Annotated in this window: 52 protein-coding genes and 1 pseudogene (1 of these 53 running past the window's edge); 34 read left to right on the top strand and 19 right to left on the bottom strand. The window is 68.4% G+C overall.

Annotated elements, in window-relative coordinates; translation table 11 throughout:
- The 4 genes from M8859_RS33085 to M8859_RS33070 all read left to right on the top strand — a co-directional run.
- On the top strand, nt 1-467 hold the 3' portion of the coding sequence (locus M8859_RS33085) for a DUF6879 family protein (protein WP_159930032.1). Its footprint begins 67 nt before the window's first position; the window shows 467 of its 534 coding nt (coding positions 68-534); its start codon lies off the left edge, out of view; the stop codon is at nt 465-467.
- A complete protein-coding gene (locus M8859_RS33080) occupies nt 464-1,306 on the top strand; it encodes a helix-turn-helix domain-containing protein (protein ID WP_195070288.1) in 843 nt (280 codons plus the stop codon). The genes M8859_RS33085 and M8859_RS33080 overlap by 4 nt, the downstream gene beginning before the upstream one ends.
- A gap of 49 nt (nt 1,307-1,355) precedes the next feature.
- Nucleotides 1,356-1,877, top strand: coding sequence for a DUF6879 family protein (locus M8859_RS33075; protein ID WP_249645442.1), 522 nt, complete (start codon nt 1,356-1,358; stop codon nt 1,875-1,877).
- Nucleotides 1,878-1,961: 84 nt separating this feature from the next.
- The gene (locus M8859_RS33070) at nt 1,962-2,381 is read left to right on the top strand and encodes an HIT family protein (protein ID WP_159930030.1); all 420 of its coding nucleotides are present in this window, start codon (nt 1,962-1,964) and stop codon (nt 2,379-2,381) included.
- A 73-nt stretch (nt 2,382-2,454) separates the two neighbouring features.
- On the opposite strand, the gene M8859_RS33065 is transcribed toward M8859_RS33070, so the two are convergent.
- Entirely contained in the window at nt 2,455-3,327 is an 873-nt protein-coding gene (locus tag M8859_RS33065) for an alpha/beta fold hydrolase (protein ID WP_201295385.1), read from the bottom strand.
- Nucleotides 3,328-3,393: 66 nt separating this feature from the next.
- Nucleotides 3,394-4,482, bottom strand: coding sequence for an alkene reductase (locus M8859_RS33060; RefSeq protein ID WP_195070289.1), 1,089 nt, complete (start codon nt 4,480-4,482; stop codon nt 3,394-3,396).
- Nucleotides 4,483-4,528: 46 nt separating this feature from the next.
- Between M8859_RS33060 and M8859_RS33055 the strand changes: the two genes are divergently transcribed.
- The 3 genes from M8859_RS33055 (at nt 4,529) to M8859_RS33045 (ending at nt 7,936) form a co-directional block, all read left to right on the top strand.
- Nucleotides 4,529-4,900 (top strand): MerR family transcriptional regulator, encoded by a 372-nt coding sequence (locus tag M8859_RS33055; RefSeq protein ID WP_195070290.1) that lies wholly within the window; start codon nt 4,529-4,531, stop codon nt 4,898-4,900.
- A gap of 10 nt (nt 4,901-4,910) precedes the next feature.
- Nucleotides 4,911-7,082 (top strand): S9 family peptidase, encoded by a 2,172-nt coding sequence (locus M8859_RS33050; protein ID WP_195140279.1) that lies wholly within the window; start codon nt 4,911-4,913, stop codon nt 7,080-7,082.
- A gap of 152 nt (nt 7,083-7,234) precedes the next feature.
- On the top strand, nt 7,235-7,936 hold the full coding sequence (locus tag M8859_RS33045; protein ID WP_249645441.1) for a DUF2334 domain-containing protein: 702 nt from the start codon (nt 7,235-7,237) through the stop codon (nt 7,934-7,936).
- A 120-nt stretch (nt 7,937-8,056) separates the two neighbouring features.
- Here the strand turns inward: M8859_RS33045 and gad are convergent, their stop codons facing one another.
- Nucleotides 8,057-9,448 carry a glutamate decarboxylase gene (gad, locus tag M8859_RS33040; RefSeq protein ID WP_249645440.1) on the bottom strand — a complete coding sequence of 464 codons (1,392 nt, stop codon included), beginning with the start codon at nt 9,446-9,448 and terminating at the stop codon, nt 8,057-8,059.
- A 220-nt stretch (nt 9,449-9,668) separates the two neighbouring features.
- Between gad and M8859_RS33035 the strand changes: the two genes are divergently transcribed.
- Entirely contained in the window at nt 9,669-11,024 is a 1,356-nt protein-coding gene (locus tag M8859_RS33035; protein ID WP_249645439.1) for a dipeptidase, read from the top strand.
- Nucleotides 11,025-11,026: 2 nt separating this feature from the next.
- On the opposite strand, the gene M8859_RS33030 is transcribed toward M8859_RS33035, so the two are convergent.
- On the bottom strand, nt 11,027-11,671 hold the full coding sequence (locus M8859_RS33030; RefSeq protein WP_159930020.1) for an MBL fold metallo-hydrolase: 645 nt from the start codon (nt 11,669-11,671) through the stop codon (nt 11,027-11,029).
- A gap of 131 nt (nt 11,672-11,802) precedes the next feature.
- Between M8859_RS33030 and purS the strand changes: the two genes are divergently transcribed.
- Together purS and purQ are read left to right on the top strand one after the other, a co-directional pair.
- Nucleotides 11,803-12,039 carry a phosphoribosylformylglycinamidine synthase subunit PurS gene (purS, locus tag M8859_RS33025; protein ID WP_039794963.1) on the top strand — a complete coding sequence of 79 codons (237 nt, stop codon included), beginning with the start codon at nt 11,803-11,805 and terminating at the stop codon, nt 12,037-12,039.
- The gene (gene purQ / locus M8859_RS33020) at nt 12,036-12,713 is read left to right on the top strand and encodes a phosphoribosylformylglycinamidine synthase subunit PurQ (RefSeq protein WP_159930018.1); all 678 of its coding nucleotides are present in this window, start codon (nt 12,036-12,038) and stop codon (nt 12,711-12,713) included. The genes purS and purQ overlap by 4 nt, the downstream gene beginning before the upstream one ends.
- A 52-nt stretch (nt 12,714-12,765) precedes the next feature.
- On the opposite strand, the gene M8859_RS33015 is transcribed toward purQ, so the two are convergent.
- Entirely contained in the window at nt 12,766-13,842 is a 1,077-nt protein-coding gene (locus M8859_RS33015) for a substrate-binding domain-containing protein (RefSeq protein WP_159930016.1), read from the bottom strand.
- 49 nt (nt 13,843-13,891) lie between these two features.
- On the opposite strand from M8859_RS33015, the gene M8859_RS33010 reads away from it, so the two are divergent.
- Entirely contained in the window at nt 13,892-14,323 is a 432-nt protein-coding gene (locus tag M8859_RS33010; protein WP_159930014.1) for a MarR family winged helix-turn-helix transcriptional regulator, read from the top strand.
- Between the two features lie 234 nt (nt 14,324-14,557).
- A complete protein-coding gene (locus M8859_RS33005) occupies nt 14,558-15,856 on the top strand; it encodes a M18 family aminopeptidase (protein ID WP_159930012.1) in 1,299 nt (432 codons plus the stop codon).
- Here M8859_RS33005 and M8859_RS33000 read toward each other — a convergent pair.
- Nucleotides 15,805-17,118, bottom strand: coding sequence for a glycosyltransferase 87 family protein (locus tag M8859_RS33000; protein WP_249645438.1), 1,314 nt, complete (start codon nt 17,116-17,118; stop codon nt 15,805-15,807). The two genes, M8859_RS33005 and M8859_RS33000, sit on opposite strands and share 52 nt — an antisense overlap.
- 128 nt (nt 17,119-17,246) lie before the next feature.
- Here M8859_RS33000 and purL point away from each other — a divergent pair, with 128 nt between their 5' ends.
- Complete coding sequence (purL, locus tag M8859_RS32995) at nt 17,247-19,541, top strand: phosphoribosylformylglycinamidine synthase subunit PurL (RefSeq protein WP_249645437.1); 2,295 nt, start codon at nt 17,247-17,249, stop codon at nt 19,539-19,541.
- Between the two features lie 61 nt (nt 19,542-19,602).
- Here purL and M8859_RS32990 read toward each other — a convergent pair whose 3' ends face one another.
- Nucleotides 19,603-19,893: a YiaA/YiaB family inner membrane protein gene (locus M8859_RS32990; RefSeq protein ID WP_159930008.1), complete on the bottom strand. Its 291-nt coding sequence runs from the start codon at nt 19,891-19,893 to the stop codon at nt 19,603-19,605.
- 155 nt (nt 19,894-20,048) lie between these two features.
- Between M8859_RS32990 and M8859_RS32985 the strand changes: the two genes are divergently transcribed.
- The 4 genes from M8859_RS32985 to M8859_RS32970 all read left to right on the top strand — a co-directional run bounded on the left by M8859_RS32985 (nt 20,049) and on the right by M8859_RS32970 (nt 24,707).
- Complete coding sequence (locus M8859_RS32985) at nt 20,049-21,782, top strand: alpha/beta hydrolase (RefSeq protein ID WP_249645436.1); 1,734 nt, start codon at nt 20,049-20,051, stop codon at nt 21,780-21,782.
- A 32-nt stretch (nt 21,783-21,814) separates the two neighbouring features.
- Nucleotides 21,815-22,426: a CPBP family intramembrane glutamic endopeptidase gene (locus M8859_RS32980; RefSeq protein WP_249645435.1), complete on the top strand. Its 612-nt coding sequence runs from the start codon at nt 21,815-21,817 to the stop codon at nt 22,424-22,426.
- Between the two features lie 337 nt (nt 22,427-22,763).
- On the top strand, nt 22,764-24,218 hold the full coding sequence (locus M8859_RS32975) for a serine hydrolase domain-containing protein (protein WP_249645434.1): 1,455 nt from the start codon (nt 22,764-22,766) through the stop codon (nt 24,216-24,218).
- A 93-nt stretch (nt 24,219-24,311) separates the two neighbouring features.
- Nucleotides 24,312-24,707, top strand: a complete 396-nt coding sequence (locus tag M8859_RS32970) for a sterol carrier family protein (RefSeq protein WP_249645433.1) — start codon at nt 24,312-24,314, stop codon at nt 24,705-24,707.
- A 118-nt stretch (nt 24,708-24,825) separates the two neighbouring features.
- Here the strand turns inward: M8859_RS32970 and M8859_RS32965 are convergent, their stop codons facing one another.
- Nucleotides 24,826-26,094, bottom strand: a complete 1,269-nt coding sequence (locus tag M8859_RS32965; protein ID WP_159930036.1) for a YhgE/Pip domain-containing protein — start codon at nt 26,092-26,094, stop codon at nt 24,826-24,828.
- A 216-nt stretch (nt 26,095-26,310) separates the two neighbouring features.
- Here M8859_RS32965 and purF point away from each other — a divergent pair, with 216 nt between their 5' ends.
- From purF to purM, 6 genes are all read left to right on the top strand, one after another.
- Nucleotides 26,311-27,903, top strand: a complete 1,593-nt coding sequence (gene purF / locus M8859_RS32960; RefSeq protein WP_159930002.1) for an amidophosphoribosyltransferase — start codon at nt 26,311-26,313, stop codon at nt 27,901-27,903.
- A gap of 321 nt (nt 27,904-28,224) precedes the next feature.
- Nucleotides 28,225-29,832, top strand: coding sequence for an ABC transporter substrate-binding protein (locus tag M8859_RS32955; RefSeq protein WP_249645432.1), 1,608 nt, complete (start codon nt 28,225-28,227; stop codon nt 29,830-29,832).
- 125 nt (nt 29,833-29,957) lie between these two features.
- On the top strand, nt 29,958-30,968 hold the full coding sequence (locus M8859_RS32950; protein WP_249645431.1) for an ABC transporter permease: 1,011 nt from the start codon (nt 29,958-29,960) through the stop codon (nt 30,966-30,968).
- Complete coding sequence (locus tag M8859_RS32945) at nt 30,968-32,011, top strand: ABC transporter permease (protein ID WP_159929998.1); 1,044 nt, start codon at nt 30,968-30,970, stop codon at nt 32,009-32,011. Before M8859_RS32950 ends, M8859_RS32945 begins: the two co-directional genes overlap by 1 nt.
- Complete coding sequence (locus M8859_RS32940) at nt 32,004-33,695, top strand: ABC transporter ATP-binding protein (RefSeq protein WP_159929996.1); 1,692 nt, start codon at nt 32,004-32,006, stop codon at nt 33,693-33,695. Before M8859_RS32945 ends, M8859_RS32940 begins: the two co-directional genes overlap by 8 nt.
- A 130-nt stretch (nt 33,696-33,825) precedes the next feature.
- Entirely contained in the window at nt 33,826-34,902 is a 1,077-nt protein-coding gene (gene purM, locus M8859_RS32935) for a phosphoribosylformylglycinamidine cyclo-ligase (protein ID WP_159929994.1), read from the top strand.
- Between the two features lie 147 nt (nt 34,903-35,049).
- On the opposite strand, the gene M8859_RS32930 is transcribed toward purM, so the two are convergent.
- The 4 genes from M8859_RS32930 to ygfZ all read right to left on the bottom strand — a co-directional run bounded on the left by M8859_RS32930 (nt 35,050) and on the right by ygfZ (nt 38,323).
- Complete coding sequence (locus M8859_RS32930) at nt 35,050-35,256, bottom strand: DUF3073 domain-containing protein (protein ID WP_062968610.1); 207 nt, start codon at nt 35,254-35,256, stop codon at nt 35,050-35,052.
- 174 nt (nt 35,257-35,430) lie between these two features.
- Nucleotides 35,431-36,384 (bottom strand): asparaginase, encoded by a 954-nt coding sequence (locus M8859_RS32925; RefSeq protein ID WP_195070299.1) that lies wholly within the window; start codon nt 36,382-36,384, stop codon nt 35,431-35,433.
- The gene (locus M8859_RS32920) at nt 36,381-37,097 is read right to left on the bottom strand and encodes an MOSC domain-containing protein (RefSeq protein ID WP_159929991.1); all 717 of its coding nucleotides are present in this window, start codon (nt 37,095-37,097) and stop codon (nt 36,381-36,383) included. Before M8859_RS32920 ends, M8859_RS32925 begins: the two co-directional genes overlap by 4 nt.
- A gap of 110 nt (nt 37,098-37,207) precedes the next feature.
- On the bottom strand, nt 37,208-38,323 hold the full coding sequence (gene ygfZ, locus M8859_RS32915; protein ID WP_249645430.1) for a CAF17-like 4Fe-4S cluster assembly/insertion protein YgfZ: 1,116 nt from the start codon (nt 38,321-38,323) through the stop codon (nt 37,208-37,210).
- 182 nt (nt 38,324-38,505) lie between these two features.
- On the opposite strand from ygfZ, the gene M8859_RS32910 reads away from it, so the two are divergent.
- The 5 genes from M8859_RS32910 to cydC all read left to right on the top strand — a co-directional run bounded on the left by M8859_RS32910 (nt 38,506) and on the right by cydC (nt 45,902).
- Complete coding sequence (locus M8859_RS32910; protein ID WP_159929987.1) at nt 38,506-39,426, top strand: aminodeoxychorismate lyase; 921 nt, start codon at nt 38,506-38,508, stop codon at nt 39,424-39,426.
- 275 nt (nt 39,427-39,701) lie between these two features.
- Nucleotides 39,702-41,195 (top strand): cytochrome ubiquinol oxidase subunit I, encoded by a 1,494-nt coding sequence (locus M8859_RS32905; protein ID WP_195070301.1) that lies wholly within the window; start codon nt 39,702-39,704, stop codon nt 41,193-41,195.
- Nucleotides 41,196-41,204: 9 nt separating this feature from the next.
- Nucleotides 41,205-42,236, top strand: coding sequence for a cytochrome d ubiquinol oxidase subunit II (cydB, locus tag M8859_RS32900; RefSeq protein ID WP_195070302.1), 1,032 nt, complete (start codon nt 41,205-41,207; stop codon nt 42,234-42,236).
- Nucleotides 42,237-42,240: 4 nt separating this feature from the next.
- Nucleotides 42,241-44,097 carry an ABC transporter ATP-binding protein/permease gene (locus M8859_RS32895; protein WP_249645429.1) on the top strand — a complete coding sequence of 619 codons (1,857 nt, stop codon included), beginning with the start codon at nt 42,241-42,243 and terminating at the stop codon, nt 44,095-44,097.
- On the top strand, nt 44,094-45,902 hold the full coding sequence (cydC, locus tag M8859_RS32890; protein ID WP_372492966.1) for a thiol reductant ABC exporter subunit CydC: 1,809 nt from the start codon (nt 44,094-44,096) through the stop codon (nt 45,900-45,902). Before M8859_RS32895 ends, cydC begins: the two co-directional genes overlap by 4 nt.
- A gap of 288 nt (nt 45,903-46,190) precedes the next feature.
- On the opposite strand, the gene M8859_RS32885 is transcribed toward cydC, so the two are convergent.
- From M8859_RS32885 to M8859_RS32860, 6 genes are all read right to left on the bottom strand, one after another.
- Nucleotides 46,191-46,898 (bottom strand): heme-binding beta-barrel domain-containing protein, encoded by a 708-nt coding sequence (locus M8859_RS32885; RefSeq protein ID WP_159929977.1) that lies wholly within the window; start codon nt 46,896-46,898, stop codon nt 46,191-46,193.
- Nucleotides 46,899-47,102: 204 nt separating this feature from the next.
- Nucleotides 47,103-47,408, bottom strand: coding sequence for a DUF1416 domain-containing protein (locus M8859_RS32880; protein WP_159929975.1), 306 nt, complete (start codon nt 47,406-47,408; stop codon nt 47,103-47,105).
- 5 nt (nt 47,409-47,413) lie between these two features.
- On the bottom strand, nt 47,414-48,247 hold the full coding sequence (locus tag M8859_RS32875; protein ID WP_159929973.1) for a sulfurtransferase: 834 nt from the start codon (nt 48,245-48,247) through the stop codon (nt 47,414-47,416).
- Between the two features lie 29 nt (nt 48,248-48,276).
- Nucleotides 48,277-48,846, bottom strand: a complete 570-nt coding sequence (locus M8859_RS32870) for a DUF4395 domain-containing protein (protein WP_159929971.1) — start codon at nt 48,844-48,846, stop codon at nt 48,277-48,279.
- Between the two features lie 287 nt (nt 48,847-49,133).
- On the bottom strand, nt 49,134-49,577 hold the full coding sequence (locus M8859_RS32865; RefSeq protein ID WP_159930034.1) for a thioredoxin family protein: 444 nt from the start codon (nt 49,575-49,577) through the stop codon (nt 49,134-49,136).
- Complete coding sequence (locus tag M8859_RS32860) at nt 49,574-50,374, bottom strand: LmeA family phospholipid-binding protein (protein WP_159929969.1); 801 nt, start codon at nt 50,372-50,374, stop codon at nt 49,574-49,576. Before M8859_RS32860 ends, M8859_RS32865 begins: the two co-directional genes overlap by 4 nt.
- A 293-nt stretch (nt 50,375-50,667) precedes the next feature.
- Here M8859_RS32860 and M8859_RS32855 point away from each other — a divergent pair, with 293 nt between their 5' ends.
- The 6 genes from M8859_RS32855 to pstB all read left to right on the top strand — a co-directional run bounded on the left by M8859_RS32855 (nt 50,668) and on the right by pstB (nt 56,599).
- A complete protein-coding gene (locus M8859_RS32855) occupies nt 50,668-51,432 on the top strand; it encodes a winged helix-turn-helix transcriptional regulator (RefSeq protein ID WP_159929967.1) in 765 nt (254 codons plus the stop codon).
- Nucleotides 51,433-51,561: 129 nt separating this feature from the next.
- Nucleotides 51,562-52,482 carry a mycothiol synthase gene (gene mshD, locus M8859_RS32850; RefSeq protein ID WP_249645428.1) on the top strand — a complete coding sequence of 307 codons (921 nt, stop codon included), beginning with the start codon at nt 51,562-51,564 and terminating at the stop codon, nt 52,480-52,482.
- Between the two features lie 242 nt (nt 52,483-52,724).
- On the top strand, nt 52,725-53,837 hold the full coding sequence (gene pstS, locus M8859_RS32845; RefSeq protein WP_249645427.1) for a phosphate ABC transporter substrate-binding protein PstS: 1,113 nt from the start codon (nt 52,725-52,727) through the stop codon (nt 53,835-53,837).
- A gap of 90 nt (nt 53,838-53,927) precedes the next feature.
- Nucleotides 53,928-54,899 carry a phosphate ABC transporter permease subunit PstC gene (gene pstC / locus M8859_RS32840; RefSeq protein ID WP_195070306.1) on the top strand — a complete coding sequence of 324 codons (972 nt, stop codon included), beginning with the start codon at nt 53,928-53,930 and terminating at the stop codon, nt 54,897-54,899.
- Complete coding sequence (gene pstA, locus M8859_RS32835) at nt 54,899-55,801, top strand: phosphate ABC transporter permease PstA (protein ID WP_223520371.1); 903 nt, start codon at nt 54,899-54,901, stop codon at nt 55,799-55,801. The genes pstC and pstA overlap by 1 nt, the downstream gene beginning before the upstream one ends.
- Nucleotides 55,802-55,822: 21 nt before the next feature.
- On the top strand, nt 55,823-56,599 hold the full coding sequence (gene pstB / locus M8859_RS32830) for a phosphate ABC transporter ATP-binding protein PstB (RefSeq protein WP_249645426.1): 777 nt from the start codon (nt 55,823-55,825) through the stop codon (nt 56,597-56,599).
- 931 nt (nt 56,600-57,530) lie between these two features.
- Here pstB and M8859_RS32825 read toward each other — a convergent pair.
- Nucleotides 57,531-57,671 (bottom strand): annotated as a pseudogene (locus tag M8859_RS32825) (IS30 family transposase); the annotation flags it as partial.

Below are 57,671 nucleotides of genomic sequence, written 5' to 3'. Positions count from 1 at the left end.
TGGAGGTCCGGGATTCCTACGCCGAGCCCGAGGAGTCTGCACCGCTGCGGCGGTTCCTCGCAGGCGAACCGGAGCCGCCGGACGGCTACGACAAGAACGACTGGATCGAACTCATAGAAGCACTGGCCGATCGCGGGGTCACGATGAGCCGTATCCGCGTGGTAACCGAGCCCCTTTCCGGCTATCAACGGTGGTTGTTGTCCGTGGCTGGAAGTAGCGTGAGCGCCGGCGAGGACATTCGTTACATTCCCAGGCATCTCGCGGGAGAGACTCCTCTCGATGACTGGTGGTTGTTCGATGACGAACTGGTGGCGTTCAACCTCGTCGACGCCGCAGGCAAGCCGGTCGGCGCGGCAGTGACCAACGATCCCGGCGTCGCGGCATACTGCCGAGTCGTCAGGCAAAGGCTCTGGGATCGGGCCATCCCGTACACCGAGTTCGCCGCTTCGGTCAGCATCCAGCGGTGACCGATTCTGTTCAAGACGCGAGGGAAGCTCTCGGCCAGAGGCTTCGGGAAATCCGGCGTGATGCCGGTATCACCGGCCGAGAGCTTGCCTCCCGCGAAGGTTGGCACGAGTCGAAGGTTTCCCGCATCGAGCACGGGAAGAACACGCCTTCGACTGACGATATCCGCGCTTACTGCAACCACTGCCGGGCGCACGACCAGCTGCCCGACCTGCTTGCCACGCTGCACAACATCGACGCCGCATATCTCGAGTACCGGCGGTTGCTCAGCGCGGGCGTCAAGCGCGGACAGCAGTTGTATGCCAAGCTCGAAGCGGAAGCAAAGCTGATTCGCACGTACGATCCGCAGATCATTCCAGGCCTGCTGCAAACCGCCGAGTACGCCGAGGCCAAGCTGCGCAGTGTCAAAGAGTTCTATCACTTGCCCAACGACATCGACGCCGGCGTGTCCAAACGCATCGAACGGCAGCAAGTCCTGTACCGCAGAGATCACCGGTTCCACTTCGTCATCAGTGAGCGATCCCTCTACACAACCGTTGGCGACGACGATGTGATGCGCGGCCAACTCGATCGACTGCACTCGATTATCGGCATGCCGCGAGTCACGTTGGGGATCGTGCCGCTGACAGCTGAGGCCAAGGTGGTCTTGGAGAATTTCACCATGTTCGACAATCGGATGGTCAAAGTCGAAGGGCACACGGCAGAGTTGACCATCAAGCAGCCGAGGGAAGTCGCACTGTATGGGCGCGCATTCGACGTCTTGTCCAATCAGTCCGTGACCGGCAAACAGGCGCGCGATCTGATCACCGCAGCCCATGAACGACGTACGGGAGCTGTCTGAGCGGGTAGCGAGACAATGACGACCAGCAAGATCAGGAGGACGTTCTAAGGTGCTCTACCTTCAGCATGAGCCGCCGGACTGGTCTGCCCTGTTCCGCGATTGCAAGGCCGAAGCATTCCACCTCGAGGTTCGGGATGCTTACGCCGTGCCGACCGAGTCGGACCGGTTTCGCCGATTTCTGGCCGGAGAGCCCGCATTGTCGGACGAGCACAAGAATCGTTGGAACGATCTCATCCGGGAGACGACCGGCCGGGGTGTGACCGTCAGCCGCGTGCGTGTGGTCACGGTCCCTCACACCGATTATCACCGGTGGTTGTTGTCGGTGACCGATACGAATACAGCGGCAGGTGAGGACATCCGGTACCTGCCGCGGCATCTCGCCGGAGAAGTCTCCCCGGATGACTGGCGGCTCATCGACAACGAGCGCGTTGTCTACAACCTTGTGAACGAACAAGGGAAGCCAGCAGGTCTGGCTATCACCACTGACCCACGCATCGTCGGCCACGCCCGGAGCGTGAAAGAACGACTGTGGGAGCTTGCTACCCCTTACGCGGAGTACGTCAGCCAGTGAGCACTGTCCACGGTGGAGGACTGTTGCCTCGACTCGACCAGCTACAATCTATGTTCGAGTATCTGCCCGAATAAACTGCGGGTCGTGAATCCCTACACGATTTTCGCCGATATCGTCGCCGGGCGAGCGCCGTCGAGCAAGGTCTACGAGGACGACGATGTGCTGGCGTTCATGGACATTCGGCCGATGACGCCGGGGCATCTGCTGGTGGTGCCGAAGGTGGCGGCGCGCAGTCTCGCCGAGCTCGATCCGGTCGTCGGGGGGAAGCTGTTCCAGGTGGGACAGCGGTTGGCGGCGGCGTTGCGGGCCAGCGAGGTGGCGTGCGACGGAGTCAATTTCTTCCTGGCGGACGGGGTGACGGCCGGGCAGGAGGTCTTTCACGTGCATCTGCACGTCATACCGCGCACCCCGGGCGACGGGTTCGGTTTGCGCGGGCGGCCGACCAGTCCTCGGCGGCCCGATCTGGACTATCTCGCCGCCTCGATTCGGGGTGCACTGGACTGAGCTGATCGATGGGCCTGCGGTACCGTCCTGGCCCCGGCCATCCCTCGGGGTCGGCTCATCCTCCGGCAGGAAGTCACCGATCGGCGTGCTGGCCGAGCAGGGTACGCAGAATCGGCTCGGCGTGTACCCAGAGCAGTGCGCCGCCTACATCCGCGACCACGTGGCGGCGTGCACCGGGTATCCGGGTGGACAAGAATGCGCCGCGATCCGGGGAGTGGCTGGTATCCAGTTCGCCGTACCAGATGTCCACCGGCACCGCGATCTTCTCGAGGTCGAACGGCCAGCGGCGCATCGCGAGCAGGGTGTCGTGCACGTATCCCCCGGGCCCTGGCGCGAACGCTTCGGCCAGCGCACAGCGATAGGACGCCGCGAACGCGGCGCTTCGATAGACCGCGACATCGGACGGCGCACTCGCGGCGATCACCATATCCCACATCGCGTCCGCGTCGAACGCCGCGAGATGACGTGCGGCGGCCTCCGGGGCGTGCGCGGCACCGTGTACGAGAGCTCGCACTCCCTCGGGCAGCGCGTCTGCGAATTCGGGGGCGGCGAGCTCGTCCGCGGCGGAGACCAGGGACACCGCCCCGGCCACGCCGGCCACCGCGCACGCGAGCGCGAACGGCGCACCTTGCGAGTTACCTACGACCGCTGGTCTGCCCAGCCCGCGGCGCGCGGACAGCTCGCGGATATCGTCGGCGAACGAGGCGAATGTTCGGTCCGGAGCAGGTGTCGAAGCGCCCAACCCGGGGCGGTCGACGGAGACCAGGCGCACCCCGAGCCCGTCGACGGAGTCGGCGCCGAAGCCGAGCCGACGACTCGTCGCCGCTCCCGGGCACAGCAGCACCGGAGTGCCGTCCGGCGGACCCCATTCGGCCCAGCCCAGCGCCCGTCCGTCCGTGAGGCGTGTGGTCCCGATCCGGTCGGGATCGCGAATCGACACTGACACGCCGATCATCCTGGCGCGCACCGGCCGCGGCCGCAGCTGATTTTCGCTGCTTCCCGGAGCGACGAGTCAGTCGCGCACCAATTCGGCCGCCGACCAGTGGGGATAGTCGCTGTAGCCCTCGGCGGTGCGGCCGTACAGGAGTTCTTCGCGAATGGGCGCAAGCGGGAGGTCGTAGCGGATGCGGTGCACCAGATCGGGATTGGCGATGAACGCCCTGCCGAAGGAGACCAGGTCGGCCAGACCCGCGCGCAGCACCTGTTCGGCGCCCGCCGCCGTGGTGGGCTCGCGGTTCTCGCCGATGTTCGCCATGAGCGTGCCGTGCCAGAGCGGCCGCAAGTCGCGCAGCGCCGGGTAGCGGTCGTTGTCGGTGAGGTGCAGGTAGGCCAGACCGCGCCCATCGAGTTCGGCGACGAGCGCCCGATAGAGCGGGGCCGGGTCGGCTTCGTACATGTTGAACTGCGGGTTGCCCGGCGAGAGCCGGACAGCTGTGCGCTCGGCGCCGATCGCCTCGGTCACCGCGTCCACCACCGCGAGGGGCAACCGCATGCGGTTGGCGATCGATCCGCCGTACTCGTCGTCACGCAAATTGGTGTTGTCGGCGAGGAACTGGTGCAGGAAATAGCTATTGGCCCCGTGGATCTCGACCCCGTCGAAGCCCGCGGCCGTGGCGTTGCGCGCCGCGGTGGCATAGTGCCGTACGGCGGCCTCGATACCGGCGCGATCGAGCGCGGCGGGCGTGATGGGATCGGCCTTGCCGCCGTCGATCAGGTGCACCCGATCGTCGTCCAGCACCGCCGACGGTCCGGCGGGCCAGGACCCATCGATCCGCGCCAGCGGGTGGCCCTTGCGTCCGCCGTGCATGAGCTGCGCGAAGATCCGGCCGCCGCGCGCGTGCACCGCCTCGGTGACGCGCCGCCACGCCGAAACGTGCACGGGCGTCTGCAATCCGGGCACCCAGGCTTCGCTCTGTCCGGTGGAGTGCGGCCAGATGCCCTCGGTGACGATGAGCCCGGCCGTCGCGCGCTGGGCGTAGTAGTCGACGACATCGCCGGTCGGCGATCCGTCGGGCAGCGAGCGCAACCGCGTCATCGGAGACATGACGATCCGGTTGGGCAGGTCGAGCGGGTGGTTGCGGTATTCGGTCAACAGCAGCATGGCTGTACCGTAAAACCTGACATCGATGTTAGGTCAAGGAGCGAATGTGCGGATCGGCGAACTGGCCGAGCGGACCGGTGTGAGCGTCCGGTCGCTGCGGTACTACGAAACCAAAGGTTTGCTGGCCTCGGAGCGGACCTCCGGGGGTCAGCGGGAGTATCCGGAGGCGGCGGTCGACCGGGTCCGTCGCATCCAGGAGATGTTCGCCGCCGGCCTGCACAGCGACACGATCGGCGAACTGCTGCCGTGCATCCACGACGTCGACGGCACCCCTAATGCCCGAGCGACGCCGTTCCTGGTGGAAAGGCTGACCGAGGAACGCGCCAGGATCGATCAGGCGATGCGCGATCTGCGCCGGACCAGCGACGTGCTCGACGGCATCATTCGAGCGGCGGGCGCGGGCGCCTCCGAACAGTAGGGTGGACGCCATGGCTCTCGACAGCGGAACGATCTCCGAACCCGGTAGCGGCGCGGTGGCGCCGCCGGTCGCCAAGACGGTGCCCACCGAGCGGGTCCATCACGGCGACGTCTTCGTCGACGAGTACGAATGGCTGCGGGAGAAGGAGAACCCCGACGTCATCGCCTATCTGGAGGCGGAGAACGCCTACACCGAGGCACAGACCGAGCATCTGAGCACGTTGCGCGAGCGAATCTTCGACGAGATCAAAGCGCGCACGCAGGAGACCGACCTCTCGGTGCCGACCCGACTGGGCGACTACTGGTACTACTCGCGCAGCTTCGAGGGCAAGCAGTACGGCGTGCACTGCCGGTGCCCGATCGCCGCGGGCGCCGAGGGCATCGACGCGTGGACGCCGCCGCGGTTGGAGGCCGAGACCGAGGTCCCGGGCGAAGAGGTGCTGCTGGACAGCAACGAGCTGGCCGAAGGGCACGATTTCTTCGCGCTCGGCGCGTTCTCGATCAGTCACGACGGCGATCTGCTCGCCTACTCGGTCGACAACGTGGGCGACGAACGGTACGTGCTGCGTTTCAAGGACCTGCGCACCGGTGAACTGCTCGGCGACGAGATCGAGGGCACCGCGCCGGGCGCGACCTGGTCGCTGGACGGTAGCCACGTCTTCTATCAGACCGTCGACGAGTCGTGGCGGCCGGACACGGTGTGGCGGCACCGGCTCGGCAGCACCGATCCCGACGTCAAGGTGTTCCACGAGCCCGACGAGCGCTATTGGGTGAGCATCGGCGCCAGCCGGTCGGAGAAATACCTCATGATCTGGGTCGGCTCCAAGATCACCAGCGAGGGCTGGGTGCTGGAATCCGACGACCCCGAGGGCGAGTTCCGGGTACTGCTGCCGCGCCGCGAGGGTGTCGAGTACTCGGCCGAGCACGCGGTGATCGGCGGGGCGGACCGGTTCCTGATCCTGCACAACGACGTGGTGGATGGCGTCAAGGCGGAGAACTTCGTGCTCGCCGAAGCGCCGGTCGACGACCCGTCGAACCTGACGCAGCTGATCGGGCACCGCGACGACGTGCGACTCGAGGACATCGACGCGTTCCGCGACCACCTCGTGCTCAGCTACCGGCGCGAGGCGCTCACTCGGATCGCGGTGTGGCCGCTGACCGACTCCGGCTACGGCGAGCGGCGCGAACTCGACATCGACCTGGAACTCTTCGCGGTCGGCGTCGGATCCAACCCGGAGTGGGACCAGCCGACCCTGCGCATCGGGCTGACCTCGTTCATCACGCCGATGCAGGTATTCGACTACGTTCCGGCCACCGGCGAGCTGCTGTTGCGCAAGGAACAGCCCGTGCTCGGCGGCTACGACGCGAACGACTACGAACAGCACCGGGACTGGGCGGTCGCCGAGGACGGCACGCGGATCCCCATCTCGCTGGTGCGGAAGAAGACGACGGCCGTCGACGGCCCGCAGCCGTTGCTGCTCTACGGCTACGGCTCCTACGAGGCGAGCATCGATCCGGCGTTCTCGGTCGCCCGGCTGTCGTTGCTGGATCGCGGCATGGTCTTCGCGGTCGCGCACGTGCGCGGCGGCGGCGAGATGGGCAGGCTCTGGTACGAGCACGGCAAGACGCTCACCAAGAAGAACACCTTCACCGACTTCGTCGCCGCCGCGCGGCACCTCATCGAGACCGGGGTCACCGCCGCCGACCGGATGATCGCCGACGGCGGCAGCGCGGGCGGCTTGCTGGTCGGCGCGGTCGCCAACCTGGCCCCCGAGCTGTTCGCGGGCATCCTCGCCAACGTCCCGTTCGTCGACCCGCTCACCTCCATCCTCGACCCGTCGCTTCCGCTGACCGTGATCGAGTGGGACGAGTGGGGCAACCCGCTGACGGACAAGGACGTCTACGAGTACATGAAGTCCTACTCGCCCTATGAGAACGTCGAGGCCAGGGACTACCCGGCGATCCTGGCCATCACCAGCCTGAACGACACCCGCGTGTTGTACGTCGAGCCCGCGAAGTGGATCGCCAAGCTGCGCGCCACCGCGACCGGAGACGCGCCGCTGCTGCTGAAGACGGAGATGAGCGCGGGCCACGGCGGGGTGAGCGGGCGCTACGAGAAGTGGCGGGAAGTGGCCTTCGAGCACGCCTGGGTACTCGACACGGTCGGTCTCGCCGACGCGTAGTCCCACCGTCCGGCCGCCCGCGCGAACCGGCGGCCGGACGGTAGCGGCGCGCCGTCAGCGGGGTGAGCGCTCGATACACCCGTGACGGAGTGTTCGCCGCCCCGTCATGCCGCCTGCACGTCGAGGACATGTGCGGCTGGCACCGTAAGTTCATGAACGCTGAGCTGATCGTATCGATTTCCGGGATCAGGGACACCACCCGGGACACAGCGATGGGATTCGCCGAGGAGATGGATCGGCGCGGCGTACCTCTCTCGCTGCTGGTCGCCCCGCGGTTGAAGGGCAAGTACCGGCTGCTCGACGACCCGGCGACGCAGGCCTGGCTGCGCGGGCGGCGGGCGCGCGGCGACGCCATCGTGCTGCACGGCTACGACCAGGCGGCCACCAAGCGGCGGCGCGCCGAGTTCGCCGCGCTGCCCCGGCACGAAGCGCGGTTGCGGTTGACCGCCGCGGATCGGGTGCTCGAACAGGTCGACCTGCGCACCCGCCTGTTCGCGGCCCCGCGCTGGGATGCTTCGGCGGGCGCGCTGGACGCGCTGCCGGAAGTCGGTTTCCGATTGGCGCTCGGCTTGACCGCGATCATCGACCTGGAGCGCAATATGGCGCAGAAGTCCAGGGTGTACGGCATCGGCGAGGGCTTCCGCGCGGAGCCGTGGTGGTGCCGGGCCCTGATCATGGGCGCCTCGCGCACCGCCCGCCGCGGTGGTGTGCTGCGGCTGGCCGTGTCCGCCGCCCAGTTGGCGCGATCCGGCCCGCGCCAGGCCATGCTCGACGCCGTCGACCTCGCGCTGTTCCACGGCGCGGTCGGCGCCACCTACCGGTGGGAATCCTTCCCGGCCCTGCGCGCCGCATGACTGACGTCGCGGGCGGCGATGCGTCGGCGCCGTCGCCCGCGGCCGGTCGGGACCGCGCTCGCGCGACCGATCGGCGCCGCCGCCCGCGAATGGCGTAGCCGGGCGGCGGCGCTGTCCTGATCAGGACGGCGCGATTTCCGTCTCCGGCACGGCGGGCGTGGCGGTGTGCGTGAATCCGCCTGCCTCCTCGTGCGTGAGCGAAGTCGAGAACGGTCGCCGCCGTAGTTGGCCGATGCAGCGGTCGAGATCGGCGATCAGCAGGTCGGCCATGTCGATGGTGAAGCCCTGGCGCAGGACCGCGCGCATCACCGTCTCGCCGTCCCGCTCCGAGGGCAGCGGATAGGCCGCGATCAGCCAGCCTCTGGAACGCAGCCGGTCGGACAGGTCGTAGAGGTTGAAGCCGGGATCGCCGGTCAGCCGCCAGCACACCGCGGTGATGCCGCGCTGCGGGTCGCCGTCGTGGATCAGTTCGAAGACCCCGAGCCCGCGCAGCCCCGCGGCCAAGTGCTGCGCCACCCGGTAGATCGCGGCCTGCACCCTGGCGTAACCGGCACGGCCCAAGCGGATGAATTCGTAGTACTGGGTGATCGCCTGTCCGCCCGGGCGGGAGAAGTTCAAGTTGAAGGTGGCCATGCTGCCGCCGAGGTAGTCCACGTCGAAGATCAACTCCTCCGGCAGGTCGCCTGCCTCCCGCCAGATCGCCCAGCCCGCGCCGAGCGGAGCCAGCCCGGTCTTGTGCCCGGAGGCGTTGATCGACTTCACCCTGGGCAACCGGAAGTCCCAGATGAGGTCCGGGGCGGCGAACGGGGCGAGAAAGCCGCCGCTGGCCGCGTCCACGTGGATCGGAATGTCCCAGCCGCGCTCGCGCTCCAGCGTGTCCAGCGCCGCGCTGACCCCGGCGACGTCTTCGAACAGACCGGTGTAGGTCTGGCCGAAGGTGGGCACGACCATCATGGTGTTCGCGTCGCAATGTTCCGCGACATCGTCGGGGTGCATGGTGAGCCGGTCCCCGCGCAGCGGAATCCGGCGGATCTCCACGTCGAAGTAGCGCGCGAATTTCTCCCAGCAAACCTGGACAGGCCCGCAGACGAAATTGGGTGTGCCGGTGCCGCCACGCTTGCGCCAGCGGAATTTGGCCGCGAGTCCGCCGAGCATGGCCGCCTCGCTGGACCCGATGGTCGAGGTGCCGTGCGTGGTGGCCGGGTCCGGCGCGTGCCACAGGTCCGCGACCATCCGCATGGCGCGGCGCTCCAGCTCGGCCGTCTGCGGGTACTCGTCCTTGTCGACGATGTTCTTGTCCAGGCATTCGGACATCAGCCTGCGGGCCTGGTCGTCCACCCAGGTGGTGCAGAAGGTGGCCAGGTTCATCCTGGAGACGCCGTCGAGCATCAGCTCGTCGTGCACGATTTCGTAAGCGACCTGCGGAAACATCTCGTGCGCCGGGAATCCGGATCGCGGCGCGGATCGGCTCAACCCCGGTAGGGCGAACAGATCATCGGCTCCTTCGGACATGAGTACGGCCTCCCGATTCGACAGGTGTGCGGGTATGCCTCGTCTCTCCTGGAGGATGCCACTCGATTGCCGGCATCCTCCCCGCCCACCTTGACACACGGCGACCGACTTCTGGACGCACTTCGTACTCGCCTGGGAATCGCCCCGGATCACAGGCCGCGCCCGGACACCCGACTCGTTGCACGACCTCCTGTTCCAGGGCGGGAGATAAGGTTGGGGAATGACGGAGGATGTGCGTGTCGCGGCGCTGCGCGGTGCGGTGGCAGGCTTGATGGAGCAGGCGAAAACCGATCTGGCGCAACTTGTCTCGTTCAAGTCGGTAGCCGATCCGCGGCAGTTCCCTCCCGAGGAGTGCGATCGTGCGGCGCAGTGGGTGGCCGACGCGTTCGCCGCCGCGGGGCTCACCACGGTCGGCCTGCACGAAACGCCGGACGGCACCAAGGCAGTCGTCGCCTCACGGGCCGCTCCCGTGGGCGCGCCGACAGTGTTGCTCTACTGTCACTACGACGTCCAGCCGCCGATGGACGAGGCCGCGTGGCGTACCTCGCCGTGGGAGCTGACGGAGCGCGACGGCCGCTGGTACGGGCGCGGCAGCGCGGATTGCAAGGGCAACATCGTCATGCACCTGACGGCTTTGCGTGCGCTCGGCCCGGACCTGCCGCTGGGTGTCACCGTGGTCGCGGAGGGCTCCGAGGAGCAGAGCACCGGGGGACTGGAGCGGTTCGTCGAAGCCCACCCGGACCTGCTGCGCGCGGACGCGATCGTGATCGGCGACTGCGGTAATTTCGCCGCGGGCCTGCCGACGCTGACCGAGACGCTGCGCGGTGGCGTGAACGTCGTGGTCACCGTCGAAACGCTCGCGAGCCCTTTGCATTCCGGCATGTTCGGCGGCCCGGCCCCCGACGCGCTGGCCGCGCTGATCCAGCTGCTGGCCTCGCTGCGCGACGAGCGAGGCAACACCACGATCGACGGCTTGGCCAACGATCAGGTTTGGCCGGGCGTGCGGTACCCGCGCGAGCAGTTCCACGCCGACGCGGGCGTCCTGCGCGATGTCGAACTCATCGGTGACGGCGACGTCGCCGATCTGCTCTGGGCGCGACCGGCGCTGACGGTGCTGGGCATCGACGCGCCGCCGGTGGTGGGATCCGCGGCCGCGATTCCGCCGATCGCGCGGGCCCGCCTGAATCTGCGGATTCCGCCGGGCACCGATCCGGATCAGGCGCACCGGGCTCTCGTGGCGCATCTGCAGGCGCATACGCCGTGGCGCGCCCAGCTGACCGTGGAACTGGAAGGCATCGCCGCGCCGTTCCGGTCTCCCGCCGGGGGACCGGCGCGCGCGGCGATGGAGGCGGCGCTGGCCGCATCCTATGGACGCGCGCCGACCACCCAGGGGCAGGGCGGCTCGATCCCGCTGTGCAACGTCTTCGCCGCCACCTACCCGGACGCGGAGATCATGCTGCTCGGAGTCGAAGAACCGAAATCTCTGATCCACGCGCCCAATGAGAGCGTCGATCCCGAGGAGATCGAGCACATGGCGCTGGCCGAAGCGCTGTTCCTCGCGACCTATACCGGCTAGGCCTACAGCTCGGTGGCGTCCTCCGGTGCGAGCACCCGGAATTCGGTCCCCTCGGGCGCCATCTCGTTCAGCCGGCCGAAGTAGATGCCCTGTGCCTCGGGCCGGATGATGCCGAAGTGGATGGGCAGCGCTACCCGCGGCGCGACGGCGCGCAGGTAATCGACGGCCTCGCTGATCCGCATCCACGGTGCGACCGCCGGAGCGGCCAGCACGCCGACCGGGACCGGCGGCACCCACAGCGAATCACCGGGGTGTACCAGCTGCGCCGGGTCGGCCGGGGTGCCCAGCAGGAAGACCGTGTTGTCGATCACGGGAATCTCCGGGTGGATGACGGCGTGCCTGCCGCCGCCGCCGGTGATCTGGAGACCGTCGAGCGTCAGGATGTTGCCCGCGCGCACCGGTTCCCACGGCTCGCCGCGCTGCTGGGCGGTCTGCGGATCCGACAGCAACCGTGCGCCGGGGTTCGCCTCGATCAGCGCCTCGATCCGGTCCGGGTCGATGTGGTCGGGATGCTGATGGGTGACCGCGATCGCGTCCAGGCCGGTGAGGCCCTCGAAGCCGTGCGAGAAGGTGCCCGGGTCGAACAGGATCTTCTTGCCGTGCAGCTCGACGAGGAGGCAGGAATGACCGAAGTGGGCTATGCGCATGCCGTCATGCTATCCACGCCCGGTGTGTTCTCCGTGACATCGCCGATGTCTTGGCCGACCCCGCGGATGCCGTGCCCGACCTGCACAACTACGCTGCTGAGGTAACCCCCCAACCACATGAGGAGCAACGCGTGGCACGAGTCGTGGTCGAGGTGATGCCGAAGGCCGAAATCCTGGATCCGCAGGGGCAGGCCATCGTCGGCGCACTCCCGCGCCTGGGATTCGAGGGCGTCTCGGACGTTCGGCAGGGCAAGCGATTCGAACTCGACGTCGACGACAGCGTCGATGACGCGGCGCTCGAGCAGATCGCCGAATCGCTGCTGTGCAACACGGTGATCGAGGAGTGGAAGGTGGTCCGCGTTTCATGACCGCGCGCATCGGGGTCATCACGTTTCCCGGCACGCTCGACGACGTCGACGCGGCCCGGGCGGTGCGCCTGGCCGGCGCCGAGGCGGTCAGCCTGTGGCACGCCGACGCCGACCTGAAGGGCGTCGACGCGGTGATCGTGCCCGGCGGCTTCTCCTACGGCGACTACCTGCGTGCCGGCGCCATCGCCCGGTTCGCCCCGGTGATGGGCGAAGTCGTGCGCGCGGCGGGCGCCGGACTGCCGGTGCTGGGTATCTGCAACGGTTTCCAGGTGCTGTGCGAGGCCGGGTTGCTGCCCGGCGCGCTGACCCGCAACGAGGGCCTGCACTTCATCTGCCGCGACGAGTGGCTCACCGTGGATTCGGTGTCCACCGTGTGGACCTCCCGCTTCGAGCCGGGCGCTCAGATCCTCATCCCGCTCAAGTCCGGTGAGGGGCGCTACCAGGCGTCGGAGGCCGTGCTGGACCAACTCGAAGGCGAGGGCAGGGTCGTCTTCCGCTACTCGAGCGACAACCCGAACGGCTCGCAGCGCGGCATCGCGGGCATCGCCTCGGCCAACGGTCGCGTCGTCGGCTTGATGCCGCACCCGGAGCACGCCACCGAGCCGCTGACCGGACCCAGCGACGACGGCCTGGGCCTGTTCCTCTCCGTGCTGGACACCCTGGTCGCTGTGTGATCCGGCCGCCGGGCCACGAACGGACGACGCTCGGTCTCGGCGTTTGTCGACTTCAGCTGATGCGGTCGATGATGTCGAAGTCGACGCCTTTCGCGCGGGCGATATATCCGCGTTGAATCGCCTGGTTGCCGCGGAAACCCCGCACCCCGGCGGGGGTTTCGAGGAACAGGCCGTGATCGAGGGCATCGAGTATCTCGGGCACTTCCAATGATCCGACCGCCCGTGCGAGCGCGCCCAGCGTGTGGATGGCTTCGTAGGTGGCGTTGCTGAAGCTGGTCAGCGCGGGGGCGAACGCGCCGTGGCGCGCGGTGTAGCGGGTCATCCGGTCGCGTCCGTCGGGCGTGCGGTCGTCGAGGAAGAAGCTGGACGCCACGAAGAAGTCGCGGTTGGCCTCGGGGCCCGCCGCCAGCAGCACGTTCTCGTCGGCGGCCGGGCTGACCCGCAGCTGACTCGCGGCGCGGCCGGTGGCCGCGTACTGCCGGTTGAAGCGGGCGACGTCGGCGCCGACCATCAGGATCACCACCGCGTCGGCCAGGTCGAGTGCTGGATGATCGAGGAAGCCGGAGAAACTCGGCGACCCCAGCGGCACGAACTGTTCCAGCACGATCGCCGCCGGATCGGACAGGCTCGCGCGGATCGCGGCGGCGGAACGGCGCGGCCAGATGTAGTCGTTGCCGATGACGGCCCAGCGCCGCACGCCGTACTCGCGTTCGAGCCAGTGCACGGCGGCCACGGTCTGCCCGGCCGGGTGCTCGCCGAGCATCAGCACGCCTGGCAGTTCGTCGGTCAGGCCCTCATGGCTGGTGGCGTACAGGTATGGCACCCGGCCCGCGCCCGCTCGCGCCACAGCCCGCCGGACCGCGGAGGTGTGCCACCCGGTGATGGCGTGCACCATGCCGGTGGACAGCAGCGCGGAGACCTCGGCGGCGACCTCGTGTGGCGGGCGGCCCCCGTCGATATTCGTGGTACGAATTTCCCGCCCCAGAATTCCCGCACTCCGGTTGATTTCGTCGACCGCGAGCGTTACCGCCGCATCGCAGGACGGCGCGACGATACCGCCCGGTCCCTGCCGCGGAACTATGTTGAGGACCTCGATTGTGCCCTCGGGGCTCTCGAACGGCGTCGACATTCGGTACTCTTCTTCTCGTTCGAGCGAAATTCATGGCAGGCAGGGAATAATGACGTCCATTGTAAGCGGAAATTCGACGCTGCATGGCGCGCTGCGTGCCGCGGAGCGCGGTTGGGTGCGGCACTTGGACACGGCGTTGTGCGCCAGGCAACTCTCCCCGGATCAGTGGTCGATGCTGTCGAATCTGTGTGGTGACACGGGTATCACGATGACCGAGCTGGCAGCCAAATCGCAGCTCGCGCCGTCCTCGGCCACCCGGCACGCCGACTATCTGGCCGAGCGCGGCCTGATCTTCCGGCTCGCCGCACAGGACGATCGGCGCCGCATCCTGATCGGCCTCAGCAGGCTCGGAGCCGATCTGGTCGCGGAGGTGCGTGCGGAGGAGGCGCGCGCCGAGCAGGAGTTGCGCGGACGAATCGGCGCGCGCCGATATACCGAACTCATGCGATTGCTCGACCTGGTTTCCATCGCCTCGGAGTAATACTCCGCAGTACCGGACATTCATCCGATGAATGCCCCGAACGTCCGATTTGTGATCGTCCGGCAAACCATTCTTGCCGTCATGTTCCACTGTGAATAGCCCGCGCGGCGGGGCCCCGCGCGAGCGAATTCTCCGCGATAACAGCAAGGCTCGTACCGTCTCGACCGATATCAGGCGCACGCGCGCGCCGACCGGGACACTACGGTCGCGGCTCACTTGCCTAGGATCGCAGGCATGCCCGTCTCCTCCACCGCTGCCACGGCCGCCGGGCTGTGCGCGTTCATCGATGCGTCTCCGTCGCCGTTCCACGTCTGCCGCACGGTCGCCGCGGAATTGGACGCGCGCGGGTTCACCCGGCTCGCCGAATCGGAGACCTGGCCCTCGGACGGTCCGGGTAGGCACTACGTGGTTCGCGGCGGGTCACTGGTCGCCTGGGCTGCCGGAGACGCCGCGGGCGCGACCCCGTTCCGCGTGGTAGGGGCGCACACCGACAGTCCCAACCTGCGCGTCAAGCAGCATCCCGATCTCACCTCGGCGGGCTGGCAACTGGTCGGGTTGGAGCCGTACGGCGGTGCGTGGCTGAACTCCTGGCTGGACCGGGAACTCGGTGTCTCGGGGCGGCTGAGCGTCCGCGAGGCGAACACGGTGCGTGAGCGGCTGGTTCGCATCGATGAGCCGATCCTGCGGGTGCCGCAGCTGGCCATCCACCTGTCCGAGGACCGCAGGGGCGTCACGCTGGATCCGCAGCGGCACGTCAACGCGGTGTGGGGCGTCGGGTACGAAGCGGCGGCGTTCATCGATTTCGTGGCCGACCGGGCCGGGGTCGATCCCGGCGAGGTGCTCGGCTGGGAACTGATGACCCACGACCTGGCCCCGAGCAGGCTGATCGGTCGCGACCACGACCTGGTCAGCGCGCCGCGCCTGGACAACCAGGGCACCTGCTTCGCGGGTTTGCACGCGTTCCTGGCCGCGATCGACGATCCGGGCGCGGCGATCCCGGTGCTGGCCATGTTCGACCACGAGGAGGTCGGCAGCCAGTCCGACCGTGGCGCGCAGTCGGATCTGCTGCCCGCGGTGCTGGAACGCATCGTGCTCGCGCGCGGTGGCGGGCGCGTCGATTACCTTGCCGCGCTGGCCGGTTCGGTGTGCGCGTCCGGTGACATGGCGCACGCGACGCACCCGAATTATCCGGAGCGGCACGAGCCCGCGCACCGGATCGAGGTCAACGGCGGGCCGGTGCTGAAGGTCAACCAGAATCTGCGCTACGCCACCGACGCCACCGGCGCCGGCGCGTTCGCGCTGGCCTGTGCTCAGGCCGGAGTCGCGTTGCAGCGCTACGTGCATCGCGCCGACCTGCCCTGCGGCTCCACGATCGGCCCGATGACCGCCGCGCGCACCGGCATGCCCACCGTCGACGTCGGCGCGCCGCAGCTGGCGATGCATTCGGCGCGCGAGCTGATGGGCGCGTTCGACGTTCCGGCTTATGCCGCGGCGCTGGCCGCCTTCCTCACACCCGAGACCGCCGGGCGGTAGGTGACCACCGCGACGACGAGGACGGCGAAAGTGGCCAGAACGTAGCTGCTTCCGATGATCTGCTGCCACCAGGCCCATTCCAGCTCGCGGTCGCGCGAGTGCGGCAGCAGCCAGTGCGGACCGATCAGGAACAGCACGGTGGCCGCCGCGACCGCGCCGATCACCCGCGGGCTGCGCGCGCCACGCACTACGAGATCGGCGGTGACCACCAGCGCGGGCGCGATCCACACCCAGTGATGCGACCAGGACACCGGCGAGACCAAGAGCACCACCGCGGCGTTCACCAGCAACGCCGCCACGGTCGCGCCCGCGTCGATCAGCCTGCGCATCCACACCGCGGCGAGCGCGACGGCCAGCGCCGACAGCGCGATCCACAGCACGGTGGCCACCGTGTCGTCGACGCCCAAGCGGAAGGCCATGCCCTTGATGGACTGGTTGCCCGCGAAGTAAGGGGGGCCGATCCTGCCGGTGTCGGCGAGGGTGTGGAACCAGTAGTCCACGGAATCGCCGGGGAACAGCAGGAATCCGAGGCCCACCGCAGCGATAGCGGAGATGACCAGCGTGCCCGCGGCCTTCCAGTCCTTGCGCAGCAGGAAGTACAGCAGGTAACCGGCCGGGATCAATTTCACCGACACCGCGATGCCGATCAGCATGCCGCGCGGCCAGAACGGCTTGCGCACCAGACAGTCCAGTGTGATCGCGGCCATCAGCACCAGGTTGATCTGTCCGAAACCGAAGGTCTGGCGGATCGGTTCGAAGAACTGCGCCACCGCGACCGCGCCGATGACCAGGGTGAGCACGGCCGGGCGGGAAAGCTCCGGACGCAGGCGCGCAAGCACCAGCCACAGCGAGATGCCCAGGCTCGCCACGGAGGTGACGACCACCAGCACCTCGGCGACCACCAGCGACATCAGGGCCAGCGGCGCGAAGAACAACGCCGCCAGAGGCGGATAGGTGAACGGAAGCCCGATGCCCTCGACCGGCGGCATCGGGCCGTAGAGATCGCCGCCGTCCAGCCAGACCCGGGCTCCGTTGCGATACACCTGGAGGTCGATGTAGCCGTGCCACCAGTGCACCAGCAGCGACACGAGCACCGACACCGCGAACAACGCGATAGCAGCAATCAGCCAGCGCACTTTCGGTTCCGGCAGGTTCGGCGACACGGCGCCGGGCGCGGTTCCCGAGTCCCCGCCCGAGGCGAGCGCGGCGTCCGTGGCGATCGATCGCCCACCCGGATTCGCGACCCCCGATCCTTCGTTCACCGGCTCAGAGTAGCCGGTGCGTGGGCCCCCTACCCACTGCCTCTAGACTTGAACCCAGGCATCTCGCCGCCACCCAGTGACAACGCTCGTCGCTTCACAATGCCCGGCCGAAAGGACCCTGGTACTCCGTGACTCCGCAGGTCGACACCGTCAGCGCAGCCGCAGCAAACCCCGACGTGCCGCAACCCTACAAAGAACTCGGCCTCAAAGACGACGAGTACGCGCGCATCAAGGAGATCCTCGGTCGCAGGCCGACCGACGCCGAACTGGCGATGTACTCCGTGATGTGGAGCGAACACTGCTCCTACAAGTCCTCGAAGGTGCACCTGCGCTACTTCGGCCAGACCACCACCGACGAGATGCGCGAGTCCATGCTCGCGGGTATCGGTGAGAACGCGGGCGTCGTCGACGTCGGCGACGGCTGGGCGGTCACCTTCAAGGTGGAAAGCCACAACCACCCCTCCTACGTCGAGCCCTACCAGGGTGCGGCCACCGGCGTCGGCGGCATCGTGCGCGACATCATGGCGATGGGCGCGCGTCCGATCGCGGTGATGGACCAGTTGCGCTTCGGCGCGGCGGACGCGGCCGACACCCGTCGCGTGGTGGACGGCGTGGTGCGCGGCGTCGGCGGGTACGGCAACTCGCTCGGCCTGCCGAACGTCGGCGGCGAGACCGTGTTCGACCCCTCCTACCAGGGCAACCCGCTGGTGAACGCGTTGTGCGCCGGTGTGATGCGGGTCGAGGACCTGCACCTGGCCTTCGCCTCCGGCACCGGCAACAAGATCGTGCTGTTCGGCGCGCGCACCGGCCTCGACGGCATCGGCGGCGTCTCGGTGCTGGCCTCGGACACCTTCTCCGGTGACGAGTCCGGCTCCGGCCGCAAGAAGCTGCCCTCGGTGCAGGTCGGCGACCCGTTCACCGAGAAGGTGCTCATCGAGTGCTGTCTCGAGCTGTACGCGGCGAAGCTGGTGGTGGGCATCCAGGACCTCGGCGGCGCCGGATTGTCCTGCGCCACCTCGGAGCTCGCGGCCGCCGGGGACGGCGGCATGCACATCGAGCTGGACAAGGTGCCGCTGCGCGCGGCCAACATGACGCCCGCCGAGGTGCTCTCCAGCGAGTCACAGGAGCGCATGTGCGCGGTCGTCACGCCCGAGAACGTGGACGCGTTCATGGCCGTGTGCCGCAAGTGGGACGTACTGGCCACGGTGATCGGCGAGGTCACCGACGGTGACCGGCTGGTGGTCACCTGGCACGGCGACACCGTGGTCGACGTGCCGCCGCGCACCGTCGCGCACGAGGGCCCGGTGTACGAGCGCCCGGTCGCGCGCCCCGACGGGCAGGACGCGCTGATCGCCGACACCACCGACCGGCTCACCCGGCCGAAGACCGCCGACGAACTGCGCGACACGCTGCTGCGGATGATCTCCAGCCCGCAGCTGTGCAGTCGCAAGTGGATCACCGAGCAGTACGACCGCTACGTGCGCGGCAACACGGTGCTCGCCGATCAGGCCGACGCGGGCGTCATCCGGATCGACGAAGCGACCGGCCGTGGCATCGCGCTGGCCACCGACGCGTCCGGCCGCTACACCAAGCTGGACCCCTACACCGGTGCGCAGCTCGCGCTGGCCGAGGCCTACCGCAACGTGGCGACCACCGGTGCGACCCCGAAGGCGGTCACCAACTGCCTGAACTTCGGTTCGCCGGAGGACCCCGGTGTGATGTGGCAGTTCCAGCAGGCGGTGCGGGGCCTGGCGGACGGTTGCGTGGCGCTCGGCATCCCCGTCACCGGCGGCAACGTCAGCTTCTACAACCAGACCGGCCAGACCGCGATCCTGCCGACCCCGGTGGTCGGCGTGCTGGGCGTGCTCGACGACGTGCACCGTCGCATCCCGACCGGCCTCGGCCTGGAACCGGGTGAGACGCTGATCCTGCTCGGCGATACCCGCGACGAGTTCGGCGGTTCGATCTGGTCCCAGGTGGTGCACGACCACCTCGGCGGCGTCCCGCCGCAGGTCGATTTCGCCCGCGAGCAGTTGCTCGCCGAGGTGCTGACCGCCGGGTCGCGCGACGGCATGATCAGTGCCGCCCACGACCTCTCCGAGGGCGGCCTCGCTCAGGCCGTCGTCGAAGCCGCGCTCGCCGGTGAGACCGGGTGCCGCGTCCTGCTCCCCGAGGACGCCGACCCGTTCGTCATGCTGTTCTCCGAGTCGGCCGGCCGCGTGCTGGTCGCCGTTCCCCGCTCGGAGGAGACCAGGTTCACCCGCATGTGCACCGCCCGCGAACTGCCGTGGGTTCGCATCGGCGTGGTCGACCAGGGCTCGGATTCGGTCGAGGTGCAGGGCCAGTTCTCGGTCACTCTCGAGGAGCTGCGGGCCGCGCACGAGGGCACGCTGCCGAGGCTGTTCGGCGCGGGCGCCGTCTGACGAAACGCCCACCTGGGCGGGCCTGAACCCCTCGTTACCGGGCCCGCCCAGGTGCGCGTGTTCAGGCGACGGAATGGAATGGATCGTGCTCGGAAAGCAGCTTCTCCATCCGCGCCTGATCGATGCGACCGTGTATGGTCGCCGCCTCGTGCTGGTCGCGCACCACTTTCGCGAGCGTGAACGTGCTGGTGACCAGGAAGAGCACGGACATCCCGAGGAATCCGCGCTGCCAGGCGTCCAATGGCAACGCGTAGACCCCGATGCCCACTCCGACGAAACTGACGCCGAAGGCGATCGCCGCCTGCGCGACATAGGCGGCGCTGGCCTTCGGCCGCGCGGTCGATGTGCTCATGGGTATCAAGTCTGCGGATCACGCCGACCACGCGCCCGTGTACAACTACTCGAGCGAAATGGGTAGTTGCCATAGCGGTGTGATCTGCGTCGAGCGGGCCCGCCTGGCGCCGGGCAACGCGCCGGGTCGTCGGTGGTGACCGCCATACTGGTCGAATGCTGGAGACCGCCGGGGCCATGCGGAAGCTGCGTAGACGCGCAGTCGCGGTGACCCGGCGCGCCGAGGACGTCATCGACCTCAACTACGTCGGCTTGGTGATCGCGACGGTGTTCTTCGCCCTGTCGGTGACGCCTTCCCTGCTGCCGCGCGACTGGCTGTTCCAGGGGCTGATCAGCGGGATCAACGCCGCGATCGGGTACGGCGTCGGCTGCCTGCTGGAGTGGCTTTTCCGGCTCTGGGTGCGGCCGCGGCTGAAGATCTCGGTGCCGCCGACCTGGGTGCGGTACGCGGTCAAGTCCGCCGTGCTCTTCACCGCCGCGCTGAGTGCCGCCTTGATGCTGGTGCAGTCGGCACGCTGGCAGCGCGAGATCACCGCGCTGATGGGAATGGAGGGCACCACCACGCCCGCCTACCTGCGCACCGGTCTGCTGAGCCTTTTGGTCGGCGCCGCGGTGGTCGCGGTGTACCGGACGTTGCGGGAGATCATCCTGTTCCTGGCCCGCCTGCTCAACCGGTGGGTGCGCGTGCCCCAGGAACTCGCACCGGCCGCCGGGTTCCTGGTGCTGGTGGTGCTGGCCGTGACGATCTTCAACGGCGTCGCCACGCAGGCGTTCTTCGCGGTGGCCAACTCGGCCTTCAGCGTGCGCAACGACCACACCTCCGTCAACGCCGTCCAGCCGCGACAACCGGAGCGCTCCGGCAGCCCGACGTCGTTGGCGAAATGGGAGACCCTCGGGTTCGAGGGACGCTGGTTCGTCTCGCACGGTCCCACGGCCAGCCGCATCACCTCGGTCACCGGCCGCCCCGCCAAAGAGCCGATCCGGGCCTACGTCGGCTTGGAGTCGGTCGAAGGCGGCGTGGAACCGGCCGATCTGGCGGTGTCCGAGCTGGAGCGGACCGGGGCGTTCGACCGGAAGGCGCTCGTGGTGGTCACCACCACCGGCACCGGGTGGGTGAACTCGCTGGCCGCGGGGGCGATCGAGTACATGTACGACGGCGACACCGCGATCGTCGCCACGCAGTACTCGTACCTGCCGAGCGTGCTGTCGTTCCTGGCGGACCGCACCAAGGCCGCCGCGGCGGGCAGGGACTTGTTCGACGCGGTGTACGAGCACTGGACCGCGCGCCCGCCGCAAGCGCGTCCCAAGCTGCTGGTGTACGGGGAGAGCCTGGGCTCACAGGGGTCCGAGGCGGCGTTCGACGGTTTGGCCGACCTGCGCGCCAAGGTCGACGGCGCGCTGTGGGTCGGCCCGCCCAACTCCAACCGGCTGTGGCAGCAATTCGTCGCACGCCGCGATCCGGGCTCCCGTGAGGTGCAGCCGTTGTACGCGGACGGACTGGTGGTCCGGTTCGCCTCCGACAGCGCCGATTTGGCGCGGCCGTCCTCGGAGTGGCGTGCGCCGCGCATCGCCTATCTGCAGCACGCGTCCGACCCGATCGTCTGGTGGTCGACAGATCTGATCTTCTCGCAACCGGATTGGTTGTCCGAGCCGCGCGGCTCGGACGTCTCCTCACAGATGCGCTGGTGGCCGTTCGTCACGTTCTGGCAGGTGGCCGCCGACCTGACCAACGCCCAAGGCGTCACCGACGGGCACGGACATCGTTACGGCACTTTGGTGCTCGACGGCTGGGCGGCCATCGCCGCGCCGCCGGACTGGACCGCGGCGCGTTCCGAACGGATCCGGGCCGAAGTGGAGGCGGCGGAGGATTACGAGCGGACGACCAAGTGAGCTCACGGCGCGCCGTGCGAACGATGGCGGCCATGGCGTTTCCGCTCCTCTGGAACAACGCGGTTCTGCCCCGGCTCGGTCTCGGCATCCGCGGCCGGACCGCCGCCAACGCCGGTTTCGCCACCGCGTACACGCTCGCGCTGCGCGGCGAGGCGGGCCGCTGCTCGGTGCGGGGCTTGCGCTGGGGGTTGTTCGCCGCCTCGATCACCGGCACCGGATACATCGTGGCTCTTGCCGTTCCATCGCTGCGGTGGCAGCTGGCCGCGCTGCCCGACCGCGCGCCTGAAGTGCCCACGAGGGAGTGGGTGGCCGTGCACATCCCGCTCGGCACCGTCTACAGCGAGGAACTCGTCTTTCGCGGCACGCTGGATCCTTTGCTGGACACCGCGGTGGGTCCGCGGGCGGGGACGCTGCTCGGCGCGGCCACGTTCGGTCTCTGGCACATCGCTCCCGCGCGGGCCGTTGGCGACAGCGTTGCGGCGACCGTCGCCGTGACCGCCGCGGGCGGCGTCGTGTTCGGGTGGCTGCGCCGGCGTACCGCAGGCGTCATCGCGCCGGCGCTGCTGCACCTCACCCTGAATGCGGGCGGCGCGATCGCACCGCGGTTGGCCCGTCGCGTCGAGGGATTGTTGCGCAAGCGCTGAACGGCTCGGCTCACCTCTAGACGACTGTGGATGGTTGAGCCGTGCGGGTCTCTGCGGCACGCGGCTGACAGTCGCGTAGCGGACAGCAACGCCCCGACGGAGCCGCCGAACCAGGCGCCGCGCCGATCGGTCACCTACAGGAAAAGCCCGCGCTGCCTGGTCGATCTCGGTCCTCACGGTCGTCGGCACGGCGGCGTTCCCGAGCCGAATGGGCCTTTGCCGCAATCGAAGCCGAACAGTCGCTGCAACCACACAGTTGCGGACGTCGTTTCGATATGGGTACAGTGTTCGCATTACGCGCACAGTGTGCGCAACGCCGAAGAGTCCGGGAGAAGAAATGTCGAACACGGTGAACTGGGACGAGACGGGCGCGTGGCAGGTACGCGGAGACTGGGGGAGCACGGCCTCGACCGGGCGCAGGTTCTCCGTGGCCCGCTGGCAGGCACGGTTGGACGAGCTGCGCGCCGAGCATCACGTGCCGGGCGCGTCGCTGGCGGTCCTGGTGGACGGACAGGTCTACGAGATCGCCAGCGGTGTCCTGCACCGGGGGACGGGAGTGCCGGTGACCACCGACTCGGTGTTCCTCTGCGGCTCGATCGCCAAGGTGTACACCGCGACGCTGATCATGCGGCTCGTCGACGCGGGCAAGCTCGACCTCGACGCGCCGGTGGTGGACGTCCTGCCGGAATTCGCCACTCCCGACGAGCGGGCGACGGCGACGATCACCATCAGGCAGCTGCTCAGCCATACCGGCGGTGTCACAAACGATTTCAACCACGACACCGGGCGGGGTGACGATTGCCTCGCCGGATACGTCGCAGCGGCACGGGATGTGGCGCTGGATTGCGCCCCCGGCACGGCGATGTCCTACGGCAGCCTCGGCTATGTGGTGCTCGGTCGCGTCGTCGAAGTGCTCACCGGCATGACCTGGGACGAGGCCGTGCGGGACATGCTCGCCGGCCCGCTGGGACTCGACCACCTGGTGACGCTGCCCGAGCAGGCGCTGCGTTTCCGCGTCGCGATGAGCCACCTCGGGGCGGCGGGCGTCGACCCGGAGCCCGCTCCGGAATGGGACGCGATGCCCCGCAGTGTCGGGCCGGCGGCCCGGGTGATCACGTCGGCGGGTGACATGGTCCGCTTCGCCCGCATGCATCTCGACGGCGGACGCGCCGCCGACGGCACCGCGGTCCTCTCCGCGGCGTCGGTCGCCGCGATGCGGCGGCGGGAGGTCGACGTCCCGGACAAGTGGACCGTCAGCGCCGACGGCTGGGGGCTCGGGTGGACCCTCTACGACTGGGACGGCATCAAGGGATTCGGCCACGACGGCGCCGCGATCGGCCAGTACGCGTATCTGCGGGCGGTGCCGGAAGCGGGCGTCGCGGTGGCGCTGCTCACCAACGGCGGCGGCGCGCGGCCGCTCTACGCGGCCCTGTTCCGCGAGCTGCTCGCCGAATTGGCGGACGTTCGGGTACCGGAGGTGTTCGGCCCGGCCGACCCGCCGGTCGCGGTGGACATCGCCCCGTTCGTCGGCACCTACCGGCGGGCGGGAGTGGTGATCACCGTCACCAAGCAGGACGACGGCACCGGCCACATGCTCTACGAGTTCGTCGACGGTATGGCGGGCATGTCACCCGCGCTGAGCATGGACCTCACGCCCGTCGGTCCCACCGTCTTCGCCGCGTCCGGTGCGGGCCCCTCCTTCAGCGAGGACTACATGCCCGTCGTCTTCGACACCCTCACCGACGGCACCGAATGCTGCTACGTCGGAATGCGCGCCACCCCCAAGGCGTGACCGCCTGGTCGCCCGGTACCTCGCACCGTTCGCGGGCGAGAGGTAGCGGGCGACCACACAGGCCGACGGGGGGAGGGAAGTAGGGTCGGAACCGTGGCAGGACGAGGGACGGTCGACCCCGCCCAGATGCGGGCAGCGGTCGCGGCGGTGAGCGAGTGGTTGCGCGACGAGTCCGAGAACGCGCCTACGCGTACAACACTCGCGGCGGCGGTGCGGACCACTGCGCGCTCGCTGGCAGCCTCCGCGCCCGGTCACTCGGTGGAGATCCGGGTGCCGCCATTCGTCGCGGTGCAGTGCGTCGAGGGGCCCCGGCACACCAGGGGCACCCCACCGAACGTCGTCGAGACCGACCCGCGTACCTGGCTCCTGCTGGCCACCGGGCTGCTCGACTTCGACGCCGCCGTGACCTCCGGCGCGGTCAGCGCCTCGGGCACCCGTGCGGCCGAGATAGCCCACTGGCTGCCGATCGTGCGGGCCACGACTGCCTGACGCGGACCGCGCACCCGCGATCGAGGAGCGTGTCCGGCTCCGGAGCTCGCCGTGGCTTCGAGATGACCCTCGGGGCGGGTGCGGCCGCACGCAATGCCGAGTATTCCGACGCGCCGGGTCACGCCCGGAGGATGTTGCGGCGCTCCAGCCCCTTGCGGTCGTAGAAACGGGTGACCGCCGCACCGAAGATGAGCCCGATCGCCAAGCCGAGGACCGCCATCCACACTCCGCGGGTGAGTCCCGCCTCGAAACTCGCGTCGAAGTACAGGATCGAGCGCACCCCGAGGAACACCTGGTGCATGGGCTCGAAGGAGGCGAGCCAGCCGAAGTACTGCGGTGTCGCCTCGATCGGCACCGTTCCTCCGGAGGACGGCAAGCCGAGGATGACGAACAGGATCAGGTTCACCAGCAGGCCCGCCGAGCCGATCGCCGCCAGCATGGACAGACCGGTCACGCCCACGGCGGTCATGGCGAGCGCGCTGTAGAGGTAGAGGGCGAGCGGATTGCCGATCGGCATGTCCAGCAGCTTGCCGACGACCAGGAACACCGCGGCGACGATGTTCGCCGCGAGCACGAACACGCCCCACTTGAGCAGCAGGGTCCGGAACCGGGAGATCGGCGTCGGCGGATAGTGCACATACCAGGGGCCGTATTCGGTGGGCACGAAGCCGAGCTGGGCATCGATCATGGTGTGGATCACCATCGCGCCGACCACACCGGCCAACAGCAGCAACAGGGCGTAGAAGAACGCGGTCAGTCCCTGGCCACTGCCGTGCGGAAGCGGATGATACTGCTGCTCGACCACCTGGATCGGCGACGCCAGCGCGACCTTGGTCGCACCCGTGAGTTCGGGCGCGGGGGGACCTCCGGGCGGCGGGGCGAGTTGCGCGGTCACCTGATCGAGCAACTGCTTGCCGACCTGCTTGTTCACCTCGGCCAGCGCCTCGTTGCCGACCCGCAGCACGATTTGGGTGCCGAACGCGCCGGTGCGCGGGTTGGTCTGCAACGTGATGATCGGCCGCTGGATATCGCCGGGTATGACACTGCCCACACCCAAGTTGCCGAGCCGCTTGCTGAAATCGCTCGGGATGACGATCGCGCCGTAGACCTGCCCGGACTGCATCTGCCGCTCGGATTCGTTGATGCTGATCACACGCAGGTCGACCTTGTCGGACGGCACCCCGGCGGACAGCGCTTCGGTGATCTGGTTGCCGAAATCGACCTGCCGCTTGTCCGCGCCGCTGCCGATGGTGTCGCCGACGTCCTGATTGACCAGGGCGATCGGGAAATCGTGCAGGTTCTTCTCCGGATCGACGACATAGTCGAGGTACATGATGCCCAGCAGCGCGGTGAGCAGGCTCAGCACCGCGAGCGGAAAGAGCACCATCCGAGGCCATGGCCTGCGCGCCGGGGCCGCGCCCGACTCCGTCTTGCCCGCATCGTCCGTAGTCGTCACGGTGCGCACCGTAACAGCTGGCGCTACCGGAAATGCCGCGCTTCGCAGCACCTGGATTGCTGTTCGGATGCGGCAGGCGTGCGACTGCGCCGCCGACCACCCGTAGAATGAAATTCGCCCCCAGCCCGCCCGAACAGGGAGCAAACGGTGACCAACGCCGAACTGCCGGTCGACAGCATTTCCGCCCCCTCGTATTCCGCTCCGGACGTCGATGAGAACGAGCCGCGCGAGGAGTGCGGAGTGTTCGGAGTCTGGGCGCCGAGCGAAGAAGTGGCCAAGCTCACGTATTACGGTCTCTATGCTTTGCAGCACCGTGGGCAGGAGGCGGCGGGCATCGCGGTCTCGGACGGTTCGCAGATCCTCGTCTTCAAGGACCTGGGTCTGGTCAGCCAGGTTTTCGACGAGCAGACGCTGGCGGCCATGCCGGGGCACATCGCCGTCGGTCACTGTCGCTACTCCACCACGGGCGGAGTGACCTGGGAAAACGCCCAGCCCATCTTCCGTACCACCGCGGTCGGCTCCGGCCTTGCCCTGGGACACAACGGCAATCTGGTCAACACCGCCGAATTGGCGAGTCGCGCACGCGAATACGGCTTGCTCGGCGCCTCCGTTCGCGGCGGCCGCCCGCAACCCGCGGCCGCGACCTCCGACTCCGATGTGGTCACCGCGCTGCTCGCGCACGCCGCCGCCGACTCCAGCATCGAGCAGGCCGCGATGGAACTGCTGCCCACTTTGAAGGGCGCGTTCTGCCTGACCTTCATGGACGAGCACACGCTCTACGCCGCGCGCGACCCGCACGGCGTACGTCCGCTGTGCCTGGGCAGGCTCGAGCGTGGCTGGGTCGTTGCCAGTGAGACCGCCGCGCTGGACATCGTCGGCGCCGCCTTCGTCCGCGAGATCGAACCCGGCGAACTGCTGGCGATCGACGCCGAGGGCGTGCGCTCGATGCGCTTCGCCAACCCCGAGCCCAAGGGCTGCGTCTTCGAGTACGTGTACCTGGCCCGGCCGGACAGCACCATTGCCGGCCGGTCGGTGCACGCCACGAGAGTGGAGATCGGCCGGCGCCTGGCCAAGGAGCATCCCGTCGATGCCGACCTGGTGATCCCGGTGCCCGAATCCGGCACACCGGCGGCCGTCGGCTACGCCCAGGGGTCGGGGGTGCCATACGGCCAGGGCCTGATGAAGAACGCCTACGTCGGGCGCACGTTCATCCAGCCGAGCCAGACCATCCGGCAGCTGGGCATCCGGCTCAAGCTCAATCCGCTGCGCGAGGTCATCCGGGGCAAGCGCCTGATCGTCGTGGACGATTCGATCGTGCGCGGCAACACCCAGCGCGCGCTGATCCGGATGTTGCGGGAGGCGGGCGCGTTGGAGATCCACGTGCGGATCGCCTCGCCGCCGGTGAAATGGCCGTGCTTCTACGGTATCGACTTCGCCTCACGCGCGGAGCTGATCGCCAACGGCGCGGGGACCGAGGGCGACGTCGCGGACATGGTCGAGGGCGTGCGCCGGTCCATCGGCGCCGACACGCTCGGCTACATCTCCCTCGACGGCATGATCGCCGCGACCGAGCAGCCGCGCTCGCGGCTGTGCGCCGCGTGCTTCGACGGCAACTATCCCATCCCGCTACCCACCGAGGCGGCCATCGGGAAGAACGTGCTCGAGGGCATGCTCACCGGCCAGTCCGAGGCCGCACTGCTCGGGGACAACGCGAATGCGAGCGCGCTGAGCCGTCCCTGAGCCTGGTTCGCCACGGCACGCAGGTTCGATTTCGTCCGAGGCATTCTCGCGGATCGTGTTCGTTTGTCGCGCACCGCGAGCTGGCGTGCTCGAGACATCGCGCGGTCCGTTCTCCACCGATCCTGGACGTACGACCGGTTTTCCGGCGGTCGTAGTCGCGGCACATAACACTGCTGACGTCGCCGCGAGTTTTCTTCGAAAACGTAACGTGCCGAAAATGCTTCATAGGTACGGTGCCGATCAGATCGGAAGTTCACCCGGTCCGCACCGGGCCTGCGATTCAGGGGGAACGCGGTGCGGCGCTCGAGAAGTGGGGCCGTGATGAGGAATTCGAGGTTCGGTCGCTCGGCGGGGACGCGCGCCGTCGCGGTCGTCGGCTTGGTGACGTTGGCCGGGTCGGCGCTGGCGGGCTGTGGTTCCGGACGAACCGGTGCGGGCGGTGACGGCCTGGTGACGGGCACCACCGACAAGATCTTCTCCCTCGATCCGGCGGCGGCCTACGACAACGGGTCGCTGGTCGCCGAGACGCAGATCTACCAGTACCTGCTCAACTTCGCCCCCGGCGACGCGACGCCTCGGCCGGACGCGGCGCAGAAGTGCGAGTTCACCGCGCCGACGGTGTACACCTGCACGCTGAAGGACAACCTGAAGTTCGCCAACGGCAACCCGCTGACGGCGACCAGCGTGAAGTTCTCCTTCGACCGGATGCTGCGGATCAACGACCCGAACGGGCCCGCGTCCCTGCTCGGCAACCTGGAGAAGACCGACGTGGTGGACGCGCGCACGGTCGCGTTCACATTGAAGGTGGCCAACGACCAGACCTTCCCCGCGATCCTGCCCACCCAGGCGGGGCCGATCGTCGACGAGAGGGTGTACGCGCCGGACAAGGTCATGCCGGACGAGGACGTGGTGCGTGCCAAGGGCTACTCCGGTCCGTACACCATCGCCGGTTACGACAAGAACAAGCTGGTCGAGTACCGAGCGTTCGCCGATTACAACGGCATCCTCGGGACCCCGAAGACCGAGACGGTATCGACGAAGTACTACGCCACCACCGACAACATGAAACTCGACCTGCAGAACGGGTCGCTGGACGTCGGATATCGATCGTTCACACCCACCGACATCGAATCGCTGCGGGCCGACAGCGAGGTCACCGTCCACGAGGGCCCCGGCGGCGAATTGCGCTACATCGTGTTCAACCTGGACACCATGCCGGGCGGCACGCCGGAGCAGAAACTGGCCGTGCGCAAGGCCGTCGCGTCCACCGTCGACCGGGCGGCGCTGGCCGACGGTGTCTACAAGAACACCTATCTGCCCGCGTATTCCTCGGTCCCGCAGGGCATGCCGGGCGCGGCGGAGCCGTTCAAGGATCTCTACGGCGCCCAGCCGAACAAGGACCAGGCGGCGAAGTTCCTCGCCGACGCCGGGGTGGCGACGCCGGTAGAGCTGAATCTCCAATACAACCCCGACCACTACGGCTCCAGCAGCTCCGAGGAGTACGCCGCGATCAAGTCGCAGCTGGAGGCCACCGGCTTGTTCCGGGTGAATCTGCAATCCACCGAGTGGGTGACCTACCAGCGGGAACGAGCCCGCGACAGCTATCCGCTCTACCAGTTCGGCTGGTTCCCGGACTTCCCGGACCCGGACAACTACCTCTCTCCGTTCTTCGGTCCGAACAATTTCTTGCAGTCGCACTTCGAGGACCCGGGCATCTCCGCGCAGTTGATCGCCCAGGCGACCCAACCCGACAAGGACAAGCGATTCCAGCAGATCCAGCAGATCCAGCGTGACCTCGCGCGGAACTTCCTGCCGATCGTTCCGCTGCTGTCCGGCAAACAGATCGCGGTCGCGGCCGCGGGCGTGCAAGGCGTGGAGCAGACGCTCGACGCGTCGTTCAAGTTCCGCTACGCGGTGCTGAGCAAGTGAGTTCCGGCGACACAGCCGGGCCCGGAACGACTATTTCGGCGGACATCGAACCGAAACCCGTCCGGACCCGGCGCCTCGGCCCGCGGCGAACGGGCAGGGGTGGCGAGCAGTCCCGTCCTCTCGCGTTGGCGCGCTACCTCGGCGTGCGCCTGCTGCTGATTCCGGTGACCGCGTGGATCCTGGTGACGGTCGTGTTCTTCCTGATGCGCGTGGTCGGCGACCCGATCAGCGCGGCGATGGGCGGGCGCATGACCCAGCAACAGATCGAAGCGCGCAAGGAGGCGGCCGGGCTGAACCGGCCGATCCTGGCCCAGTACCGGGACTACCTCTCCGGGCTCTTGCACGGGGACCTCGGGCGCTCTCAGGACAACCGGGAGATCAGCGAGGTGGTCGTCACCTACGGCGCGGCGTCGCTGGAACTGGTGTGCTGGGCACTGATCGTCGCGTTCGCGATCGGCATCCCGCTGGGCAGATACGCCGCGACCCATCGGGATTCGACCGCCGACACCGGGCTGCGGTTGCTGGCGATCCTGTTCTACGCCGCACCGGTCTTCTTCGTCGGGCTGCTGCTGAAGCTGGTGTTCGCGGTGCGGCTGGGCTGGCTGCCGGTGGCGGGCCGGGCGAGCACCAACGTGGAGTTGCGATTGCAGCACGTGTCGCCGAAAACGAACATCATGGTGATCGACGCGATCCGCTACGGCGACTCCCGATACCTGCTCGACGTGCTGGCACATGCCGTGCTGCCCGCCGTCGCGCTGGGCCTGCTCACGGCGGGCATCTTCCTGCGGCTGGTGCGGATCAACCTGATCCAGACCCTCCGCGCCGACTACGTGGAGGCGGCGCGGGCGCGTGGCCTGTCCCGGCGGGTGGTGACCGGCCGGCATGCCTTCCGCAACGCGATGATCCCGATCGTCACGGTGATGGGCATGCAGATCGCGATGATGCTCGGCGCGTCGGTGCTCACCGAGACCACGTTCGAGTGGAAGGGCCTCGGCTACCAGCTCACGCAGTACCTGTCGGCACGCGATTTCGTCGCCGTGCAAGGCATCGCCGCGTTCATCGCACTGATCGTGGCCGTGATGAGCTTCGTGGTGGACGTGCTGGTAGCGCTGATCGATCCAAGGGTGAGGTTCTGATGAGCGCTCCGGAACTGTTGACCGAAACGCTGGTCACGCCGCCCGCGGCGCGCCGGGGTGTGCCGGGCTTGCGGTTGTTCTCGCTGACGGCGGGTTTACAGCGAGCGACGTTGATCCTCGGGCTGGGCTCGATCGGCGTCTTCGTGGTCGCCGCCCTCTTCGCTCCGCTGATCGCGCCGTACGGATTCGCCCAGAGCGCCGCCGACGGCGTCGATTTCGTCCGTCAGCAAGCGCCGTCGGCCGAGCACTGGTTCGGCACCTCGGTGCGCGGGGAAGACGTGTTCTCCCGGGTGCTCTACGGTGCGCGCACCGCATTGTGGGTGATCACGATCTCGCTGGTGCTCTCGCTGCTGATCGGCGTGCCGCTCGGGCTGCTGTCCGGCTATATCGGCCGCTGGCCGGACCGGCTGCTGGTGTTGTTCATGGACGCGATGTACGCGTTCCCGACGCTCCTGCTGGCGATCGTGGTGTCCATCGTGGTCGCGGGCGGTCGCTCGACCAGCCTGGGTGGTGTGCTGTCGGCGGCGGTGGCCATCACGGCGGTGTTCGTGCCGCAGTACTTCCGTGTGGTGCGCAACGCGACCGTGGCCGTGAAGCAGGAGCCCTACGTCGACGCGGCCAGGGTGACCGGCGCGTCGACCACGCGAATCCTGTTCCGGCACATCCTCGCCAACGTCACCCAGTCGCTGCCGGTGATCGTCACGCTCAACGGGTCGGAGGCCATCCTCACCCTGGCCGGCCTGGGTTTCCTCGGTTTCGGCATCGAACCGACCCAGGCCGCGGAGTGGGGCTTCGACCTGAACAAGGCGTTGTCGGACGTGTCCAACGGCATCTGGTGGACCGGCGTCTTCCCCGGCGTAGCCATCGTGTTCGTCGTGCTCGGCATGACTTTGGTCGGCGAGAGCCTCAACGAAGTGCTCAACCCGATGCTGCGCACCCGTCGCGCCGCGGCGGTGATCCGGGCCGACGTCGCCGAGCCCGAGGGTGCGTCCCACGAGCGGGGCACAACGGGTGCGAGAGCAAAGGACGCGACCGATGGCTGAGTCCTTCGCAGCCGACCGTAGGCGGCCCGCCCTGTCCATCGAATCGCTGTCGGTCACCTTCGCCACCGACGCGGGGCCGGTGCACGCGGTCACCGACGTCACCTACGAGGTCGATCCGGGGGAAGTGCTGGCCATCGTCGGGGAATCCGGTTCGGGCAAGTCGGTGAGCTCGCGCACGGCGATGGGTCTGCTGCCGGAGACGGCGACCGTGCGCGGCCTGGTCACCCTGGGCGGCCAGCAGGTCACCGCGATGAGCGAGAAGCAGCTCACCGCACTGCGCGGCGGCGCGATCTCGATGGTGTTCCAGGAACCGGGCCTGGCGCTGGACCCCTTGTTCACCGTCGGCTTCCAGATCGGCGAGGCGCTGCGGGCGCATACCGATCTGACCAGGAAGGCCGCGAAGGCACGCGCCGTGGAGTTGTTGCGCCTGGTCGGCTTGCCCGACCCCGAGTACCGGGTGGACTACTACCCACACCAGCTCTCCGGCGGCCAGAAACAACGCGTGATGATCGCCATCGCCATCGCCTGCGAGCCGAAGGTGATCATCGCAGACGAGCCCACCACGGCGCTGGACGTCACCGTGCAGGCCGAGATCCTCGCCCTGCTGCGGGACCTGCGCGACCGGATCGGCAGTGCGATCGTGCTGATCACGCACAACATGGGCGTGGTCGCCGATATCGCCGACCGCGTGGTGGTGATGCGAGACGGCATGGTGGTCGAGCAGGCCGCGGTGGACGAACTGTTCGCGCGTCCGGCGGCGGAGTACACCCGCACCCTGCTGGCCGCGGTGCCCCATCTGGGCGCCGAGCAGATCGCGCACCGCCCGGCGGCCGCCGTCGACAGCCAGGACGATCCGGTACTCGAGGTCCGCGATCTGGTGGTCGAATTCCCCGGCCCGTTCGGCAGGCCGCGTTTCCGCGCCGTGGACGGGGTGAGCCTGCGCATCGGTCCCGGCGAGACGCTCGGCCTGGTCGGCGAGTCCGGATCGGGCAAGTCGACCATCGGCCGCTGCGTCGCGGCACTGCAACGGCCGACCTCGGGAACGGTGCGGGTGCGCGGCCAGGACATCGCGGGACTGTCGCAGCGCAAGCTGCGGCCCCTCCGGCGGCGCTTCGGATTCGTCTTCCAGGACCCGGCCAGTTCGCTGAATCCCCGGCTCACCGTGGGCGAGTGCGTGGCCGAACCGCTGATCGTGCACAAGGCCGCGAGTTCCGCGGATATCCGGACCACAGTGCGCGGACTGCTTGATGACGTGCGGTTGCCCGCGGGCATCGAACGCCGGTATCCGCATGAGCTGTCCGGGGGACAGCGGCAGCGCGCCAGCCTGGCTCGCGCCCTGGTACTCGGTCCGGACCTGCTGGTCGCCGACGAGCCGACCAGCGCGCTCGACGTCTCGGTGCAGGCGGCGGTGCTGGAGCTGTTCGGTCAGCTCCAGCGTGAGTTCGGCTGGGCGTGCCTGTTCATCAGCCACGATCTGGCGGTGGTCGATCAGCTCGCCGACCACATCGTGGTGTTACGCGGCGGCGCGGTGGTCGAAGAGGGTGATCGAGATCACATCCTGCGCACACCGCGGGAGGAGTACACCCGGCGTCTGGTCGAGGCGGTACCGGTGCCCGACCCGGTACGGCAGCGCCGACGCCGCACACGGCCGGCCGGGCGGTTCGCCGAGGGTGAGATGGACTGATGATCCGCTGTACGGCCCGCGCTGCCCTATTGTCAAGAGGGCGAGCCAACACCGGTGCGGGGTCGTTATCCGGCTCCGGTAGCGTGAGCAGGCATCTATCCGGCGATTCGGTTTGGAGCTTTCCCCGAAAATGACTGAACAGACCCCCAGTGGTGGTGCCTCGTACGCCGCGGCAGGCGTGGACATCGAGGCAGGTGACCGCGCCGTCGAGTTGTTCGGGCCATTGGCGAAGAAGGCGACCCGGCCGGAGGTCCAAGGCGGCCTCGGTGGTTTCGCCGGGCTGTTCGCGCTCAAGGGCGGCTACCGGGAACCGCTGCTGGCGGCCTCCACCGACGGCGTCGGCACCAAGATCGCGGTGGCGCAGGCGATGGACAAACACGACACGGTCGGCCTCGACCTGGTCGCCATGGTGGTGGACGACCTCGTGGTCTGCGGTGCGGAACCGCTGTTCCTGCAGGATTACATCGCCATCGGCAAGGTCGTCCCGGAGAAGGTCGCCGAACTCGTCTCCGGCATCGCCGAGGGCTGCGTGCGCGCCGGGTGCGCGCTGCTGGGCGGCGAGACCGCCGAGCACCCCGGCCTGATGGACCCGGACGACTACGACCTGTCCGCCACCGGCATCGGCGTGGTCGAAGCCGACGCGGTGCTCGGGCCGGACCGGGTCCGTCCCGGCGACGTGGTGATCGCCATGGGGTCCTCCGGTCTGCACTCCAACGGCTACAGCCTGGCTCGCAAGGTGCTGCTCGACATCGATCGCATGTCGCTCACCGGGCATGTCGAGGAATTCGGCCGCACCTTGGGCGAGGAGCTACTCGAGCCGACCAGGATCTACGCCAAGGACTGCCTAGCGCTGATCGCCGAGACCGATGTGCGCACCTTCGCTCACGTCACCGGCGGCGGTTTGGCGGCCAATCTCGCCAGGGTGCTGCCGCCGGGCATGGTGGCCGAGCTGGATCGCGGCACGTGGAACCCGGCGCCGGTGTTCAAGATGATCGCCCAGCGCGGCCGGGTGGAGCGGGCCGAGATGGAGAAGACGTTCAACATGGGCGTCGGCATGGTCGCCGTGGTCGCTCCGGAGGACGTGGACCGGGCGCTGGCGGTGTTGACCGCGCGGCACATCGAGTGCTGGACACTCGGCACGGTCAAGAAGGCCAAGGACGCCGACGCCGTGCGCGCCGTGCTGATCGGTGAGCATCCGCGGTTCTGACCGCGGCGAAGACACGTCAGAGTCCCGCATCCGGTTCGATGCGGGACTCCAGTGTGTTGCAAGCCTTTTCGGCGCCAGTGACGTCGACCTGCGGCAACGTTCGAAGGGGGAGGCCCGTCGGCCTCCCCCTTCACACGTAAATCCGAGTCAGCGGCGCCAGTCGTCGTAGTCGTCCTCATCCCAGCGGGACAAGGAGTCGTCCGCGTCGTGCTCATCGGACAGCACACCACTCCGCTGGGAGGTGGGGCTTCCCGAAAGCTCGCGCTGAAGGCTCGCGAAGTCGGTCGGCGTCGAGCTGTACTTCAGCTCGCGTGCGACCTTGGTCTGCTTTGCCTTAGCCCGGCCACGGCCCATGGCTGACCCCCTCGCGTCACAGCGGGGCGGCCTGGGGTTTGGTGGCGGCCCCGTTCGAATTAATACTCTTCCTGACAGACACTTTAGCGTGTGTCCGGCGGTCTCGCTTCCAGGAGTGGGTGAAGAACTCCGGAACCGGTGCCGTTTGCCCGCTTGTCGCCCGCCGTGGAATAGCTAGAGTACGCCCGGTATAGCGCGAATCACACCGACTCGAGCGCCCCCACCGAGCACCGCGGGGGCCGCCAGCTCCGCGTGCGCATCGGTCCACTCGATCCCCATCCGATGCAGAATGGCCAGCGTCAACGGCATTCGAGCGCGATCGTGGCCGTCATCGATCTTGTACGCGAAAGCCGATCCGTCCGGCAGCGCCCCAGCGTGCACGCCGTCCGCGCCGATCTTGCACACCAGCCCCGGCGTGGCCCGCATGGCGAGCAGGTCGGGGCCGTTGGTGCCGCAAATCACTCGCGGATGGGCGCGGATCGCGTCGGCGACCCGGCGTTCCGGGGTGCCGGTCTCGGCGGTCGCCATGGTCGCGAACACCCGTGCGAGGTTGACCAGCGAGACCGGGATGATCGGTAGCCCACAGCCGTCGATGCCCAGATCGGCTTCCGGCTCGCCGGTCAGATCGGCCACCGTGGCGATCACCGCCCGCTGCAGCGGATGCGCCTGGTCCTGGTAGCCCTCGGTGGGCCAGCCGTTGACCGCGCAGGTCGCGAGCATCGCCGCGTGCTTGCCGGAGCAGTTCATGTAGATGGGATGCGGCTGCCGCCCGCCGGCCAGCGCCGCGGCACGGGCGCGCTCGTCGTAGGGCAGATCGGCCGGGCAGGCCAGGGACGAGTCGGGGAAGCCGAAGCGGTCCAGCAGCCTGCGCACCAGCGCGACGTGGTCCGGTTCGCCGAAGTGCGAGGCGGTGGCGATGGCCAGCTCGGCGTCGTCGAGCGGCTGGAAACCGTTGCGCAGCATGGTGATCGCCTGCATCGGCTTGTTCGTCGAGCGAGGGAAGATCGGCAGATGCACCTCACCCAGCTCGAGGGTCGGCTCGCCCGCGGCGTCGAGCACCACCACCGAGCCGCGGTGCACGCATTCTCGGAAACCCGAGCGGACGACTTCGACCAGTTCCACACTCACAGTCGCGCTCCCGTGCCCAGGTCGCCGGCGTCGGCCGCCGTATCCCGCTGCGCGGCGGCGCGCGCGGCGTTGGCATGTCTGCGCGCGTGCCGCTCGACCTGCATGCGCACTTCGTCGGAGACGGTCGGCTCCTCGGCCAGCAGGATCGCGAGCAGGTCGAGATCGGCGCCGGTGAACACGTCGCGGACGGTGATGCCGTGGTCGGGGACGTGCACGACCGAGATCGGGTCGCCGGCCCCGATCGTTCCCTCGGTGAGCACCCGCAGGTAGGCGCCGGTGTCGCTGCGCAGCGTGAACCGCTTCACCCACTGCTTCTCGCCACTCCAGTGCTGGAACGTCGCGCACGGCACGCGCGGTGCGGTGACCTCCAGCAAGGTGTCGCCGACCGACCAGCGCGCGCCGATCACCGAATCGCTGACCGGAAGCCCACTGACCCGCAAGTTTTCGCCGAACCACCCGGCGGGCAGCTCACGGCCGAGTTCCTCGCCCCAGCGGCGGGCATCCTCGTCGGCGTAGGCGTAGACGGCCTGGTGCACGCCACCGTGGTATTTGGTGTCGCAGACGTAGTCGCCGTCCAAACCGCGTGCGCGCACCGCGACCCGCCCGGCAACCGGCCGCTTGTCGATGGCGGTGCGGCCGACCCGCCCCGGCATCTCGAGTTCGGCGTGCACGACGCAGGCGGCGAGGACCTCGCCGGTGTCACCGACGCGCATGGGCAGCGCTCCTCTCGTCAAAGAGGTCAGGGATGGGGAACTCGGCGCTGAGCAAGGGTGGAGACGTCGGCTCGGGAAGGACCCACGCCGGCTGGTGCTCGGTCAACAGGTCAGCGCCCGCGCAGTCGGTCGATCGCGGCCCGGCCTGCCTGCGGCGCGTCGTCGGAGGGCACCGAATCGGGATCGATGGACGCCGCGACCGGTCCCGCGGCCAGCGCGGTGTCGGCCGGAACCGCGCGCTTGACCAGCGCAAGGGCGATCGGGCCGAGTTCGTGATGGTCGACCACCGTGCCGAGCCTGCCGACCGTGCGTCCACCCGCGGTGACATCGTCGCCGGTGACCGGGCGCTCGTCCGCCGAACCGTCGAGGTGCAGCAGCAGTAGATGCCGCGGCGGCTTGCCGAGATTGTGCACCCTGGCCACGGTTTCCTGGCCGCGATAGCAGCCCTTGTCCAGGTGCACCGCGCCCTGTTCGGCGACACCGCCGATCCAGCGGGCCTCGTGCGGGATGGTCCGCTCGTCGGTGTCCAGTCCGATCCGCGGGCGAACGGCCGCGACGCGCAGCGCCTCGAAGGCCCACATCCCGGCGGGGGCGGCCCCGGCGGCGGTGAGCCGGGCCCACAGGTCGGTCAGCTGATCGCGGGGGACGACCAGGTCGAAGGAGTCGGGCGTCGGCCACGGCATCCGGCGCACGAAACCGCCGCCGGGCAGGGGCGCCGCCTCGTACACGCCGGGAAGAGCGGTGACGCCGAGCGCTTCGGTCAGGCCGCTGACGCCTGGCCCGAGCAGGCTCAGCACCGCGTGGTCGGTGGCTTCGACCGGCTTGGCGTCGGCCCAGAAGACCATGCGCTGCAGGAACGCGAGCAGGTCGGGACCGCGCTCGGCCTCGGTGTCGATCCAGACGGTGCCGTCCAGCTCGGTGAGCACGAAGTGGTGCAGCACCCGGCCGTTCAGATCGAGGTCGAGATTCTCCGCGGACTGCCCGTCACCGAGGTCGGCGACATGCTGACTCGAGATGGTGTGCAACCAGGTGAGCCGCTCCGCGCCGGTGATGCGCAGGACGTAACGATGCGAACGGTCGACGATCGCGGCGCGCTGCGCCGCCGCGCGCTGTTCGCCGAACGGATCGCCGTAGTGCCAGGCGACGGCGGCGTCGGGTGAACCCACCGCTCCCGCGACGGCTCCCGACACACTGAGGATGGGGCTGGGCGCAACGACCACGGACACCTCTCCCACTCTAGGCGGGGCCGCTCGGTGGTGCGCGAACCGGGCCGCCGCGCCGGAGTCCGGCATAGCGGATCGGCATTGTGCGAGCACTGTGGCCGGGGTTGCGGGGAACCTCGACAAAAGGTCTTCCGAAAGCGGCCGTGACGTAGGCATTGTCCGCTCTCAGCGCCTACGCTCGTCGCATGGTGGATCGAGTTCTGGTAACTCTTGATGGCGCTGTCCGGGATGCGGATGCGCCGTTGTTGTTTGCGGACGATATTGGCGTATTGCGTGGCGATGGTGTCTTCGAAACGGTTCTCGTGCGCGCGGGCGTCGCGTGCGCGATCGAATTTCATCTAGGCAGATTGCGCCGTTCCGCACAGGCGCTCGATCTGCCCGAGCCGGAACTGGGCCGATGGCGCGAGGCGGTGGAGACCGCCGCCAAGGAGTGGGGCAGCGAACGCGAAGGCGTGATGCGGCTGGTGCTGACCCGCGGCCGCGACTCCGAGCTGGCAGGCACGCCCGACAAGGTCAAGACCGGTGACCTCGCCGCCGCCGTGCCGGTGCCGACGGCTTTCGTGCTCGTGGTGCCGGTGCCCGAGCGCGTGGAGAAGGCCCGCACCGAAGGCGTCGCCGTGGTGAGCCTGTCGCGTGGCATCTCGGTCGACCTCGCGCAGGCGGCGCCGTGGCAGTTGCTCGGAGCCAAAACGCTGTCCTACGCCACCAACATGGCCGCGCTGCGATTCGCCGCGCGGATGGGCGCGGACGACGTGATCTTCACCAGTACGGAGAACCGGGTGCTGGAGGGGCCGCGGTCCACCGTGGTGATCGCGCGCGACAAGCAGCTGATCACCCCGCCTGCCAAGAACGGCGTGCTGCCCGGCGTCACCCAGCGCGCGCTGTTCGCCGAGGCCGAGAAGGCGGGCTGGCAGTGCCGGTATCACTCGCTGTTCACCGCCGACCTGCTCACCTGCGACAGCATCTGGATGTTGTCGAGCATCTCGCTTGCGGCGCGGGTCAATTCGCTGGACGGCCTGCGGATGTCCGCGCCGGACAACGCCGCGGAGATCATCGAGCTGGTCGACCGCGGCATCGAGCGGGCGGGCGCCATCGGCGACTGGTGACTGCCCGCCTCTGGCGGGAAGTCGGGCCGTACCGGCCGGTTGCCGCGGCGGGGCGGGAGTGCTCGCGGAATCGGTTATGGGTAGGCGGGGTGTCCTGGTGATCAGCGCTGCCCCGTGATCTCCGTCCTATTCGGCGGGGAGCGGGGTGGCGATGAGCACGCGAAACCCGCCGAATGGGCGGTAACTGCGCTGCTCTCGTGGTCTAGGCCGCATTGTCGGCAGTCGCCTCCGGCGTAGTCTTACTACGACACGTCGTAGACAGGTAGGAGGCCGGCTTGAACGCCTTGGACATCTCCCGATGGCAGTTCGGCATCACGACGGTCTATCACTTCCTCTTGGTGCCGCTGACCATCGGTCTCGCCCCGCTGGTGGCTGCCATGCAGACGGCATGGGTGATCACCGGCAGACAGCATTGGCTGCGGCTGACCAAGTTCTTCGGCAAGCTGTTCCTGATCAACTTCGCGCTCGGCGTCGCGACCGGCATCGTGCAGGAGTTCCAGTTCGGCATGAACTGGAGCGAGTACTCCCGGTTCGTCGGCGATGTGTTCGGCGCCCCGCTCGCGCTGGAAGGCTTGATCGCCTTCTTCATGGAGTCGACCTTCCTCGGACTGTGGATCTTCGGCTGGACCCGGCTGCCGAAACTGCTGCACCTCGGCGCGATCTGGATGGTCGCGATCGGCGTGAACGCCTCGGCGTACTTCATCGTCGCGGCCAACTCGTTCATGCAGCATCCGGTCGGGGCCCGCTACAACCCGGAGACCGGTCGCGCGGAGCTGGAGAGCATCGTGGCGGTGCTCACCAACAACACCTTGCTGGCGGCTTTCCCGCACGTGGTCGCCGGATCCTTCCTTACGGCGGGCACGTTCGTCGCGGGCATCGCGGGCTGGTGGATGGTGCGCAACGCACGCAGCGGCGATGAGGCGAAACTCGCCGACGCGCGCGCGATGTGGCGGCCGGCCGCGCGGGCGGGCATCGTCGTGACCGTGGTGTCGCTGGCCGCGCTGATCTACACCGGTGACGTGCAAGGCAAGCTGATGTTCGAGCAGCAGCCGATGAAGATGGCCTCGGCGGAATCGTTGTGCCACACCGCGACCGATCCCCATTTCTCCGTCCTCACCGTCGGCACGCACAACAACTGCGACAGCGTCACACACGTGCTCGAAGTGCCGTACGTGCTGCCCTGGCTGGCGGAGGGGGAGTTCACCGGCGTGACGCTGGACGGCGTCGTCGACCTGCAGAAGGCATACAACGAACAGTTCGGAGTCGGCGACTACCGGCCGAACCTGTTCGTCACCTACTGGTCGTTCCGCGCCATGATCGGCCTGTCGGCGGGTTCGGCGTTGCTCGCGCTGGCCGGGCTGTGGCTGACCCGCCGCGGCCGGGTACCCGACCAGCGCTGGTTCTCCTGGCTGAGCCTGCTGGTCATCCCGACGCCGTTCCTGGCCAACAGCGCGGGATGGGTGTTCACCGAGATGGGGCGCCAGCCCTGGGTGGTCGTGCCCAATCCCACCGGCGACCCGAACGTGCGTCTCACCGTCGCGCAGGGCGTCTCGAACCACTCGGCCGGCGTCGTGCTGTTCTCGCTGATCACCTTCACGCTGCTGTACGGCGCGCTCGCGATCGTGTGGTTCTACCTGATGCGCCGGTACGTGATCCACGGGCCCGACCCGGCCGCACGCTTCGCCCACGACAAGGACGACACGGACGCGTCCTCGGGCGACCGGCGTGCCGAAGAATCTGCCGTCGAACAACTTTCGTTCGCCTACTAGGAGCCGGCGATGAGTCTGCAAGAGTTCTGGTTCGTCTTGATCGGCGTGCTGTTCACCGGCTACTTCGTGCTGGAGGGCTTCGATTTCGGCGTCGGCATGCTCATGCCGATCCTCGGCAAGGGATCCGACGTGCGCAGGCGCGCGGTGCTCAACACGATCGGACCGGTGTGGGATGCCAACGAGGTCTGGCTGATCACCGCGGGCGCCGCGATGTTCGCCGCGTTCCCGGAGTGGTACGCCAGCCTGTTCTCGGGTTTCTATCTGGCGTTGCTGCTGGTGCTCGTCGCGCTGATCCTGCGGATCTGCGCCATCGAGTACCGCGGCAAGATCGACGACCCACGCTGGCGGGCCCGCTGCGATGTCGGCATCGGCATCGGTTCCTGGGTTCCGGCGCTGGCCTGGGGCTGGGTGTTCGCCAACGTGGTGCACGGGGTTCCGCTGAACGAGAAGAAGCAGTTCGCGGGTTCGGTGGCGGACCTGTTCGGGCCCTACGCCCTGCTGGGCGGTTCGGCGACCGGACTGCTGTTCGCGCTGCACGGAGCGATGTTCCTGGTGCTGAAGACCGCCGGTGAGATACGCGACGACGCGCGGCGCACGGCCCGGCTGCTGTTGATCCCGACCGTGCTGGTGGTCGGCGGATTCGGCGTGTGGACCCAGCTGTCCCACGGGACCGGCTGGACATGGATCCCGCTGGGGCTGGCCGTGCTCGGACTCGTCGTCGCGGCGGCCGCCGACTTCGCGCACCGCGACGGGTGGGCGTTCACCGGCACGACGGTGACCGTCGCCGCGGTGACCGCGCTGCTGTTCGGGTCGCTCTTCCCCAACGTGCTTCCCTCGACGATAGATGCGGCATTCGATCTGACGATCCACAACGCGTCCTCGACCCCGTACACGCTGAAGGTGATGAGCTGGGCCGCGGCACTGGTCACGCCGGTCGTGCTGGTGTACCAGGGTTGGACGTACTGGGTGTTCCGCAAGCGGATCACCGTCGAGCAGATCCCGCCACCGGTCGGTCTGTCCTTGCAGCCCGCGAAGGATTGACGCCATGGCCCGTCCGCCGATCGATCCGCGCCTGTGGCGGTATGCCCGCTCGGCCCGCGGCTACCTGGCGCTGAGCGTGCTGCTGTCGCTGGTCGTCACCGCGGCGATCGTGGCGACGGCGGTGATGATCGGACGGGTGCTGGCCGGGGTGGTCACCGACCCTGGCCAGCGTTCCCTCGGTGCGTGGACGATCGAACTGGTCGTGCTCGCGCTCGCGATCACGGGCCGGGTGCTCGCCACTTGGTGGCAGTCCCGGCTGGCGCACCGAGCGGGCGCGAGCGTGGTGGCGGAGCTGGAAAGCGCGGTGCTCGCCACAGGCGCGCGACTGTCCCCCCGCGAACTCGACACGCGCCGGACGGAATTGGCGGTGGTCGTCGGCACGGGGTTGTCCGGGTTGCGCGGCTATCTCGTCGGTTACCTGCCCGCTCTGCTGCTGGCGGTGCTGGTTCCGCCCATCGTGCTCACGGTCATCGCGGCGCACGATGTGACGTCCGGAGTGATCGTGGTGATCACGTTGCCGCTCATCCCGATATTCATGATCCTCATCGGGCTGCTGACCCAGGGGCGCGCCGAAGCCACGCTCGCGGCCACCACCCGGCTGTCGGACCAATTGCTCGACCTGTTCGCGGGCATGCCGACGTTGCGTGCGCTCGGCCGGGAAACCGGCGCCGAGCAACCCCTTCCGGCGCGACATGCCGCGCGGGCACGGCAGGAGGACCCCGACGCCGGCCATGCGAGCACCATGCGGCACCGCGTACGCGATCTCGGTGACACGCTGCGGCAGCGCACCATGCGGGCGCTGCGCGTGGCCTTCCTGTCCTCGATGGTGCTGGAACTGCTCGCGACCCTGAGCGTGGCGCTGATCGCGGTGTCCATCGGGCTGCGCCTGGTCTTCGGTGACATGAGCCTGTACGCGGGCTTGGTGGCGCTGGTGCTCGCGCCCGAGGTGTACCTGCCGCTGCGGATGGTCGGTGAACGGTTCCATGCCGCACAGGACGGTATGGCAGCCGCGGACAAGGCGTTCGCGATCCTCGAATCCACGCCTGCCGAGCGGGCCGGCATCACGGGTACGGCACCGGACGAGTCGATGGCAGTCCACAAGGGCGGCGGCATCGAGGGGTGGAAACCCGCCGTGACGACGTTCGGCCGCGGCATCTCCGCAGGGGGTGCTGCGACGATCGCTCTGCGCGACCTCTCGGTGCGGGCCCGGGACGGGTTCGCGCCCGCGGATTTGTCGGCGACCCTGCGGCCCGGCTCCCTCACGGTGCTGGCCGGTCCCAACGGAAGCGGCAAAACAACTGCCGTGCAGGCGATCCTGGGGCTGCTCAGCCCTGACCGAGGCGCTGTGACCGTCGACGGCGTGGACGTACGTGAGCTGGACGCGGACCATTGGTGGGCGCGGGTGGCGTGGCTGCCGCAGCGTCCGGTCCTGGTGCCGGGCACCTTGCGGGACAACCTGGACCTGCTCGGCGTGCACACGGCCGACCACACCGCGCCCGGTCCCGCGCGAGTCGTCGGCGATCTCGAAGCGGCATGTCTGGCGACCGGTTTCGACGCCGTGCTGGACGAACTGCCCGACCGCTGGAATACCGTCGTCGGGCCCGGCGGTGTGGGTCTGTCGCTCGGCCAGCGCCAACGTCTCGCGCTGACCAGGGTGCTGGCCACCGACCGCCCGATCCTGCTGCTCGATGAGCCGACCGCCCACCTCGATGCGGTCGCCGAAACCACCGTGCTGGCCGCCCTCCGGATAAGGGCCCGCGCGGGCGCGACAGTCGTCATGATCGGGCATCGTCCCACCGTGCTCGCCGCGGCCGACCATGTCGTGCGGGTACGAGCCGACCGAGCGGAGGCCCTCCGATGAGCACGCGAATAGCCGCTCGTCCGCGCGGTGCGGGCGCTCTGCTCGATGATCTGCGCCGGATGTGGGCGCTGCTCGCATTGTCTCGCCTGCGGGTCGCGGTGGCGATCGGGTGGGGTGTGCTGGCGCTGGGCAGTGGGCTCGGGCTCGCGGCGCTGGCGGCGTGGTTGATCGCGCGAGCCTGGCAGATGCCGCCGGTACTCGACCTGAGCATCGCCGTGGTCACGGTGCGCGCGCTCGGGATCTCCCGTGGTCTGTGCCGGTATCTGGAACGACTCGCCACCCACGACGTCGCCCTGCGAGCCATGACGACGGCGCGTACGACGGTCTATCGAAAGCTCGCACGCTCGGATTTCTGGCTGCGCCGACCGGAGACCTCGGGCGGCCGCGTGGACACCGGGACTTCCGGCCCGCCGCGCCGCGGCGACCTGCTCGTCCGTATCGGCAGCGACATCGACGATCTGGGGGCGGTGGTGGTGCGTGCGTTCGTGCCGGTCGCGGTGGCCGTCGTCCTCGCGGTCGCGGCCGTCGCGCTCCTGGCGACGATCTCGCCTGCCGCTGCCGCGATCCTGGCCGGCGCGCTGGCCCTGTCGGGCATCGTCGCACCGTGGCTGTCGGCCGAGGCGGCGTCCGCGGCCGAACGCGCCGTGCGCGCCGACCGGGCGGAGTTCACCGCGCAGGCTCTGACGGTCCTCGACCATGCCGCCGAACTGCGCGTCGCCGGACGCCTCGACGCCGCCCTCGCCGCGGCGGGAGAAGCGTCGCGCCGGGCGGTCGCCGCCGAGGACCGGGCTGCCGCGCGCAGCGCTTGGTCGGCCGCGGCCACCCCGCTGTCGATCGGCGTCACCGTGCTGGCCGCTCTCCTCATCGGCATCACGGTCTACGGTCCCGACGGCGGCACACCGGGTGCGATGACACCCATGGCGCTCGTCGTCTTGGTCCTGTTGCCGCTGTCGGCCTTCGAAGCGGTCGGCCCGCTGCCCGCCGCGGCGCAGGCTCTGACCACCGCCCGCGCGGCCCTGCGTCGCCTGACCGAATTCGAATCCCCTGATGGTGGGTCGGTGAGCCCCGCGGCTGAACTCGTTTCGGGCGCGACCGACTCCGGTGACGCCTCACCCGGGTGGGTAGCAGAGCTGGGACAAGGACAAAGGCGGACTGTCGCATCCGCCCGGCCCGGTGAGGTGCATGTGCCGGAGCTGCCCCCGGGACGACGCATCGCCGTGGTCGGCCCGAGCGGCGCCGGGAAGACGACACTGCTGATGACATGGGCGGGGTTGTTCGGCACACCCCGCCCCGGCGTCACCTTCTTCGCCGAAGACGCGCACCTCTTCGGCACCTCCGTACTGGAGAATCTGCGGGTCGCCCGCGGCGATCTCACCGCAGGGCAAGCCGAGAAGGCGCTGCGCGCCGTCGGTCTCGGGGACTGGTTGGACGGGCTGCCGGAGGGAATCCATACCGACCTGGTCGGCGGAGCGGCGGCCGTCTCGGGCGGCCAGCGCCGTCGGATCCTGCTCGCCCGCGCCCTGGTGTCGCCCGCGCGGGTGTTGCTGCTCGACGAGCCGACCGAGCACCTGGAGGCCGAGGCCGGCGCGAAGCTGCTGCGCGACTTGCTGGATGCCGACAGCGGGCTCGTCGAGCCCGACCGCATCGTGGTCGTCGTCACCCACCAATTGCCGGACGACCAGCGGGCCGACACGGTGCTGCGCATAGCGGCGTCGGGCCAGGTCACGACCGATTACGCGCGCCGTGAACCGGCTTGTGGCGCCACCGTTTCCGCCCACCGAGAAATTCCGTTGCCGAGCCGCTGACGCATCGCTAGATTCGTTCGTACACGAGGAAGGAGGTGGTTCGAAGAATGGATATTCATAGGACACGTGAGGTGGCTGTCCGCTAGCGCCACCGCTGCAGGTGGATTTCGCCCGCGCGAGCGCTGAGCGAATTCCAGGCAGTCACCCGGCCCCCGAGCCCCGGTCTGTCCGACCGGACCTGTGCCACGCGAGTAGCACCGGTATGGCTCGGGGGCTGTTCCATTTCGTCTGTCCGGGAACAGTGGCTTGCGCTCCTCGGAAGACTGAACTCCGGTGGTGGTGGAGAACCTAGCCGATGTAGCGCTGAAGGCGGGCCGAGAGGCGGGGTTCGAGCGGGCCGTCGGCTACGACGCGTTCCTCGACGTAAGCCAGGTCGCCGCCTTCGACGATGCCGTAGAGGCGCTTGGCGCCGCCCACGACGACGCCGGACTGGCTGCGGATCACCACGTCGGTGGCCAGTTCCCAGGACGACTGGGTCAGCGCCTGCCCGTAGAACAGCTCCACGATGCCGCTGCTGTGCGAGAGCAGCAATTCGATGACCTCGTCGTTGCCGTCGATGCCGACTCGCCAGAAGCCGCTCTCCCGAAGGTCGGGGCCGTCGTAGCTGCCGTCGGCGCCGATCACCCAGGACCGGGACTCCCAGGCCAGGTAGTCACCGCCGTCGTGCGAGACGACGATCTGCTGGCCGAATCGGTAGTCACCGCGCTCGGGATCGTTGCCTTCCCCCTCGCCGCGCCATACGCCCACCAGCGGGAGCAGCGCGAGCATCGAGGCGCTCAGATCCGGTCCCAAGCGCAGGTTGGCGGTGTCCTCGGGCAGCGGAAGATCCGGCAGGACCGGGATATTGCGGGCGCCGGTCGATTTCGCCCGTTCGGCAGCGTCGGCCACAGCCTGGTCGCCGCTACGGCGACCGGCGAAATCGGCCGGAGCGTCGCCGTTCAGTTGTTCACTCGCTCGCTCGGCCGGGTTGGAACCTTCGCTCGCGAGTTCGCTCATGATTCGGTGAAGAGCCGGTAGAAGACGTAGAGGCCGAACCAGCCGATCAGAACGGCCACGGCCACCAGCAGAATCTCGAAGAAGAGGACCACGTTCCCGAGTTTAACGACCCCCCTTCCGCGGTACGCAAACGGCCCCGGTGCTTCCGCGGGGCGGAAACGACCGGAGCCGTTCGACGAGTGCGATGTATTACTCGGCGAGGTCTTACTTGGCGACCGCGACGTCGACCGAGTGGATGCCCGCGCCTTCGGGGCGCACCTCGGCGGAGCCGTTGCCCGCCGAGGACAGCGCGCGGACGGTCCACAAGCCGGGGGCCGCGAAGAACCGGAAGTCACCGGTGCCGGACGCGACGACCTCGGCGGTGAAATCACCGTTGCCGTCGAGCAGGCGCACGAACGCACCGCCCACCGGCTGACCGTCGGTGCTCACGACACGGCCGGTGATGACCGTCTCCTTCTCCACGTCGACGCCGGCCGGGATGGCCTGACCCTGAGTAGGTGCTGCACACATATCGATTACTCTCCCAACTCGATCGGGGCTCCGACGAGGGAGCCGTACTCGGTCCAGCTCCCGTCGTAGTTCTTGACGTTCTGGTGGCCGAGCAGTTCCTGCAGCACGAACCAGGTGTGCGAGGAGCGCTCGCCGATCCGGCAGTAGGCGATGGTCTCCTTCTCGCCGTCCAGGCCGGCTTCCTTGTAGATCTCGGCCAGTTCCGCGTCGGACTTGAAGGTGCCGTCCTCGTTCGCGGCCTTGCTCCACGGCACGTTGATGGCGCCGGGGATGTGGCCGGGACGCTGGCTCTGCTCCTGCGGCAGGTGCGCGGGCGCGAGGATCTTGCCGGTGAACTCGTCGGGCGAACGCACGTCGACCAGGTTCTTGGTGCCGATGGCCGCGATGACCTCGTCGCGGAAGGCGCGGATGGACAGATCGGGCGCGGCGGCCTTGTACTGGGTGGCGGGCCGGTTCACCGGTGCGGTGGACAGCGGACGGCCGTCCAGCTCCCACTTCTTGCGGCCACCGTCGAGCAACTTGACGTTGTTGTGGCCGTACAGCTTGAAGTACCAGTAGGCGTACGCGGCGAACCAGTTGTTGTTGCCGCCGTACAGGATGACCTCGTCGTCGTTGGAGATGCCGCGCGCCGAGAGCAGATCGGAGAACTGCTCCTGGTTCACGAAGTCGCGACGAACCTGATCCTGCAGGTCCTTCTTCCAGTCGAGCCGGACGGCACCCTCGATGTGACCACCGTCGTAGGCGGAGGTGTCCTCGTCGACCTCGACGAAGACGACGCCGGGGGCGTTGAGGTTCTCTTCGGCCCAGTCAACGGAGACCAGGACATCGGAGCGAGCCATTGTTTTCCTTTCAGAGATGACTTGCAGGGTCAGTTCGATGCCGGTGACCCGGCGGTGTGCGCGTCCCGCCCGGGGACGGAAGCTCGCGTGGCCACGGAGGGCTCGCGAACACCGCTGTCCGGAACGGTCCTGCGGAGGCGGGTCACCAGCGGATAGATCCGGCAACCCAGGCAGATCCCGAACGCCGCGTTCAGGAACGCCGCGAACAGGGCGAAGCCGGCGAACACCGCGCCGACGACTGTGGAGCCGAGCGCGAAGCCCAGCAGGCTGACGGCCGCGAAGACGAAACCGAGCAGCTGAGCGAACCGCAGCGGGGCCGCGGGCTCGGTCTCGCCGGTCGGCGCCAGGCGCGGCGCGACGAAGGCGGCGTAGATCCGCCCGTACGGGTGGCGGCGCGGACCGAGGGCCGCGCCGACCGCGAAGACAACCGCCTGCGCGCCGATCAATACCGCGGCGGCCACCGTCGAGAACGCGGCGGCGATCAGGACGAGGACCAGGGCGGCGGTGGTCACCCATGCGGCGAATCGGGGGCCGCGAACATCCACCTGGCCGGTGGGAGTAACAGCGGTTTCGGAATTGTTTCGGATCTCGGTGGACATTGTGCGTACTCCTGCGCTGAATTAGTCCGATCACTGAAGGATTGCCAATTCGCCGGGGGATCGTGAGATCACTCGCGCGGCGGACAGAGGTCGGCGTCAGGAAACCCGGGAAAGCCGACCGATCAGCGGCACAGGCAGCAACAACCACCGAGCCGACACAGATCCACTGTGCGGCGTCGGGTGAGCATCAGCTCGTGGTTGGAAAGCACGACAGCAGTTTACCCAATTCGGCGGGGGAATAGGACCCGGGGTGGATCACAACCGTCGAGGGGCCTTGTCGTCGCAGCTCAGGCGGCTGCGGTGAGCGGCTCGAGCGCGGAGTGCAGGTCCGTGACCTTCGGGACGCCGGAGATGCGGAACCGTTCCCGGCCCTCGACGTCGAAGACGAACGTGGTGGGCAGCGAGAGCACGTTCAACTCTCGGGCGAGCGCGGGCTCGGCGTCGATGTCCACCTCGATGTCCTGCGGCGGCTGTGGCGATCCCGCGAGCTGGTCGGCGACATTGGCAACCACCCGGCGAACCGCGTCGCACGGTCCGCACCATTCGGCGGAGAAATGCAGGACCGCGGGACCGGCGCCGGTCACGCCGACGGCCGCCAGCAGTTCGGCGCGGGCCGAATCGGAGACTTCGATGCTTTCGGCCGCGCGGACCTTGCCTTCGCGCCTGCGCAGCAGGACGCCCACCGCCAGCGCGGCGAGCAGTGCCACTGCGAGGATGGTGATCTGGATCATGGTCGCTGCAATCGGTCGAGGTCGATCGTGACGTTCACGCCCTTGCCCTCCACGACGATCTGACCGCCCTGGGCGGAGACCTTGGTGGGCCGGACACCGAACGGCAACTCCTTCGTGTCGATGGTACGGGTGAACCGGGCGAGCACGGCAGGGCGATCGGCTTCGGTGATCACCGCCACCGGAGTGGTCTCGGTACCGGGGCCGCCGCGATAGAAGCCGGTCGCCACGATCTTGACCTGATCGCCGTCGAGCAGGAGGTCGGCCTGCACGCTGACCTTCTCGCCGCCGTACTGCGCGCCGGGGGTCTCCGGCAGGGTGCCGGTGAGCACGAGCGCGCCGGTGGTGGTCATACCGGAACCGCCCGATCCGCCGGTCCCGTCGGACTTGTCCGCGGGCCGCGAATGCACTTGCAGATCGGGGATCGTGAACAGTCGGCCGAGCTCGGTGGGCTCCACCCGCAACCTGCTGTCCACCCGCTCCACGGGCACGCCGCGCAGGCTGCCGTCGACCAGTTCGCCGACCGGCAGCCGCACTCCGGTCAGCGTCGCCTCCAACGCGATCTCGCCCGGGATGTCCTCCCGCTTCGCGCGCGCACGGATCTCCACGTGGTCGTAGCGGCTGTCCCAGGCCTGGCCGAGAAACGGGAAACCGTGGATCGTCACCTCCGGATCGGCGGTGAGATCGGCGCCGTCGCGCAGCGCCCTGGACACGCGATACTCCGAATAGGCCGCGGTACTGAAGTCGGCGACGACGGCGAATCCCGCCAGACACAGCAGGCCGATGATCAGCTTGCGCATGCTCCCCCGTCTCTCCGGGTCTCGGGCCGCGGCGACCGGGAGCCGCGCGGCGCGCGTTCGATTGCCGTATCGGGCGCCCCGCCGGTGGCGGGCATGCCCGATACGTAACCCATGTACGCACCATATCGGTTGGCTCGCGCCCGGCCGCCGGGTGTCCTCCGGTGCGGCCGCGGACCCGGAATGCGTGGTCATGCCTTGTTACGCGCTAATCTTGCATCCGATTACCTGTGATTAGCGACGTGGCCGCGGCAGTGCTGCCGTATCCGCGTGGCTACGAGATGGGAGGAGGGCCTGTGGAGCTGCTCCTGCTTACCTCCGACCCCAACCCCGAGTCGGTGTTGCCCTCACTGGCGTTGCTGGCGCACAACGTGCGCCCGGCGCCGACGGAAGTGGCCTCGCTGCTCGAGGCAGGCACCGCGGACGTCGCCCTGGTCGACGCCAGGACCGACCTCGCCGCCGCTCGCGGGCTGTGCCGCCTGCTCGGCAGCACCGGGTCCTCCGTGCCGGTCGTCGCCGTGCTCACCGAGGGCGGCCTGGTCGCGGTGAACGCCGACTGGGGACTCGACGACATCCTGCTGCCCGGAACCGGCCCCGCCGAACTCGACGCCAGGCTGCGGCTGCTGGTCGGGCGCAACGGCGGCGTCGCCAGCCCGGAGAACACCGGCAAGATCACCCTCGGTGAGCTGGTGATCGATGAGGGCACCTACACCGCGCGGTTGCGCGGTCGTCCGCTCGATCTCACCTACAAGGAGTTCGAGCTGCTGAAGTATCTGGCGCAGCACGCGGGCCGGGTCTTCACCCGCGCGCAGCTGCTGCAAGAAGTGTGGGGTTACGACTTCTTCGGCGGCACCCGCACCGTGGACGTGCACGTGCGTCGTCTGCGCGCCAAGCTCGGCACCGAGTACGAGTCGCTCATCGGCACGGTGCGCAATGTCGGTTACAAGGCCGTGCGCCCGTCGCGCGCGGCGGTCAAGGGTGAGCCGGTGAGCTTCCACGACGACGACAACGAGGGCACCGACGACTCCCCGCTCACGCCGGTCAACGGCTCCGCACCGTGAGTTCCGCCGGGCGGGCGCTTCGATGATGCCGTCGTCGTGGCAGGCCGAGGTCGAAATGCCGCCCGCTTGCACGACGTTGCCAGGAGCGGACTCCTGAGCGGGGTCCGCTGGCTCGATGAACGGAGGCCGATGAGCGGCGCGACGACACAGTGGATCGACCGTCCCGATGCGGACACGGCACAGGGGATCACCGCTTTGCTGGCACGGGCCACCGCGGCAGACGGGGTCGCCCCCGTTTCGGAACAGGCGGTGCTGTCGCTGACTTCCGGCGCCGACACGGGGGCGCGTCATCTGCTCGCGCGCCGCGACGGCGCGCTCGCGGGCTACGCGAATCTCGTTCCAGCGCATGGCGGACATCCCGCCATGGCAGAGGTGGCGGTCGATCCGGCCCAGCGCGGCCACGGTGTGGGTACCGAGCTGGTCACGGCCGCCTTGGCCGCGGGCGGACCGGGCGCGCGGGTCTGGGCGCACGGTGACCGGCCCGCGGCCAAGGCTGTCGCTGCGCATCTGGGGCTGCGGACGGCGCGCGAGTTGTGGCAGATGCGGCGGTCGCTGGCAACACCTGAGCTACCAGAATTGGCCGTGCCGGACGGCATCGCGTTGCGCACCTACGCCGGTCGCGCCGACGACGCGGAATTGCTGCGGGTGAACGACGCCGCCTTCGCGTGGCACCCCGAACAGGGTGGGTGGACCGCACGCGACCTCGAGGTCCGCCGCAACGAGTCGTGGTTCGATCCGGCGGGCCTGTTCCTGGCATTCGACACCGCCGTCCCCGATCGTCTGCTCGGATTCCACTGGACCAAGGTGCACCCGGGAGAGGATCCGCCGCTCGGTGAGGTCTACGTGGTCGGCATCGACCCCGCGGCGCAGGGTCGCGGGCTCGGCCGTCTGCTCACGCTGGCAGGTCTGCGCTACTTGCGGGACCGTGGATCGACCGAGGTGTTGCTCTACACCGAGGCGGACAACGCCGCCGCGGTGCGCACTTATACCCGGCTCGGGTTCGCTCCGGCGCACGTCGACGTCGCCTACGCCGCGGCGGAGTCTGAATAGGAGGCGGCAGACCGGGTGTCCGGGAGTAAAACTGGGGCAAACGTCACATCTCCCGGGAGCAATCGCGCCGGCCTGTTCACTCTCCGTTCACTCAGTTCGGTCCAACTGTCAACCACGTGACTTTAGGTTGAGTGAGGGCAGCACACTGCTGCCTGGTGCGCAAGTTCCCCGCGAACAGCACCACGGCACCCGTCCGGGCCGGTGAGGGACCGGACGAGTAGGACGCGATTCCGGAGGAATTAGTGAATCTCAAGCGCAGCAGCGCCCTCGTCGGTGTGCTGGCCGTCGGCGCGATGACGCTCGCCGCCTGTGGCAGCGACGACAACACCTCTTCCGACAGCGGCGATGTGGCCAAGGTCGACGTGGCGTGCGGCGGCAAGGAGGCCCTCAAGGCCAGTGGTTCCTCGGCGCAGAAGAACGCGATGGAGCGCTTCATCGCCGCCTACGAGAAGAACTGCGACGGCTCCACGCTCAACTACACCTCGAGTGGTTCGGGCGCGGGTGTGAGCGAGTTCATCGGCGGCCAGACCGATTTCGGTGGCTCCGACTCCCCGCTGAGCTCGAAGAAGGACGAGCCGAAGAAGGCCGCCGACCGTTGCGCCTCGCCCGCGTGGAACCTGCCCACCGTGTTCGGCCCGGTGGCGATCACCTACAACATCGACGGCGTGACCGATCTCGCGCTGGACGGCCCGACCGCCGCCAAGATCTTCAACGGCACCGTGACCACGTGGGACGCTCCCGAGATCAAGGCGCTGAACCCGAGCGCCAAGCTGCCGTCCGAGCCGATCGCGGTGATCTTCCGCAGCGACGAGTCGGGCACCACGGACAACTTCCAGCTCTACCTGGACGCCGCTTCCGACGGCGCCTGGGGCAAGGGTGCGGGCAAGGCGTTCGTCGGCGGCGTCGGCGCGGGCTCGAAGGGCAACGAGGGCACCTCCGCCGCGGTGAAGAGCACCAAGAACTCGATCACCTACAACGAGTGGTCCTTCGCGAAGGCGCAGAACCTGTCGGTCGCGCGCATCGTCACCTCGGCGAGCAAGGACCCGGTGACGCTGAGCGTCGAGTCGGCGGGCAAGGCGATCGAGTCGGCGAAGATCTCCGGTCAGGGCAATGACCTGATCATCGACACCTCCTCGTTCTACAAGCCGGCCGCGGCGGGCGCGTACCCGATCGTGATGCCGACCTACGAGATCGTGTGCTCGAAGTACGCCGACGCCGCGACGGCCACGGCGGTGAAGGCCTTCCTCACCTCCGCGGTCACCAACGGCCAGCAGGGCTTGGACGAGGCCGGGTACATCCCGATCCCGGAGCAGTTCAAGACCAAGCTGACCACCGCCATCAACGCCATCTCCTGATAGCAGCCCCACATGACCGTTCACGACGAGGTCGCCGCCGCGGGTCAGTCGGATTCGACCGACCAGCGGACAGGCGGAGATACTGCGCTCATGCCGAGTAAGCCGAGCAACGAACCGGCCGCGAGGAGCCGTCGCCCGCACAGCCCGCGCGCGGAGATCATCTTCCGCTCGCTGGCCACGGCGGCGGGTGCGATCATCGTCGCGTCCATCGCGTTGATCGCGCTGTTCCTGCTCATCCGAGCGGTGCCGTCGGTGCTGGAGAACGACGCGAACTTCTTCACCAGCGCCGAGTTCAACACCTCCGATGCCAACAACCTACGGTTCGGCATCCGGGACCTGTTCATGGTCACGGTGTTGAGTTCGATCTTCGCTCTGGTGCTTGCCGTTCCCATCGGCATCGGCATCGCGCTGTTCCTGACGCACTACGCGCCGAAGACGCTGGCGCGGCCGTTCTCGGTGCTCGTCGATCTGCTCGCCGCGGTGCCCTCGATCGTGTTCGGTCTCTGGGGAATCCTGGTGCTGGCTCCGCAGCTGGAGCCGGTCCAGACCTTCTTCAACGACAACCTGGGATGGTTGTTCCTCTTCTCGGACGGCAACATCCCGCTGGCCAGCGGCGGCACGATCTTCACCGCGGGCGTCGTGCTCGCGGTGATGATCCTGCCGATCATCACGTCGGTCAGCCGCGAGGTGTTCAACCTCACCCCCCGTGCGCACATCGAGGCGGCGCAGGCGCTCGGTGCGACGAAATGGGAAGTCGTCCGGATGACGGTGCTGCCGTACGGCCGCAGCGGCATGATCGCCGGCGCCATGCTCGGCCTCGGGCGCGCTCTGGGTGAAACGATCGCCGTGCTGATCGTGCTGAAGACGGCCGCCCAGCCGGGGCAGTGGTCGGTGTTCGACGGCGGCTACACCTTCGCCTCCAAAATCGCCTCGGCGGCCGCGGAATTCAGTGACCCGCTGCCGACCGGCGCGTACATCGCGGCAGGCTTCGTGCTGTTCGCGCTGACCTTCGTCGTGAATGCGCTGGCTCGACTCGCCGCGGGCGGAAGGGTGAACGGGTGATGACCACCTCGACTCTGGACCGGCCGATCAAGCCGCCCACCTTCCGGGACGTGAGCCTGGCGCGCCGGATTCGCAACAACCTCGCCACCGGTTTGGTCTGGACGGCGTTCGGTATCGCGCTCGTGCCGCTGGCATGGGTGCTGATCATGGTGGTCACCAAGGGTTTCAGCGCCGTGGTCCGGGCGAACTGGTGGCAGAACTCCCTGAAGGGCGTGCTGCCCAATCAGGTCGCGGGCGGCGTTTACCACGCCATCTACGGCACCGTCGTACAGTCGTTGGTCGCGACCGTGATCGCGGTGCCGCTCGGCATCATGGCCGCGGTCTATCTGGTCGAGTACGGCCGCGGCGTGCTGGCCAAGACCACGACGTTCATGGTCGACATCCTGGCCGGTGTGCCGTCGATCGTCGCCGCCCTGTTCATCTTCGCGCTCTGGATCGCGACGCTCGGGTTCCCGCAGAGCTCGCTGGCGGTATCGCTGGCGTTGGTGCTGCTGATGTTGCCGGTGGTCGTCCGCAGCACGGAGGAAATGCTCAAACTCGTGCCGGACGAACTGCGCGAAGCGTCCTACGCACTCGGCATCCCGAAGTGGAAGACCATCGTGCGGATCGTGGTACCCACCGCACTGCCCGGCATGATCAGCGGCATCCTGCTGGCCATCGCCAGGGTGATGGGTGAGACCGCTCCGGTGCTGGTGCTGGTCGGCTACAGCAAGTCGATCAACACGAACATCTTCGACGGCAACATGGCATCGCTGCCGCTGTTGATCTACCAGGAGCTGGCCAACCCCGAAGCTGCCGGACGCGAGCGGGTCTGGGGCGCGGCTTTGACCCTCATTCTCATCATCGCCCTCCTGTACCTGGCGGCTGCGGTCCTCAACCGCCTGCTCACCCGGAACCGATAGAAGCGGAACGGATTACCGAAAATGGCCAAGCGGATCGACGTCAAAGATCTGAACATCTACTACGGCAAGTTCCATGCCGTGTCCGATGTCTCGCTGACCGTGCTGCCGCGCAGCGTGACCGCCTTCATCGGTCCCTCGGGTTGTGGCAAGTCCACCGTGCTGCGTTCGCTCAACCGCATGCACGAGGTAACTCCGAACGCTCGCGTCGAGGGCGCGGTAATGCTGGATGGCGAGGACATCTACGGCACCCAGATCGACCCGGTGGGCGTGCGCCGCACCATCGGCATGGTCTTCCAGCGACCGAACCCGTTCCCCACCATGTCCATCAAGGACAACGTGGTCGCGGGTCTGAAGCTGCAGGGTGTGCGCAGCAAGAAGGAACTCGACGAGGTCGCCGAACGCTCGTTGCGCGGGGCCAACCTGTGGAACGAGGTGAAGGACCGCCTGGACAAGCCGGGCGGCGGCCTCTCCGGCGGTCAGCAGCAGCGTCTGTGCATCGCGCGTGCCATCGCCGTATCGCCCGACGTGCTGCTCATGGACGAGCCCTGCTCGGCGCTGGACCCGATCTCCACCCTGGCGATCGAGGACCTGATCACCGAGCTGAAGAAGGAATTCACCATCGTCATCGTCACCCACAACATGCAGCAGGCCGCGCGCGTGAGTGACCAGACCGGTTTCTTCAACCTGGAGGCCCAGGGCAAGCCGGGCAAGCTGATCGAGATCGACGACACCGAGAAGATCTTCTCCAACCCGTCCCAGAAGGCCACGGAAGACTACATCTCCGGCCGCTTCGGCTGATCCCGATTGCCGAGCGGTTGTGCACCGAGGCTGCGACCGGCAAAGTGAAGGCCCTGGTCGCGGATCCCGCGTGGGGCCTTTGCCTGCCGCCGCGTTCGGTCCACTGACGGAAAAACTGTCCCCTTTCGAATCGGCGGTTGCGAACGGCAACAAGCTCGCCGACCGCAAATTCGGCGACTGCAATCGGTTACGCCGGACCCGGGCCGACTTGCCGACCCGATCGACGCGGCCCAACTCGCACTGCGGGCACTCGCCCAACGCGTTTCCGATTGCCTGACCCACTCCGACCACCTGAAGACGCACCTCGGCGAACTCCTCGAACGGCTGGCGCCCGGTGACAACGCAGGTATTCGCCCGTGGGCCGGATACCGCTGTCGCGCTGATAATTTCGATCGGCGACAAACCCGATGGCTGATCGCCGAAGCCGTGTTCGCGCGGGTGTGTGGCGTCGCACCTATCCCGGCCGAGGATTCCTTGCGAACGGGTGCGGAAGGTGCGCTCGAGTCATTGTGACTTCGAGCATGATTCGGTAGCCTGTGGAACAGGGGGGTTCGAATTGCGCAACCTCTGTGAATTCTATTGAAGCGAAAGAGGTTTCGTGATGGCAGTACGCTTGCTCTCCGGTGCGTTGGTCGGTGTGGCCACGATCTTGGCCGCGACGATGCCGCAAGCTGCGGCTGCGCCAACAGCGCCTTGCGATGCGTATACCGTTGGCAACATTCGCTATGAGGGCTCGACGAAGTGGATATGTTACTCATTCGGCGGGGGCAAGTACGGATGGGTCACCGTTTCCGGATAGTGATACCGGCGCCTGGTGCAATCTATGCCGTCGACAACTGGCAAGCCGTCGGCGCATAACCTTACAGTCCAACGATCGGCCCCGCCCGCTACGGGGCGGATTCGAGGGGTCGTCGCAACACTCGTTGTCGTGTTAGGCGGCGATTAGCTTAGCCAGACGCTCGGCTGGGGTATCCCAGTCGAGCGTTTTGCGTGGTCGGCCGTTGAGTTCGGCGGCGACGGTGTCGAGGTGTTCGCGGGTGTGCACGGACAGGTCGGTTCCCTTGGGGAAGTA

This window comes from Nocardia sputi (genome assembly GCF_023501985.1).
This window is presented reverse-complemented; position numbering and strand designations above follow the sequence as displayed.

Coding starts and splice junctions, on each gene's coding strand:
- M8859_RS32965 (WP_159930036.1), bottom strand. CDS start 26,094: ATGGTGCTCTTTCCGCTCGCGGTGCTGAGCCTGCTCACCGCGCTGCTG.
- cydC (WP_372492966.1), top strand. CDS start 44,094: ATGAGCACGCGAATAGCCGCTCGTCCGCGCGGTGCGGGCGCTCTGCTC.
- M8859_RS32945 (WP_159929998.1), top strand. CDS start 30,968: ATGAGCGCTCCGGAACTGTTGACCGAAACGCTGGTCACGCCGCCCGCG.
- M8859_RS32920 (WP_159929991.1), bottom strand. CDS start 37,097: ATGCGCGTCGGTGACACCGGCGAGGTCCTCGCCGCCTGCGTCGTGCAC.
- M8859_RS32910 (WP_159929987.1), top strand. CDS start 38,506: ATGGTGGATCGAGTTCTGGTAACTCTTGATGGCGCTGTCCGGGATGCG.
- M8859_RS33030 (WP_159930020.1), bottom strand. CDS start 11,671: ATGCGCATAGCCCACTTCGGTCATTCCTGCCTCCTCGTCGAGCTGCAC.
- M8859_RS32895 (WP_249645429.1), top strand. CDS start 42,241: ATGGCCCGTCCGCCGATCGATCCGCGCCTGTGGCGGTATGCCCGCTCG.
- M8859_RS32865 (WP_159930034.1), bottom strand. CDS start 49,577: ATGATCCAGATCACCATCCTCGCAGTGGCACTGCTCGCCGCGCTGGCG.
- M8859_RS32930 (WP_062968610.1), bottom strand. CDS start 35,256: ATGGGCCGTGGCCGGGCTAAGGCAAAGCAGACCAAGGTCGCACGCGAG.
- M8859_RS32860 (WP_159929969.1), bottom strand. CDS start 50,374: ATGCGCAAGCTGATCATCGGCCTGCTGTGTCTGGCGGGATTCGCCGTC.
- M8859_RS33035 (WP_249645439.1), top strand. CDS start 9,669: ATGACGGAGGATGTGCGTGTCGCGGCGCTGCGCGGTGCGGTGGCAGGC.
- M8859_RS32885 (WP_159929977.1), bottom strand. CDS start 46,898: ATGAGCGAACTCGCGAGCGAAGGTTCCAACCCGGCCGAGCGAGCGAGT.
- purQ (WP_159930018.1), top strand. CDS start 12,036: ATGACCGCGCGCATCGGGGTCATCACGTTTCCCGGCACGCTCGACGAC.
- pstA (WP_223520371.1), top strand. CDS start 54,899: ATGACCACCTCGACTCTGGACCGGCCGATCAAGCCGCCCACCTTCCGG.
- M8859_RS32955 (WP_249645432.1), top strand. CDS start 28,225: ATGAGGAATTCGAGGTTCGGTCGCTCGGCGGGGACGCGCGCCGTCGCG.
- M8859_RS33005 (WP_159930012.1), top strand. CDS start 14,558: ATGCCCGTCTCCTCCACCGCTGCCACGGCCGCCGGGCTGTGCGCGTTC.
- M8859_RS32875 (WP_159929973.1), bottom strand. CDS start 48,247: ATGGCTCGCTCCGATGTCCTGGTCTCCGTTGACTGGGCCGAAGAGAAC.
- cydB (WP_195070302.1), top strand. CDS start 41,205: ATGAGTCTGCAAGAGTTCTGGTTCGTCTTGATCGGCGTGCTGTTCACC.
- M8859_RS32980 (WP_249645435.1), top strand. CDS start 21,815: ATGGCGTTTCCGCTCCTCTGGAACAACGCGGTTCTGCCCCGGCTCGGT.
- pstB (WP_249645426.1), top strand. CDS start 55,823: ATGGCCAAGCGGATCGACGTCAAAGATCTGAACATCTACTACGGCAAG.
- M8859_RS32975 (WP_249645434.1), top strand. CDS start 22,764: ATGTCGAACACGGTGAACTGGGACGAGACGGGCGCGTGGCAGGTACGC.
- M8859_RS32940 (WP_159929996.1), top strand. CDS start 32,004: ATGGCTGAGTCCTTCGCAGCCGACCGTAGGCGGCCCGCCCTGTCCATC.
- M8859_RS33010 (WP_159930014.1), top strand. CDS start 13,892: ATGACGTCCATTGTAAGCGGAAATTCGACGCTGCATGGCGCGCTGCGT.
- M8859_RS32870 (WP_159929971.1), bottom strand. CDS start 48,846: ATGTCCACCGAGATCCGAAACAATTCCGAAACCGCTGTTACTCCCACC.
- M8859_RS33015 (WP_159930016.1), bottom strand. CDS start 13,842: ATGTCGACGCCGTTCGAGAGCCCCGAGGGCACAATCGAGGTCCTCAAC.
- purM (WP_159929994.1), top strand. CDS start 33,826: ATGACTGAACAGACCCCCAGTGGTGGTGCCTCGTACGCCGCGGCAGGC.
- M8859_RS32880 (WP_159929975.1), bottom strand. CDS start 47,408: ATGTGTGCAGCACCTACTCAGGGTCAGGCCATCCCGGCCGGCGTCGAC.
- pstC (WP_195070306.1), top strand. CDS start 53,928: ATGCCGAGTAAGCCGAGCAACGAACCGGCCGCGAGGAGCCGTCGCCCG.
- M8859_RS33050 (WP_195140279.1), top strand. CDS start 4,911: ATGGCTCTCGACAGCGGAACGATCTCCGAACCCGGTAGCGGCGCGGTG.
- M8859_RS32990 (WP_159930008.1), bottom strand. CDS start 19,893: ATGAGCACATCGACCGCGCGGCCGAAGGCCAGCGCCGCCTATGTCGCG.
- gad (WP_249645440.1), bottom strand. CDS start 9,448: ATGTCCGAAGGAGCCGATGATCTGTTCGCCCTACCGGGGTTGAGCCGA.
- mshD (WP_249645428.1), top strand. CDS start 51,562: ATGAGCGGCGCGACGACACAGTGGATCGACCGTCCCGATGCGGACACG.
- M8859_RS33060 (WP_195070289.1), bottom strand. CDS start 4,482: ATGCTGCTGTTGACCGAATACCGCAACCACCCGCTCGACCTGCCCAAC.
- M8859_RS33045 (WP_249645441.1), top strand. CDS start 7,235: ATGAACGCTGAGCTGATCGTATCGATTTCCGGGATCAGGGACACCACC.
- M8859_RS32985 (WP_249645436.1), top strand. CDS start 20,049: ATGCTGGAGACCGCCGGGGCCATGCGGAAGCTGCGTAGACGCGCAGTC.